At 61.3% G+C, this 56,882-nt stretch carries 52 protein-coding genes (1 of these 52 running past the window's edge); 27 read left to right on the top strand and 25 right to left on the bottom strand.

Annotated features, from left to right (window positions below; translation table 11 throughout):
• On the bottom strand, positions 1-715 hold the start of the coding sequence (tcuA, locus tag ACZYR5_RS29280; protein WP_489092755.1) for an FAD-dependent tricarballylate dehydrogenase TcuA. It extends 740 nt beyond the left edge of the window; the window shows 715 of its 1,455 coding nt (coding positions 1-715); its start codon is at positions 713-715; its stop codon lies off the left edge, out of view.
• A gap of 155 nt (positions 716-870) precedes the next feature.
• A complete protein-coding gene (locus tag ACZYR5_RS29275) occupies positions 871-1,806 on the bottom strand; it encodes a LysR family transcriptional regulator (protein WP_489092756.1) in 936 nt (311 codons plus the stop codon).
• Positions 1,807-2,081: 275 nt separating this feature from the next.
• Between ACZYR5_RS29275 and ACZYR5_RS29270 the strand changes: the two genes are divergently transcribed.
• The gene (locus ACZYR5_RS29270) at positions 2,082-2,660 is read left to right on the top strand and encodes a lipid-binding SYLF domain-containing protein (RefSeq protein ID WP_489092757.1); all 579 of its coding nucleotides are present in this window, start codon (positions 2,082-2,084) and stop codon (positions 2,658-2,660) included.
• A 190-nt stretch (positions 2,661-2,850) separates the two neighbouring features.
• Positions 2,851-4,770, top strand: a complete 1,920-nt coding sequence (locus ACZYR5_RS29265) for a tyrosine-protein phosphatase (protein WP_489092758.1) — start codon at positions 2,851-2,853, stop codon at positions 4,768-4,770.
• Between the two features lie 45 nt (positions 4,771-4,815).
• On the opposite strand, the gene ACZYR5_RS29260 is transcribed toward ACZYR5_RS29265, so the two are convergent.
• On the bottom strand, positions 4,816-5,757 hold the full coding sequence (locus ACZYR5_RS29260) for a helix-turn-helix transcriptional regulator (RefSeq protein WP_489092804.1): 942 nt from the start codon (positions 5,755-5,757) through the stop codon (positions 4,816-4,818).
• Positions 5,758-6,062: 305 nt separating this feature from the next.
• Here ACZYR5_RS29260 and ACZYR5_RS29255 point away from each other — a divergent pair, with 305 nt between their 5' ends.
• From ACZYR5_RS29255 to hydA, 8 genes are all read left to right on the top strand, one after another.
• Positions 6,063-6,839: a transporter substrate-binding domain-containing protein gene (locus ACZYR5_RS29255; protein ID WP_489092759.1), complete on the top strand. Its 777-nt coding sequence runs from the start codon at positions 6,063-6,065 to the stop codon at positions 6,837-6,839.
• A gap of 61 nt (positions 6,840-6,900) precedes the next feature.
• Positions 6,901-7,578: an amino acid ABC transporter permease gene (locus tag ACZYR5_RS29250; protein WP_489092760.1), complete on the top strand. Its 678-nt coding sequence runs from the start codon at positions 6,901-6,903 to the stop codon at positions 7,576-7,578.
• Complete coding sequence (locus ACZYR5_RS29245) at positions 7,575-8,309, top strand: amino acid ABC transporter ATP-binding protein (RefSeq protein WP_489092761.1); 735 nt, start codon at positions 7,575-7,577, stop codon at positions 8,307-8,309. The genes ACZYR5_RS29250 and ACZYR5_RS29245 overlap by 4 nt, the downstream gene beginning before the upstream one ends.
• Positions 8,310-8,329: 20 nt before the next feature.
• Positions 8,330-9,565 (top strand): cysteine desulfurase-like protein, encoded by a 1,236-nt coding sequence (locus ACZYR5_RS29240; protein ID WP_489092762.1) that lies wholly within the window; start codon positions 8,330-8,332, stop codon positions 9,563-9,565.
• A gap of 36 nt (positions 9,566-9,601) precedes the next feature.
• On the top strand, positions 9,602-10,471 hold the full coding sequence (locus ACZYR5_RS29235) for a MurR/RpiR family transcriptional regulator (protein WP_489092763.1): 870 nt from the start codon (positions 9,602-9,604) through the stop codon (positions 10,469-10,471).
• A 54-nt stretch (positions 10,472-10,525) separates the two neighbouring features.
• Positions 10,526-11,422 (top strand): allantoinase PuuE, encoded by an 897-nt coding sequence (locus ACZYR5_RS29230; protein ID WP_489092764.1) that lies wholly within the window; start codon positions 10,526-10,528, stop codon positions 11,420-11,422.
• A gap of 42 nt (positions 11,423-11,464) precedes the next feature.
• Positions 11,465-12,598, top strand: coding sequence for an aminotransferase class V-fold PLP-dependent enzyme (locus ACZYR5_RS29225; protein ID WP_489092765.1), 1,134 nt, complete (start codon positions 11,465-11,467; stop codon positions 12,596-12,598).
• An 84-nt stretch (positions 12,599-12,682) separates the two neighbouring features.
• On the top strand, positions 12,683-14,119 hold the full coding sequence (gene hydA, locus ACZYR5_RS29220) for a dihydropyrimidinase (protein ID WP_489092766.1): 1,437 nt from the start codon (positions 12,683-12,685) through the stop codon (positions 14,117-14,119).
• A gap of 124 nt (positions 14,120-14,243) precedes the next feature.
• Here the strand turns inward: hydA and ACZYR5_RS29215 are convergent, their stop codons facing one another.
• The 7 genes from ACZYR5_RS29215 to ACZYR5_RS29185 all read right to left on the bottom strand — a co-directional run bounded on the left by ACZYR5_RS29215 (position 14,244) and on the right by ACZYR5_RS29185 (position 19,396).
• A complete protein-coding gene (locus tag ACZYR5_RS29215) occupies positions 14,244-14,945 on the bottom strand; it encodes a GntR family transcriptional regulator (RefSeq protein ID WP_489092767.1) in 702 nt (233 codons plus the stop codon).
• Between the two features lie 51 nt (positions 14,946-14,996).
• Positions 14,997-16,025, bottom strand: coding sequence for a proline racemase family protein (locus ACZYR5_RS29210; protein WP_489092768.1), 1,029 nt, complete (start codon positions 16,023-16,025; stop codon positions 14,997-14,999).
• A gap of 83 nt (positions 16,026-16,108) precedes the next feature.
• On the bottom strand, positions 16,109-16,984 hold the full coding sequence (gene dapA / locus ACZYR5_RS29205) for a 4-hydroxy-tetrahydrodipicolinate synthase (RefSeq protein ID WP_489092769.1): 876 nt from the start codon (positions 16,982-16,984) through the stop codon (positions 16,109-16,111).
• A 24-nt stretch (positions 16,985-17,008) separates the two neighbouring features.
• Entirely contained in the window at positions 17,009-17,674 is a 666-nt protein-coding gene (locus tag ACZYR5_RS29200; protein ID WP_489092770.1) for an amino acid ABC transporter permease, read from the bottom strand.
• Between the two features lie 10 nt (positions 17,675-17,684).
• Positions 17,685-18,356, bottom strand: coding sequence for an amino acid ABC transporter permease (locus ACZYR5_RS29195; protein WP_489092771.1), 672 nt, complete (start codon positions 18,354-18,356; stop codon positions 17,685-17,687).
• Positions 18,357-18,365: 9 nt separating this feature from the next.
• Positions 18,366-19,187, bottom strand: coding sequence for an amino acid ABC transporter ATP-binding protein (locus tag ACZYR5_RS29190; protein ID WP_489092772.1), 822 nt, complete (start codon positions 19,185-19,187; stop codon positions 18,366-18,368).
• A 56-nt stretch (positions 19,188-19,243) separates the two neighbouring features.
• Entirely contained in the window at positions 19,244-19,396 is a 153-nt protein-coding gene (locus ACZYR5_RS29185; RefSeq protein WP_489092773.1) for a hypothetical protein, read from the bottom strand.
• Positions 19,397-19,622: 226 nt separating this feature from the next.
• On the opposite strand from ACZYR5_RS29185, the gene ACZYR5_RS29180 reads away from it, so the two are divergent.
• From ACZYR5_RS29180 to ACZYR5_RS29170, 3 genes are all read left to right on the top strand, one after another.
• On the top strand, positions 19,623-20,861 hold the full coding sequence (locus ACZYR5_RS29180; protein WP_489092774.1) for an NAD(P)/FAD-dependent oxidoreductase: 1,239 nt from the start codon (positions 19,623-19,625) through the stop codon (positions 20,859-20,861).
• Between the two features lie 31 nt (positions 20,862-20,892).
• Entirely contained in the window at positions 20,893-22,368 is a 1,476-nt protein-coding gene (locus tag ACZYR5_RS29175; RefSeq protein ID WP_489092775.1) for an aldehyde dehydrogenase family protein, read from the top strand.
• Positions 22,369-22,436: 68 nt separating this feature from the next.
• The gene (locus ACZYR5_RS29170) at positions 22,437-23,195 is read left to right on the top strand and encodes an SDR family NAD(P)-dependent oxidoreductase (protein ID WP_489092776.1); all 759 of its coding nucleotides are present in this window, start codon (positions 22,437-22,439) and stop codon (positions 23,193-23,195) included.
• A gap of 87 nt (positions 23,196-23,282) precedes the next feature.
• Here ACZYR5_RS29170 and ACZYR5_RS29165 read toward each other — a convergent pair whose 3' ends face one another.
• Together ACZYR5_RS29165 and ACZYR5_RS29160 are read right to left on the bottom strand one after the other, a co-directional pair.
• Complete coding sequence (locus tag ACZYR5_RS29165) at positions 23,283-24,038, bottom strand: SDR family NAD(P)-dependent oxidoreductase (protein WP_489092777.1); 756 nt, start codon at positions 24,036-24,038, stop codon at positions 23,283-23,285.
• Between the two features lie 104 nt (positions 24,039-24,142).
• Positions 24,143-24,976 carry a transporter substrate-binding domain-containing protein gene (locus ACZYR5_RS29160; protein ID WP_489092778.1) on the bottom strand — a complete coding sequence of 278 codons (834 nt, stop codon included), beginning with the start codon at positions 24,974-24,976 and terminating at the stop codon, positions 24,143-24,145.
• 296 nt (positions 24,977-25,272) lie between these two features.
• On the opposite strand from ACZYR5_RS29160, the gene ACZYR5_RS29155 reads away from it, so the two are divergent.
• A complete protein-coding gene (locus tag ACZYR5_RS29155; RefSeq protein WP_489092779.1) occupies positions 25,273-26,535 on the top strand; it encodes an NAD(P)/FAD-dependent oxidoreductase in 1,263 nt (420 codons plus the stop codon).
• Positions 26,536-26,585: 50 nt separating this feature from the next.
• On the opposite strand, the gene ACZYR5_RS29150 is transcribed toward ACZYR5_RS29155, so the two are convergent.
• Entirely contained in the window at positions 26,586-27,512 is a 927-nt protein-coding gene (locus ACZYR5_RS29150; protein ID WP_489092780.1) for a LysR substrate-binding domain-containing protein, read from the bottom strand.
• A gap of 169 nt (positions 27,513-27,681) precedes the next feature.
• Between ACZYR5_RS29150 and ACZYR5_RS29145 the strand changes: the two genes are divergently transcribed.
• The 7 genes from ACZYR5_RS29145 to ACZYR5_RS29115 all read left to right on the top strand — a co-directional run bounded on the left by ACZYR5_RS29145 (position 27,682) and on the right by ACZYR5_RS29115 (position 33,600).
• Complete coding sequence (locus ACZYR5_RS29145) at positions 27,682-28,575, top strand: LysR substrate-binding domain-containing protein (protein ID WP_489092781.1); 894 nt, start codon at positions 27,682-27,684, stop codon at positions 28,573-28,575.
• Positions 28,576-28,667: 92 nt separating this feature from the next.
• Positions 28,668-29,372: an SDR family oxidoreductase gene (locus tag ACZYR5_RS29140; protein WP_489092782.1), complete on the top strand. Its 705-nt coding sequence runs from the start codon at positions 28,668-28,670 to the stop codon at positions 29,370-29,372.
• A gap of 56 nt (positions 29,373-29,428) precedes the next feature.
• Positions 29,429-29,983: a pyridoxamine 5'-phosphate oxidase family protein gene (locus ACZYR5_RS29135; protein WP_489092783.1), complete on the top strand. Its 555-nt coding sequence runs from the start codon at positions 29,429-29,431 to the stop codon at positions 29,981-29,983.
• Between the two features lie 12 nt (positions 29,984-29,995).
• The gene (locus tag ACZYR5_RS29130; RefSeq protein WP_489092784.1) at positions 29,996-30,385 is read left to right on the top strand and encodes a Rid family detoxifying hydrolase; all 390 of its coding nucleotides are present in this window, start codon (positions 29,996-29,998) and stop codon (positions 30,383-30,385) included.
• An 88-nt stretch (positions 30,386-30,473) separates the two neighbouring features.
• Positions 30,474-31,415: a chromate resistance protein ChrB domain-containing protein gene (locus ACZYR5_RS29125; protein WP_489092785.1), complete on the top strand. Its 942-nt coding sequence runs from the start codon at positions 30,474-30,476 to the stop codon at positions 31,413-31,415.
• A complete protein-coding gene (gene chrA, locus ACZYR5_RS29120; protein ID WP_489092786.1) occupies positions 31,408-32,778 on the top strand; it encodes a chromate efflux transporter in 1,371 nt (456 codons plus the stop codon). Before ACZYR5_RS29125 ends, chrA begins: the two co-directional genes overlap by 8 nt.
• Before the next feature lie 162 nt (positions 32,779-32,940).
• Positions 32,941-33,600 carry a carbonic anhydrase gene (locus tag ACZYR5_RS29115; RefSeq protein ID WP_489092787.1) on the top strand — a complete coding sequence of 220 codons (660 nt, stop codon included), beginning with the start codon at positions 32,941-32,943 and terminating at the stop codon, positions 33,598-33,600.
• 109 nt (positions 33,601-33,709) lie between these two features.
• Here ACZYR5_RS29115 and ACZYR5_RS29110 read toward each other — a convergent pair whose 3' ends face one another.
• The 3 genes from ACZYR5_RS29110 to ACZYR5_RS29100 form a co-directional block, all read right to left on the bottom strand.
• Positions 33,710-34,924, bottom strand: coding sequence for an aldose 1-epimerase family protein (locus ACZYR5_RS29110; protein WP_489092788.1), 1,215 nt, complete (start codon positions 34,922-34,924; stop codon positions 33,710-33,712).
• A gap of 152 nt (positions 34,925-35,076) precedes the next feature.
• The gene (locus tag ACZYR5_RS29105; RefSeq protein WP_489092789.1) at positions 35,077-35,451 is read right to left on the bottom strand and encodes a tautomerase family protein; all 375 of its coding nucleotides are present in this window, start codon (positions 35,449-35,451) and stop codon (positions 35,077-35,079) included.
• A 6-nt stretch (positions 35,452-35,457) separates the two neighbouring features.
• On the bottom strand, positions 35,458-35,793 hold the full coding sequence (locus ACZYR5_RS29100) for a carboxymuconolactone decarboxylase family protein (protein ID WP_489092790.1): 336 nt from the start codon (positions 35,791-35,793) through the stop codon (positions 35,458-35,460).
• Positions 35,794-35,900: 107 nt separating this feature from the next.
• On the opposite strand from ACZYR5_RS29100, the gene ACZYR5_RS29095 reads away from it, so the two are divergent.
• Positions 35,901-36,788 (top strand): LysR substrate-binding domain-containing protein, encoded by an 888-nt coding sequence (locus ACZYR5_RS29095; RefSeq protein ID WP_489092791.1) that lies wholly within the window; start codon positions 35,901-35,903, stop codon positions 36,786-36,788.
• Positions 36,789-36,796: 8 nt separating this feature from the next.
• On the opposite strand, the gene ACZYR5_RS29090 is transcribed toward ACZYR5_RS29095, so the two are convergent.
• The 3 genes from ACZYR5_RS29090 to ACZYR5_RS29080 all read right to left on the bottom strand — a co-directional run bounded on the left by ACZYR5_RS29090 (position 36,797) and on the right by ACZYR5_RS29080 (position 38,756).
• On the bottom strand, positions 36,797-37,177 hold the full coding sequence (locus tag ACZYR5_RS29090) for a DUF6632 domain-containing protein (protein ID WP_489092792.1): 381 nt from the start codon (positions 37,175-37,177) through the stop codon (positions 36,797-36,799).
• 90 nt (positions 37,178-37,267) lie between these two features.
• The gene (locus ACZYR5_RS29085; protein ID WP_489092793.1) at positions 37,268-37,510 is read right to left on the bottom strand and encodes a hypothetical protein; all 243 of its coding nucleotides are present in this window, start codon (positions 37,508-37,510) and stop codon (positions 37,268-37,270) included.
• A 337-nt stretch (positions 37,511-37,847) separates the two neighbouring features.
• Positions 37,848-38,756 (bottom strand): LysR substrate-binding domain-containing protein, encoded by a 909-nt coding sequence (locus ACZYR5_RS29080; protein WP_489092794.1) that lies wholly within the window; start codon positions 38,754-38,756, stop codon positions 37,848-37,850.
• Positions 38,757-38,882: 126 nt separating this feature from the next.
• Here ACZYR5_RS29080 and ACZYR5_RS29075 point away from each other — a divergent pair, with 126 nt between their 5' ends.
• On the top strand, positions 38,883-39,341 hold the full coding sequence (locus ACZYR5_RS29075) for a DUF6196 family protein (RefSeq protein ID WP_489092795.1): 459 nt from the start codon (positions 38,883-38,885) through the stop codon (positions 39,339-39,341).
• A gap of 142 nt (positions 39,342-39,483) precedes the next feature.
• Here ACZYR5_RS29075 and ACZYR5_RS29070 read toward each other — a convergent pair whose 3' ends face one another.
• Both ACZYR5_RS29070 and ACZYR5_RS29065 read right to left on the bottom strand, forming a co-directional pair.
• Positions 39,484-40,383, bottom strand: a complete 900-nt coding sequence (locus ACZYR5_RS29070; RefSeq protein ID WP_489092796.1) for a DMT family transporter — start codon at positions 40,381-40,383, stop codon at positions 39,484-39,486.
• A gap of 67 nt (positions 40,384-40,450) precedes the next feature.
• Complete coding sequence (locus tag ACZYR5_RS29065) at positions 40,451-41,518, bottom strand: SDR family oxidoreductase (RefSeq protein ID WP_489092797.1); 1,068 nt, start codon at positions 41,516-41,518, stop codon at positions 40,451-40,453.
• A gap of 74 nt (positions 41,519-41,592) precedes the next feature.
• On the opposite strand from ACZYR5_RS29065, the gene ACZYR5_RS29060 reads away from it, so the two are divergent.
• Both ACZYR5_RS29060 and ACZYR5_RS29055 read left to right on the top strand, forming a co-directional pair.
• On the top strand, positions 41,593-41,982 hold the full coding sequence (locus tag ACZYR5_RS29060; protein WP_489092798.1) for a MerR family transcriptional regulator: 390 nt from the start codon (positions 41,593-41,595) through the stop codon (positions 41,980-41,982).
• A gap of 233 nt (positions 41,983-42,215) precedes the next feature.
• Positions 42,216-42,956, top strand: coding sequence for a COG4705 family protein (locus ACZYR5_RS29055; RefSeq protein ID WP_489092805.1), 741 nt, complete (start codon positions 42,216-42,218; stop codon positions 42,954-42,956).
• A gap of 169 nt (positions 42,957-43,125) precedes the next feature.
• Here ACZYR5_RS29055 and ACZYR5_RS29050 read toward each other — a convergent pair whose 3' ends face one another.
• A complete protein-coding gene (locus ACZYR5_RS29050; RefSeq protein WP_489092799.1) occupies positions 43,126-44,166 on the bottom strand; it encodes an alpha/beta hydrolase family protein in 1,041 nt (346 codons plus the stop codon).
• 86 nt (positions 44,167-44,252) lie between these two features.
• Positions 44,253-44,942: a B3/B4 domain-containing protein gene (locus ACZYR5_RS29045; RefSeq protein ID WP_489092806.1), complete on the bottom strand. Its 690-nt coding sequence runs from the start codon at positions 44,940-44,942 to the stop codon at positions 44,253-44,255.
• Between the two features lie 250 nt (positions 44,943-45,192).
• Between ACZYR5_RS29045 and ACZYR5_RS29040 the strand changes: the two genes are divergently transcribed.
• Entirely contained in the window at positions 45,193-46,014 is an 822-nt protein-coding gene (locus tag ACZYR5_RS29040) for a transporter (protein ID WP_489092800.1), read from the top strand.
• Between the two features lie 318 nt (positions 46,015-46,332).
• On the opposite strand, the gene ACZYR5_RS29035 is transcribed toward ACZYR5_RS29040, so the two are convergent.
• Positions 46,333-48,633 carry an Ig-like domain-containing protein gene (locus ACZYR5_RS29035; protein WP_489092801.1) on the bottom strand — a complete coding sequence of 767 codons (2,301 nt, stop codon included), beginning with the start codon at positions 48,631-48,633 and terminating at the stop codon, positions 46,333-46,335.
• A gap of 35 nt (positions 48,634-48,668) precedes the next feature.
• On the bottom strand, positions 48,669-50,063 hold the full coding sequence (locus tag ACZYR5_RS29030) for a hypothetical protein (protein ID WP_489092802.1): 1,395 nt from the start codon (positions 50,061-50,063) through the stop codon (positions 48,669-48,671).
• Positions 50,064-50,564: 501 nt separating this feature from the next.
• On the opposite strand from ACZYR5_RS29030, the gene mnxG reads away from it, so the two are divergent.
• A complete protein-coding gene (mnxG, locus tag ACZYR5_RS29025) occupies positions 50,565-56,393 on the top strand; it encodes a manganese-oxidizing multicopper oxidase MnxG (RefSeq protein ID WP_489092803.1) in 5,829 nt (1,942 codons plus the stop codon).
• Positions 56,394-56,882 lie beyond the last annotated feature (489 nt).

The following is a 56,882-nucleotide window of genomic DNA, read 5'->3' as shown; positions in this document are numbered from 1 at the left end:
CGGCGCCCAGCTCGAGCATGCGCTTGAGCACGACGCCGGTGTTGAAGCGGGTGCCGCGGATCAGGAAATTGTCCGATGGCCATTCACCGCGCTCGTTCTGCCCCCAGGCTTCGCGCAACCATTCGCGGTTGGATTCGAAGCCGCCGGCGGCCAACACGCAGGCCCGGGCTGCAATGCGCTCCGCAGGCAAACGCTGTCCATCGACTTCACGTTCGCCAATATGCGCGGCGACGAACTTGCCGCCGTCCAGCTCGATATCGGCGACAGGCGCGTTATAGCGAATGTTGATGCCCAGGCGCTCGGCGCTGCGGAAGTACGCATTGATCAGCGCCTTGCCGCCGCCCATGAAGAAGGCGTTGGTCCGCGCCACGTGCAAAGCACCCGACAGTGACGGCTGAAAATGCACGCCGTGCGAGCGCATCCAGTCACGGCAGGAAGACGAGGCCCGAATGGCAATGCGCGCCAGTTTTTCATCGGTCAGGCCGCCGGTGACCTTCAACAGGTCCTGCCAGTATTCTTCTTCCGGATAGGCGTCGACCAGTACATCCTGAGGGGCGTCGTGCATGCACCGAAGGTTGCGGGTGTGCTGGGAATTGCCCCCGCGCCAGATTTTCGGTGAGGCTTCCAGCACCATCACACTGGCGCCGGCTTCGCGCGCCATCAGTGCGGCGCACAAGGCGGCGTTGCCTCCCCCTATGACTAAGACATCGATCATTCTCGTTCCTCGATTGGCAAGGAAGCGGGAACCAGGTGCTCCTTGCGAGTGGGGGAACGATAGGGGGGGCGGGGGATGCGTCGAAAGGCTGCTTTTGACGCGGGGTGTTTAGTTTTTCTAAAGGCTTTGCCGCGAGGAGGGCGGTTGCAGCGGGCTTACGCGTCCAGCCCTTCGATCCACGTCGCCCCTGGCCATTGCTTGTCGACGACCAATTGCCGCGCCACATCGACAATGACCAGGCGCGTTGCCAACGCCGCCGGAGACAGCTCGTCGTCGGCCAGGGTTGCCAGCAGATTGCGCCGCCCGACATGGGCATCGGCAATCCTCACCAGCGACAGCCCGGAGCCGTCTTTCAACGCCGCGGCCGCCCCCGGTTGAATGGTCGCCGCGTGCCCGGCGCGAACGGCGTTCATCAGCACCGCGAGTCCGTCGACCTCCATGATCACATTGGGCGTCAGCCCAACTCGCTCGAAGGCGCTGACCAGTGTCGAGCGCAATCCATGTTGCACGCTCGGCATCACCAGCGGCAGGCCGCCAAGGTCGGCCAGTTGCACCTCGTCACCGGACGGCGCCTGCGGCACGCCGGGCGCGGCAATCACAAAGAGCTTTTCGTCCAGCAAGGGGGTCACGCTCCAGCGCTTGCCCCCTTCGAGCTGGAACAGGATGGCCAGGTCAATTTGCCGTGCATTGAGCTGCGCCGCCAGGTGACCGGAGAGCATTTCCACCAGATGCAGCTGGATGTCCGGATACCGCGCACGCATGGCATTGATCAGCGGCAACGCGAGCACCGTCGCGGTGGTCGGTGGCAGGCCGACGCTGACATACCCGCTCATGCGCCCGCGATGGGCCGCCATGATCGCGTTTTCCGCCTGGCGCAGAGTCAATTGAGCATGATGGAGAAAGCCGACCCCGGCGCTGGTGGGCGTCACGCCGGTGGAGGTTCGATTCAGCAGGCGCACGCACAGTTCGCTTTCCAGCTTGGCGATTTGTTGACTGAGGGCCGACACCCCGACGTCCAGCTCCAGCGCCGCCCGCCCGAGGCTGCCGAGCTCGATGATTTTGACGAAATAGCGCAGTTGTCTCAGTTCCAAATGGGGCGGCTCCTGGCGGATTTGATTTGGGGGACTGTTCGTTTGTCCAACCCTTTGCCAATTTAAGCGTCTGGTACGGCCAAGATCTACGACGCAACATCATACCGACTCATTTGCGCACTTCATCGCCTTGTATTTGACCAACCGCCGAGCAGGGCTAAAGTCCAATTGTTCGGTGGACTTCGCAATAAAGGTCTGACCTGTCAGGCGTTGATCCGCAACGGCTGTCGCCTCACAGGTTGCGCAATCGCCAAGTTGGAACAAGAGTATTCCCTATGATCAAACACCTTCAAACAATCGCTTTGATTTCCATCTTCGCAATCACTGCCGGGTGCCAAACGGATCAAGCAACTTCCGCCACGGGTGCGAACGTTGTGAAGGGCGCGAACGCTGAGATGGATCAGGAGGCGAAAGCGGCGTTAAAGAGTTTGTATGCCAGTACGCCGCAAGCGCGTGACCTGGCGCGCAAAGCCAAGGGAATCCTGGTTTTCCCTGATGTGCTGAAAGCGGGTCTGATCGTCGGTGGACAGCATGGCGAAGGCGAATTGATCGAGAACGGCAAAGTGACCGGGTACTACGCAACGACTGCCGCTTCATACGGTCTTCAGGCGGGTGCGCAGAAGTTTGCTTACGTGATGTTCTTCATGACCTATTCGGCGATGAACGATCTGAAAGATGTCAAAGGATTCGAGGTCGGCGTGGGCCCAAGCATTGTGGTGGTGGATTCGGGCGTGGCCAAGTCGCTGACCACTGCAACGGCTCAGTCCGATGTCTATGCGTTCATCTTTGATCAGAAGGGCTTGATGGCTGGGCTGGGATTGCAGGGTTCAAAAATCACCCGGCTGAATCGCTGAAGCCGTCGCTCGGTCGCTTCACGGGAGGCTCAAGCGACAGTGAGCCTCCGTCATTTTCCGGATCACGGACAAAAAACGAACTCGACGGACCCATCACGCACTGATTTTTCTCCGTGCGCGTTCTGTCATATTCGGTATTATTTCATTGCAGATAGTAGCCAGCCCATCGCTTGATCAATGAGGCTGCACCGTGTTTCCACGTCTTCTGTGTTCGCTGTCCGTTTTGTCATTGTCCATCGCCGCTGCCCAAGCCGCCGAGACTCACGTCCTCGATACTCCCCACCTGCGCAGCATTGATAACTTGCGTGATCTTGCGGGGACTACCAGTGCCTATTCCACGGCCGGGGATGGCACGATGCGTAGCGGGGTGTTCTATCGCTCCAACGCGCTGACCCCGTCTGCCGCGGACCTGGTCACCCTCAATTCCCTGGGCATCAAGGCCATCTATGACCTGCGCACACCCAGTGAGATTGCCGCCACACCCGACACAATGCTTACCGGTGCGACCTACGAAAACATCGACATCATCGGCAGCACCACGTCCGGTTCGAACATCACCACGGTCTCGTTCAAGAGTGCAGCCGATGCCATCGCGATGATGGAGCAGACCAACCGGGCATTTGTCAGTGACGCCGGCATGCGCAGCCAATTCACCCGACTGTTCAATGAGCTGGCCAGTGTCGAGGGTGCCGCGCTGTTTCACTGCACGGCTGGCAAGGACCGCACGGGCTGGACCGCGGCCGTATTGCAGAGCATTGCCGGGGTCGACAATGCCACGATCATGAGTAATTACCTGGCCACCAACGACTACACTGCCGCGCGTGTGGCGGCGACCCTGGGCAGCCTGCCGCCAGCGATGGCGGCCATTTATGCGCCGCTGCTCGGCGTCGAGGCCAGCTACCTGCAAGCCGGCCTGGACGAGGTCACCGCGCAGTACGGCAGCATGGACAACTACCTCAAGCAAGGCCTGGGGCTGACCCAGGAGACCCTCTATGTGCTGCGCGGCAAAATGGTCTACTACAACAGCCTTCCCGGCCAGGCAGAACTGATGGGCAACGCCGCCGCCGGCGCGCAGCTGTTGCAACAGCTGCAGAACAGCAGCCTCTCGGGCACCTACAGCGACTACAACTACTATCTGCAGTCGGCCATCGATGCGGGCGACCTGGCGGGCGTCCAGTCCACGGTCGGCGGTCAGGTGCACGCCGACGCGGCCAGTTACCTGCTGCGTCAAGGCGCGATGATCGATCAGGCGGCGGCGCCGTTTACCAGTGGCATGGATCTCAAGGTCGGCCAGTACCGCTTGTGGTCCACCGCGTTGGCGAGTTACCTGGGCACCGACGGTTCGTCCCAGGCCTCGAGCAGTAACGAGCACAGCCAGGGCCTGATGGTCGGCCTGACCCAGCGCTTCTCCGAACAACTCAGCGCCCATGCTGGCGTGGGGTACAGCAAGGGCAGCGTCGGCGGTGCGGGTGGCGAGGCGGACACCGACTTGAGCTTTGTCAGCATGGGCGCACGTTTCGCGATAGACGGCCTGGAACGCGGGCTGTTTGTCGACGCCGACGCCAGCGCCGGCTATATCGACTACGACAGCAAACGCGACCTGGGCAGCGGCCTCGGCACGGCCAAGGGCGAAAGCCACGGCAATCTCACCGGCGCGACCCTGGCGGTGGGCTATCGAGTGCCGCTCAGCGGCGTCACGCTGGAACCGAGCCTCGGCTTTCGCGTCAGTCATCTGAACCTGTCAGGTTTCCAGGAGAACGGCAGCGAGCTGGCCCTCGACGTCGACAGTATTCACCAAACCCGCCGCAGTGCCGTGGCCAACCTCAACGCAGCGTTCGCCCCGTTCGGCATGGGCGCCTGGCAACTGGTGCCGGGCGTGCAACTGGGCTATGAGCATGTGCTCGGCGATCATCAGGTCGACAGCCAAGGTCACCTGCTGGGTCTGGATATCGAACAGCGCGCCGCCTTCGATAATCGCGACCAGTTCACCACAGGCTTCAACCTCATGGCCAATCTCGGCCCGCTGAGCCTGGGTGCCGAAGTGGGTGCCAGCGCGGGCGGCGACAGCCACGGCTACAGCGGCGGGCTCAAGGGCAGCTATCTGTTCTGAGCAAGCACCTTGGGTTTGGGCCGCCAGGGTCTGGCGGCCGGAACCTTAATGCTCCGCTCGCGTGCGCCGTCCAGATTTCAGTTGCGCCGGGCTGATGCCATAGGCGCTCTGGAAATACTGGCAGAACCTGCCGACATTACTGAAGCCCAATCGCAACGCCACGTCAGTCACGGAAGGCGAATCGCGTTGGCCGAGCGCTTCGTACGCACGCTGCAGACGCACCTGTCGCTGGTACGCCACGATCGAGCTGCCCATGAATCGTCGGAAACCGTCCTGCAGCGCTCGCTGGCTGACGTTGGTCAATCGGGCCAGATCCGTCCCGCTGAGCAGATGCTCGGGATGCGCCTGAATGTGCTCGACCGCCAGCTTCACATGCCGTGGTGCGATCAACGGAGCAGGCTGTCGCAGGGCCTGGGTGAAATTATGCGGCCAGGCTTCCAGCACCGCGTCCAGCAGCATCTCGCGCAGCCGCGCTGGCATCAGTGTTGCGCTGTTGAGCAACGCATCGAACTCGGCGCCGGTGGCCAGATCAATCAATGCCTTGATCCCCTGGAATAGCGGATTCTTCAAATCAACCACGGGCTCGAAGACCAGCCGTTCGACAATGGGCTTTGCCAATAGCGCTGACAGTCGTTCAGTGAGCAACCCTCGCTTGATCGAAATGCCGTGCTGCGCATGATTGTCGATAAAGCGCATGGAACGAATGTCGACCCTGTCGATTGCCAGCCCGACCTGTGAAACGCCTACCGACTCGCCGGGGTGATTGACGATGAGGGTGCCGGCGGTAGGAATGACGAAGGTGATTTCGTCCTGGGGATCGGGAAAGATCACCGAGAAGTCGCCTCGATAATGCATGCGCCGAAAACTGACACCTTCATACCGGCCGTAGACGCCGCCGATGATGATGTTCGCGGGCGGGGGCAGCACGTCGGAATAACGATTGCCGAACATCTTGACGAACAACGCGCCGAAGTCATCGCTGCACATGTCGTTGGACCGGAGAATGATTTGCTGGCGGGACGAAATTGAGGACACCTGGGCTGGCACCTTGTAGTGAGGCTTTTTTTATCGGGGTGACGTGCGCGAGACCGAAGAGGGTAGCGGGCAAAGGTGACAGCTTGGTGACGGCTTGTTGTTCATGCCCCGGGGGAGCGCACCGAAGATGGCTGCGGAGTAAAAAATTCATATATAGTCGGTATTGAATTAATTAATCCACTGATTTACTCTCGATCCCACGTTGTACGAATTCAACGGCTGTTAGCACCTAAAAAAACAAACAATCGGGAGCAAACATGAAAGCGAAGATGATATTTGGATTGTTCATGACGGCCGCCGCGTCGCTGCCAGCCTGGGCCGCGGATTGGACCGTCGGTGCTAACGTCGGCAACGTGCCCTGGGAGTTTCAGGATGCCAAAGGCGAGTTTGTCGGCTTCGAAGTCGATGTTGTAAAAGAGGTGGCCAAACGGGCCGGAAAAAGCGTCGAGTTCGTCAACATTCCCTTCAACGGCCTGTTCAGTGCCGTGCAATCCAAACGTGTTGAAATCGCTATCTCATCCATCACTATCACGCCAAAACGTCTAGAGTCGGTGGCCTTTGCGCAGCCTTACTTCGACAGCGACCAGTCGCTCACTGCGCTGACCACCTCCAAGGTCAAAAGCCTGGCTGACATGAACGACAAGGTGGTCGGCGTCGACACCGGCTCGACCGGCGACATGTGGATCGGCCAACACAAGGACGAGTACAAGTTCGCCGATGTCTCGCGTTATGAAGGGCTCTCGCCGGCCATGCTCGATCTGGCCTCCGGACGAATCGATGGCTACCTCAGCGACATTCCGGCGGTGCTCTATTACATCAAGGACAAGCCGCAATATTCCATCGTCGCGCGCATTCCCACGGGTGAGCGCTACTCATTGATGCACGCCAAAGGCTGGGCAATGAGTGATCAGGTCAACGACATCATCAGCAAGATGAAAGAAGACGGCACCCTGGGGAACATCCACAAACAGTGGTTCGGCGCCGAGGCCGATAAAGACTCCAGCACCCTGAAAGTGACCGCCGTTCTCAAGTAAGCCCTGCTGCTGCGTATAAGTGGCGACGACGGTTCGCCATTTATATTGACCGAGGTATCCCATGGATCTTTTGCAGACATTCTTCAATTGGAACGTGCTCGTCGATTCGCTGCCGCTGATGATGCGCGGTTTGGGCGTGACCATTTTGCTTGGGGTGGTGAGCATTGCCCTGGGTCTGGTGGGCGGGCTGTTGCTGGCGTTGCTGCGGTTGTACTCCTACGCACCTGTTCGAGCGCTTGCGCGTGTCTACATCGATATCATGCGCTCTATTCCACTGCTGGTTTTACTGGTACTCATCTATTACGCGCTGCCTTTTGTCGGCATTCGACTGTCGTCTTTTGCGGCCGCTGCCAGTGCGCTCTCGCTGGTCTCCTGCGCCTACAGTGCGGAGATTTTTCGCTCGGGCATCGAGGCCATTCCCCGTGGTCAGTTCGAAGCGTCGGCCTCTCAAGGCATGAGCTTCTTCAACACCATGCGCGACGTGGTTTTACCCCAGGCCATCCGCATCGTCATGCCGCCGATGACCAGTAACTGCATCAATGTCATGAAAGACACGGCGCTCGCTTCAGTCGTCGCCATGCCCGACTTGTTGAAGCAGGCCACCCAGGCCCAGGCGCTGGCTGCCAACCCGACACCACTGGTGGGTGCGGCCTTGCTGTACCTGCTGCTACTGCTGCCGCTGGTACAAATGGTCAGTTGGGTTGAACGTCGTAACGCCTCTGGAGGAAAAACCGCATGAGTACGTTGATAGACATCGAAAAACTCGACAAGTACTACGGCAGCTTCAAGGCGCTGAGCAATATCAACCTGCAGGTGGAAGAGGGTGAGGTGGTGGTCATCCTTGGCCCGTCCGGCTCGGGAAAATCGACCTTGATTCGCTGTATCAATCTGCTTGAAGACTACCAGCAGGGCGATATTCGCGTGGGGGGAGAGCGGGTTGAAAACGGTCCGCGACTGAGCGCCATCCGCAGTGAAGTGGGTATGGTGTTCCAGGGCTTCAACCTCTATCCGCATCTCACTGTTCTGGACAACGTGTCGCTGGCGCCGATCCGCGTTCGCGGGCTGAGTCGGCGCGATGCTCACGCCAGGGCCAGGGAATTATTGGTGAAAGTCGGCATGGGCGATCACGCGCACAAGTACCCGAGTCAATTGTCGGGTGGCCAACAGCAGCGTGTTGCGATTGCCCGCACCATGGCCATGGAGCCGCGGGCGATTCTGTTCGACGAACCGACTTCGGCGCTCGACCCGGAAATGGTCGGCGAAGTACTCGATGTCATGCAAAACCTTGCTCGCTCCGGCGTCACCATGGTCGTGGTGACGCACGAAATGGGCTTTGCCCGGCGGGTCGCCGACCGGGTGATCTTCATGGAAAGCGGACGCATTGTTGAGCAGAACATCCCTGAACCCTTTTTTACTGCCCCCAAGGAACCTCGCACACAAGCGTTCCTGCAGGCCATCTTGCATCATTGACCCAGGCTGGAGAAAGTAGAGTGAATTCTCTCGATATCGATTACGTTCGCAAGCAATTTCCAGGTTTGGCCGATGGTTATGCCTACATGGATAACGCCGGTGGTTCGATGGTACTGAGCACCGTGGCTGAGCGTGTCTGTGATTACCTGCTCAACAACAGTGTGCAACTGGGTGCGTCCTACACACCCTCCGTTGTCGCTGGCGAGCGCGTGATGCAGGCGCGCCACTCGGTCATGCAGTTGATCAACGCCGAGCATCCCGAAGAAGTGATCATGGGCGGCTCGACCACTCACTTGTTGCAAATACTGTGTCGCGCCATCGCCCCGTCAATCGTTCCAGGTGATGAAATCATCGTCACCAATTGCGATCACGAAGCCAACATCGGCCCTTGGGTCAAACTGTGCGAAAGCCGTGGGGCGACCTTGCGCGTGTGGCAGGTCAATCTCGACAGTTGTGAGCTGGAGCTGGATGACCTGCAGGTCTTGCTCAATGCCAACACCCGTTATGTGGCCATGACCCACACCTCGAATATTCTCGGCTCGGTCAATCCGGTTGCCGAGGTGGCGCGGCGTGTCCATGGGGTGGGTGCGAAACTGTGTGTGGACGCCGTTGCCTATGCGCCGCACCGTCTGGTGGATGTGCAGGCCAGTGGAGCCGATTTCTACGTCTATAGCTTCTATAAAACCTTCGGCCCGCACTTCGCCGTGCTCTGGGGGCGTCGCAATCTGCTGCTGGAGTTGCCAAGCCTCAACCACTTTTTCATCGGCCAGGACGTGGTGCCTTACAAACTGCAGCCGGGTAACGTCAACTACGAGTTGTCCTTCGGGTGTATCGGTATTACCGATTACCTTCTCGACATCAGCACCCGTCTGGGAGCGCAGGGTAGCGAGCGCGAATGCATGCAGGCTGCGTTCGATGCCTTCGAGGTGCAGGAGGATTTGCTCGCCGAGCGTCTGTTGGCGTTTTTGCGTCAGCGCGAGGGCATTCGAATCATTGGCAAAGCGCATACCCACAATCGAGTCCCCACCATCAGTTTCGTGGTTGAGGGCGTTCAGTCAGAGGCTGTTGTGCGCCGGGTCGACGAGCAGCGGATCGGCATTCGGTTTGGTGACTTCTATGCGCGGCGTCTTATCGAAGCCCTTGGGCTTGATCAGTTTGGCGGGGTGGTGCGGGTGTCACTGGCGCATTACAACACGCTGGAAGAAGTCGACCGCCTCATATCTGCGCTGGATCAAGCAATCAATGGGTTGCGTTGACAGGCGTACACTCCTCTCATTTTACGAGCCTTCATCATGGCCTTACCTGAAACCCTTGCAGAGCTGCGTGACTGTATCGCGGCCCAGCACGAGCAACTGACCGGTCGTCTGCGCGATGCTGCCCGATTTCTGATCGACAACCCGCATGAGATCGCACTCAACACGGTGGCCGAACTGGGAAAACGCTCGAACATTGCGCCTTCCGCCTATATTCGGCTGGCTCAGGCACTTGGCTTTGCAGGTTTCAAGGAGTTGCAGCGCCTGTTCCGTGCGCCGTTGCAACAGGCTGCCGACACCCACAGCGAGCGCATCCGGCATTATGGCGGTGAGACGCTGCTGGAAGATCCGAGTGACGTCGGGGCGATTCTGCGGGAGTTCAGCCAGGCCAATATCGTGTCGCTGGAACACCTGGCAGAAGGGGGCGAGCAGGCCAACATAGAAGCCGCCATCGCCCATCTGCAAGTCGCGCGTACGACCTTCGTTATCGGCATGCGCCGTGCCTTTCCGGTGGCTTCCTATCTGAGCTACGCCTTGAGCCGCGTGGGTCGGCGCACCGTGCACATCAGCGGCGCGGGCGGCACATTGCCAGAGCAGGTCAGCGCCATCGCCGAAGATGACTTGTTGGTAGCGGTGAGCTTTCCACCCTATGCCACCGACACCGTCGAGGCGTGTCGTCAGGCGCGAGAAGCAGGCGTGACACTGGTGGCGATCACTGACAGCGTCCTGAGCCCCATCGGGCAAATGGCCGACACGGTCATTGAGGTCAACGATGCCGAGTTACTGGGTTTTCGCTCGCTCACGGCTTCGTTTTGCATTGCTCAAACCCTGGCCATGGGACTGGCGTTCAGCGAATGGCAATCGGACGGCACGTTTGACCATGAGCGACTGAAAGCGATCGACTGCTAAGTCGCTGATTTCGCCACATCCTCGATCAACCTTTGACTTCAGGAGAACATCCCGATGGTTTCACCTGCACGCGATTTAGTGGGCTACGCAAGACAACGCCCGCAAGGTACCTGGCCCAATGGCGCACGTCTGGCCATCAGCCTGGTGATCAACTATGAGGAAGGTTCCGAGCGTTCCCTCGCCATGGGCGACCCGGACCAGGAATCGATGACCGAATGGGGCAGCTATTCAATACCCGACGGCACACGCAACCTGGCGATGGAGTCGATGTATGAGTACGGTTCTCGCGTCGGGATCTGGCGCATCCTCGATATTCTCGACCAGCAATCGGTTCGCGCAACGTTTCATGCCTGCGCCGTGGCCTTTGAGCAGAACCCTGATGTGGCGCGCGCCGCTGTCGCCGGTGGCCACGAGATTTGCAGCCACGGCTATCGCTGGGAAGAAGTGTTTCGCCTGAGCGAGGAACAGGAGCGTGAGCACATGCGCCTGGCCATCGAATCGTTCGAGCGCACCTGCGGCAAGCGCCCGGTTGGCTGGTATTGCCGTTATGGCGCCAGCGTCAACACGCGACGGCTGGTCGCCGAGGAGGGCGGCTTTCTTTACGATTCCGATGCCTACAATGATGACGTTCCCTACTTTGTCGAGGTTGAGGGCAAGCGTCACCTGGTGGTGCCGTACACCGCTGATGTCAACGATTTCCGCTACTGGAACTCTCCGGGGCTTTCCCAGGCATCGGACTTCTTCGAATACATGAAAGAAAGCTTTGAAGTCCTTTATGAGGAATCGGCAGAAGGACCGCGCATGATGTCCATCGGCTTGCATCCGCGCATGGTCGGCCGTCCTGGACGGGTCAGGGCGATAAAACAATTCATCGAGTATGCCAAGCAGCACGGCGGGGTCTGGTTTGCCACGCGAGAAGAAATCGCCCGTGCCTGGCTTGAACGCGCATGATTGCGTAGCAATCATCCCGGATCTCTGCCAAAGGAGTTAGCCATGTCAACGCTCTATCCCAGCATCGACCCCGAGGGGCTGGTCGAGTACTCAGTGGTCTACACCGACCGCTCGCTCAACCACATGTCGCAGTCGTTTCAAGGCGTGATGAAGAACATTTCCAGTACCCTGCAACAGGTCTACAACGCCGAGGCTGTCGCGGTGGTCCCAGGCAGCGGCACATTCGGCATGGAAGCGGTGGCCCGCCAGTTTGCCACTGACCAGCAATGCCTGGTGCTACGCAACGGCTGGTTCAGTTACCGCTGGAGCCAGATCCTAGACATGGGCAACATCCCGGCGGCCACCACGGTGCTCAAGGCCCGACCGGTCGACTCGGGTCGCCAGGCGGCCTACGCCCCAGCCCCTCTGGACGAAGTGCTGGCAGCCATTGCGGCTTCGCGGCCGCAGATTGTCTTCGCTCCTCACGTTGAAACCTCATCAGGGATTATCCTGCCCGACGAGTACCTGCGGGCCGTCGGCGACGCCGTGCATGCGGTGGGTGGCCTGTTCGTGCTGGACTGCATTGCCTCGGGCACGCTGTGGGTCGATATGCACAAATGCGCCGTCGACCTGCTGATCAGCGCGCCGCAGAAAGGCTGGAGTGCCTCGCCTTGCTGCGCCCTGGTGATGTTCAGTACGTTGGCCCTCGAACGCATCGAGCAGACGCAGAGCAGCAGCTTCGCCTGCGACCTGAAAAAGTGGCTGCAGATCATGCAGGCCTACGAGCAGGGCGGACATGCCTACCATGCGACCATGCCCAGCGATTCGCTCGCGCGGTTCAACGAAGTGATGAAAGAGACGCAAGCCTACGGTTTCGCCAAGGTCCGCGACGAACAACAGGCCCTGGGCGATCGGGTGCGCGCAATGCTGACCGGCAAAGGCTTCAAAAGTGTCGCCGCAGCCGGCTTTCAGGCCCCAGGCGTAGTGGTGAGCTACACCGATGATGCCGACATCAAGAACGGCAGGAAATTTGCCGAACACGGCCTGCAGATCGCCGCCGGAGTACCCCTGCAATGCGACGAGCCGGCCGACTTCCAGACCTTCCGCATCGGTCTGTTCGGACTCGAAAAGCTGCACAACATCGAGCGCACGGTCAGCACCCTCGAGCAGGCACTGGACGAGGTGATGGCTGACTGAACCGGTATCGATGCCCTGGCCGCCGTGGTCCAGGGCATGTTGCGCCTGATCGGCTGGGCCAATGACTTCTGCAAGAGGCTTGATATGCACCCTTTTGATACGGTGATTCGCAACGCCCGCGTGGTCACCGCCGCGGACACGTTCACCAGCGATATCGGTATTCGTGACGGGCGCATCGTCGCCCTCGGCCTGGATCTTCCGCCCGGACACCAGGAAATCGACGCGGCAGGCCGGCATGTCACCCCCGGTGGCATCGACAGCCACGTGCACCTTGACCAGCCGACGGGCGACGGCTCGGTGATGGCCGATGACTTCTTCAGCGGCACCGTCTCGGCGGCCTGCGGCGGCACCACTACCGTCATCCCGTTCGCCTGCCAGCAGAAGGGCGAAAGCCTGCGCGCTGCCGTCGATGACTACCATCGTCGGGCAGGTAACAAGCCGGTGATCGACTATGCCTTCCACCTGATCGTCACCGACCCCACCCCACAGGTGCTCGGTGAAGAACTGCCAGCCTTGATTGCTGAAGGCTATACATCGTTCAAGATCTACATGACCTACGACGCGTTGAAGCTGGGCGACCGGGAGATTCTCGAGACGTTGTCGGTCGCCCGTCGTGAGGGTGCGATGGTGATGCTCCACGCCGAGAACAGCGATTGCATTGCCTGGCTTACCGAGCGGCTGCTGGCGGCCGGGCTGACTGCGCCACGCTACCACGCCGCGTCTCGGCCGATGCTGGTGGAGCGCGAAGCGACCCACCGGGCCATCGCCCTTGCCGAACTGGTGGATGTGCCGATCCTGATCGTGCACGTGTCGGGTCGCGAGGCCGTGGAGCAGATTCGCTGGGCCCAGAGCCAGGGGTTGAAGGTGTACGCCGAGACCTGCCCGCAGTACCTGTTCCTGACCGCCGATTCGCTGGGCAGTGATGACAGCTTTGACGGTGCCAAGTGCATTTGCAGCCCGCCGCCGCGCGATGCCGCCAATCAGCAGGTGATCTGGGATGGCCTGGAGAACGGCTCGTTCGAGATTTTTTCGTCGGACCACGCACCGTTTCGCTTCGATGGCCCGGACGGCAAGAAGGCCCACGGCGACGAGGTGTCGTTCGACCAGATCGCCAACGGCATTCCCGGTGTCGAAACCCGCATGGCATTGCTCTGGTCCGAAGGCGTGCGCAGTGGGCGCATCACGGCGCAAAGCTTTGTCGCGCTGACTTCCACAAATGCCGCCAAGCTGTATGGGTTATATCCGCGCAAGGGCAGCATCGCCATCGGTGCGGATGCCGACCTGGTGATCTGGAACGAAGGTGAGTCGGTGCACCTGTGCAATGAAATGCTGCACCACAATGTCGACTACACGCCTTACGCCGGCATGACGCTGAGCGCGTGGCCGGCCATGACCCTGTCTCGCGGTGCGGTGGTCTGGGACGGAGTGCCGCAGGGTGAGGCGGGTCGCGGCCGGTTCATGCGGTGCGAGCGCCCGGCACCCGCGCAGTTGCGCCGACGCAGGGCTGAGTTGGTCTTGTGAGCGGTCGCGCAGGTCGCAGAGATGAAGTGAGCAGGCTTGATTCCACCTCTGCTGTAGCACGCGTCCGATCTTCAGCGGGCCTGATTTCAAGCGGCTCCGCGCGTCGCTGCCGGTATCTCCCGGCTTAAAGCTTGATCGCGGCCGTCAGGTTCTGACGCATATAGTCGAGGAAGCGTTGCTGGAACAGCATCGTGTGCTCATGCGCGGCTTTTTCGGCGGCCTCGCCATTTCGGGCCGCAATCGCCTCGATGATCTCATCGTGGTCGCGGCCCAGCCTGTGCGCGCTGGCGGAGCTGACGACGTGATCGAAATGCAGGTGCAGCAAGCGTTGGCCTTCGCCCAGCAAACGCTCGTAGGTACTGGTGAAATAGGGGTTATGACTGGCGTGGGCGATGGCCATGTGGAAGGCCTTGTTGCGCTCGGACATCTCCTGGAAATCGCCGCTGTTGACCGCTTGCAGGTATAGCTCGTCAGCCTCGCGAATCGCCTCCAGTTCTTCCGGTCGATGCTGGGTGGCGGCCAGGCGGGTGACGGTGCGCTGCAGCAGGTCTAGAGCCGCGACGTAGTTGGGGAAGTCTTCGATTTCGAAAGGCGTCACCAAGGTCGTGCGGTTGGGCAGGATGGTCACCAGGCCCTCGGCAATCAGGCGAGCCAGGGCGTCGCGCACGGGGGAGCGCGACAGGCCGAACTGCGCGGCGAGTGACACCTCGTCCAACTGTGCACCAGGCCTGAGTTTGAGCGTCAGGATCTGTTTGCGCAGTTCTTCGTAGATGTACCGGCCGCCGTGACGGCGAGCACCATTTTCGGGTTCTTGTTTTGCAGCCATCATCAGGTCTCGATTGGTGTGGCGCCGAGTATACATGCCATTGCCGTGGGATTAGTGGGTGAAGCCGCTGCCCCAGGTGTCGCTGAGCATGAAACCTTGCGCCAATGGATCATCCGGGTCGACGCCCAGCTGCTGCAACCCGTATAACCAGGCCCGGCCCGTCACCCGTGGCAGCACGGCGGGGCGGCCGGCCACTTCGGTGGTACCGAGCAGCGTGACCTGGAACGTCCCGCCGATGGTGGATTGCGAGGTCAATTGGTCACCGCTTTTCACCAGTCCCCGTGCCGCCAGCGTGGCCAGGTTGGCAGAGCTGCCGGTGCCGCAAGGCGAGCGGTCGACACGTCCGGGTGGCAGGGTCGTGCACGTCTGGTAGGTGCGATCATCCAGGCGATTGCGGAACATGACGTACGCCACTTCATTGACCGACGGCATCAACGGATGCTGGACGTCGATCTGGCGATTGATCACCTCCTTGAGCGCGACGCCTGCGGTGGCCAGTTCACGGGCGTTCTCGGGGGCGATCGTGAGACCGATCTGTTCGACGTCGATCAGCGCGTAGTACACGCCGCCGAATGCCACGTCGATTTTCAAGGGGCCGAATTCGCGGGTGTCGAGGGTCAGGTCCAGGTACTCGACGAACGCCGGCACCATGTCCAGCGAAACGCTTTGGCAGCGCCCGTCGGCGCAACGCGCCCTGGCGGTCACAAGGCCGGCCGGGGTGTCCAGTACCACCGTCGTCTCAGGCTCGACCATCGGCACCATGCCCAGTTCCAGCAGCGCGGTCACCACGCAGATGCAGTTGCTGCCGGACATCGGGTGCGCCTTGTCCGCCTGCAACACGATAAAGCCTGCCTGGGCTTCGGGGCGTGTGGGCGGCAGCAGCAGGTTGACCGACATCTGCAGGCAGCCCCGGGGTTCGAGCGTCACCAGGCGCCGCAGGCTGTCGTCGACTTCATTGATGTAGTTCATCTTGTCCAGCAGGGTGGCGCCCGGAACATCCAGAACACCGCCGGTGATGACTTTGCCGATCTCGCCTTCGCAATGCACTTCGGCGAGTTGCAGGGTTTTTTTCCAACGCATGGCTGACCTCATTTGATAAAGCGACCCAGGCCGTTTTTTGCGAGTCACGACAAGAAACGGCCCGGTTGCCGGCAGATCGTCCGTCAGCCCTGGCAGGCTTCGAAGACTCGGCGGAACTCGGTTTTCTCATCATCCGTCAACGGCAACAAGGGGGCACGCGCATTGCCGACCTTGAACCCGGACAGCTCGGTACCGTACTTGACCTTCTGCACGAACTTGCCGCTCTCCAGGTTAGCCATGACCGGGAACAGCGAGCGCATGGTGTTCTGCGCCCCCTGGATGTCGCCGCTGGTGAACTGGCGATGGAAGTCCACCACCTTCTCCGGAAAGATGTTGGCCGGGCCGCAGATCCAGCTACTGGCACCCCACAGGTAAAAGTCCAGGGCCTGGTCGTCAGAGCCGCAGGACAGCTGAATACCCTTGTGATTCTCACCGATCTCGATGGCCCGCAGCAGGTTGCCGCTGCTCTCCTTGATGGCGATGACACGGGGATGGTCGTTGAGCGCGGCGACCACGTCCATGCCCACTTCGACGTTGGTACGAATAGGGTAGTTATAGAGCACGACATTGATTTGCGGGAAGGTCGCCAGGATCGTGTTGTAGTGCGCCAGCAATTCTTCCTGGGACGGCAGGGCGTAGTACGGCGGTGCGATCAGCAGGTTGGTGTAGCCGGCATCGACAGTCTGCTTGATTTGCTCCAGCACTTCGCGGGTGCAAGAACCGTTGGCGCCGGCGATCAGGGTACCGCGATTGCCCACCACCTCTTTGACGGTGGCCAGGATTTGCCGGCGCTCATCATTGGTCAGCGCGTAGTATTCACCAGTCGATCCCAGCGGCACGAAGCCACTGACGCCGGCCGCCAGTTGTTTTTCGAGGATGGCGGCGAGAGTTTCGTGATCGACGTTGCCAGCCTGATCGAAAGGGGTGACGAGGGCCGGCAGGATACCGTTCAGTTTCATGGGGATGTCTCCGTGTGGATGTAGTCAGTAGGCGTAACGGCGCAGCAGACGCCCCTCGACCACACCGACCAGGCGGGTGAGAGGGAATGCCACGAGGAAATAGATGACGGCCACGGCCGAGAGGAACTCGACCGGGCGAGCGGTGCTGTTGGAGATGTTCTGGCCGACGAACATCAGGTCGGCGACCCCGACGGAAGAGATCAGCGCGCTCTCCTTGAACAGGCTGACCACGTTCGACAGCAACGGCGGAACCGCCCGCAGCAGCGCCTGGGGGAACACGACGTAAAGCACCTTGACCCGCGATGTCAGACCCAGGGCGATACAGGCGTCATGCTGTTCGCTGGCGATGGACTTCAGGGCGCCGCGAAAGGTCTCGCTGGTGATCGCGGCCATGAACAGGGTCAGCGCGATCAACACCGAGGCATAGGGAGGAATGTTCAGCCCGAACACCACCGGGAAGCAGAAGAACACCCAGAACAGCTGGATCAGCAACGGCGTGCCGCGGAAGAACTCCACGAACAGGGTCAATGGCAGGCGCACCAGCGGCGTACGCAACTGGCGCAGCAGGCTGACGATGAATCCGGCCAGGCTGCCCAGCACGGCGCACACCAAGGTGAATCCAAGTGTCAGGCCCAGCCCTTTGAGCAACACCGGCCAGTAGTGCAGAACAACGGAAAAGTCGATTGGCATGGCTCTGTCCTCAGCGCTGCACAGCAAGGTCTTGGCGCCGCTCGAACCATTGCGCCAACTGGGCGATGGGCAACGACAGGGCGAAGTAGACGAGTGCGATCAGGGTGTAGGTTTCAAGCGGGCGATAGGCTTCGGTCGCCAGGCTCTTGCCGACATACATCAGGTCGGCGACGGCGACGATGGCGACCAGCGCGCTTTGTTGCAGGGTGCCAATGCCATTGGTGATCAGCACCGGCAAGGCGCTGCGTACCGTCTGTGGCAAGACCACGTACAAGGTGCGCTGCCACGGTTTGAGTCCCAGTGCCACGCAGGCGTCCAGGTGTTCGCGCGGCACCGCCTGTACGCCAGCTCGATAGGCTTCGGCGTTGAATGCGGTGAGGTTCAGGCCCAGCGCCAGAAAGCCCATGGCGATCGGATCGATGAACACGTTGAACAGCATCGGCACGCAGTAGAAGAACCAGACGATCTGCAGCAGCGCCGGGGTGCAGCGGAAGAACTCGATAAACAGTTGCGCCGGCCAGCGGATGAAGAACCAGCGGCTCATGGTCATCAGGCACAGCAGGAAACCGCAGGTCAGCCCGATCACGTTGGCGACCAGCGCCAGTTCCAGGGTGACCTTGAGTCCGTCGAGCAGCGCCGGCAGGCTGCCGTTGAGGAAGTGGAAGTCGAATTGGTAATTCATGGCATTCCCTCAATCCAGGTGCAGGACCTTTTCCAGGAACTCGCGGGTGCGTGGTTCCTGTGGTCGGGTAAACAACTGATCGGGATGGCCTTGTTCGACCACCTTGCCATTGGCGCAGAACACCACGCGGGTGGCGATATGCCGGGCGAAGTGCATGTCGTGGGTGACGATGATCATCGCCATCTTCTGTTCCGCCAGTTGCAGCATCACGTTCTGCACCTCGATCACCATTTCCGGATCGAGTGCCGAGGTGACTTCATCGAACAACATCAGGCGCGGTTCGAGCATCAGCGCCCGGGCAATGGCCACGCGCTGCTTCTGGCCGCCCGAGAGCTGGTTGGGGTAGGCGTGGAGTTTGTTTTCCAGGCCCAGTCGGGCGAGGTAGGCGCGGGCTTTTTCCGTGGCCTCGGCCTTGCTCAGGCCATGCACCCTGACCGGCGCGAGAATCAGGTTGCCCAGCACCGACAGGTGCGGGAACAGCGTGTAATGCTGGAACACCATGCCGATCTGCTTGTGCAGGACTTCATCCAGCGGTTTGCCTTGTTTGCGAGCCCCGTCGATGTAGGGTTTGCCCTGGAACTGAATGGTGCCGCCCTGGATGCCTTCCAGGCCCATCAACACCCGCAGTAGCGAGCTTTTGCCGCTGCCCGAGGGGCCGATGATGACCAGGCGATCGTCGGCACTCATCTGCAGATTCATCCGGTCCATCACCACCAGTTGCTCGCCGTAGGCCTTGCGGACCTCATGCAACTGGATGAAATCGCCGGCGTTGGCCGAATTCGGGATGAGCGGAACCTGTGGCTGGGAGGCCACCAAACGGGGAGTGTTCATGAATGTCGTCTCCACGAGGGCGCACGCAACGTCGCCCCCGGTCTGTCAGCGAAGGTTTACCGGGTAGCGGGTACGCCGTTGCACGGTGCATGGGCGTTGTGCCCTGGGACTTGCCCGAGGTGGGCGGGCGAGGTGCCGAGCAGACCGGCTTGCAGCGCTGAGGCGCGGGCCAGGTTCCTGTAGAGGGACAACGATTGATTGACAGCCATTTTTTACCTCTCCGTTGAGCTTGTTTTTGTTAGGCAGAAGGGCAAATCGATGAATAACGCATGCTTGTGTGTTGTGTTGTATGCAGCGTTGCATTCAGATTAGGTCGAGCTTATGATCGTTGTCAACGGGCAAACAACGACCGGGCGATTGCTGGCAACCTTTGGCACACCGAAGGCCGTGGAAGCGCCTGGTCGATTCGCTAAACAACAAGAATGAGGAAAACCTGTGCGGCCAACTGTCGTTGTAGGTGCCGGAATCGTCGGCACCACCCTCGCGTACCAACTCCAGCGCCGCGGCAAGCGGGTGGTGCTGCTGGACAAAGCGGAGCCTGGCAAGGGGGCCTCCTTCGGTAACATGGCGAGCATCGCCGTGACCGAATTCATGCCGGCATCCCGTCCGGGCATCTGGTCGCAGATGCCCAAGTGGTTGCTCGATCCCGAAGGGCCTATCTGTATTCGCCCTGCTTACCTGCTCAAGCTGATGCCGTGGTTCCTGCGCTTCCTGTCGGCCAGCCGTCCGGCCAAGGTCCGCGAGCTGGAAGCCGCAGGTGCCGTGTTGTGCTCGCGAGTGCATGAAGACCTGGCGCAGTTGCTCAAGGTCGCCGGCCTGGACCACATGCTCAGCGACCAGGGGTGCCTGAGCCTGTACACCGACGAAGCCGAATACCGTGCTGATCGTGAACATATCGAGGTGCTGGAACGTTTCGGTTTTGCCCACCAAATCCTCGATCGCGAAGCATTGCAGGCCCTGGAACCGGCGTTGGCCAATCAGATCGGCAAAGCCGTGCTGTTTCCCGAGAACCGCTCGATTTCCGACCCCTATCAGTTGGTGGTGCAACTGGTCGAACGCTTCAAGACGCTGGGCGGGGTGGTGGTTCGCGGCGAGGTGGTCGGTTTCGACCAGGCCCTCGGTCACGTCGGCGGGATTCGCTTGAAGGATGGTCGGCTGATCGAAGCCGAAGAGGTGGTGCTGGCGGCGGGTGCCTATACCGCAAGGCTATCCAAGCTGATCGGTGAGCCCATCCCGTTGGAGACCGAACGCGGCTATCACACTCAGGTGATGGCGCCGGGCATCTCCCTGCAGCACTCGATCATCTGGCCGGCAAAGGCGTTCATGGTCACGCCGACTGCCGGCGGCATCCGCATTGGCGGCACGGTGGAAATGGCCGGCCTGGACGCCGACCCCGACTATCGCCGGGCGCAGATTCTGGTCAAGCGCGCCCGTCAGGCGCTGCCCGACCTGCAAGTGCAGGACACCTCGCAGTGGATGGGTCATCGTCCAGCCACGCCTGACACGGTGCCGGTGATGGGCCGATCGGCCACCCGGCGTAATGTCTGGTACGCCTGCGGCCACGGGCATCTGGGCCTGACGTATGCGGCCACGACCTCGCGCCTGATCAGCGACTTGATGACCGGGCAGACGCCGCCCATCGACATGACCCCCTACCGCGTCAACCGTTTCTAATCACAACGCCATGCACAGACAGGTGATCGATATGCGAAGCAAGCTTTACATCGACGGCAAGTGGGTAACCCCCGTCAGCGACGGTTTTGAGACCGTGATCAATCCCGCCACTGAAGACGTCGTGCAGGAAATTGCCGCCGCCACCGCAGCCGATGTCGATCTGGCCGTCAAGGCTGCCCGACGGGCATTCGACAAAGACGGTTGGCCGAAACGCCCGGGCGCCGAACGGGCGAAATTCTTGCGCGCGATTGCCCAGGGCATTCGCGATCGCCAGGATGAGATCGCGACCCTGGAGGTCATCGATAATGGCAAGCCACTGCCGGAAGCGCTCTGGGACATCGGCGATGCCGCTGGCTGCTTTGACTATTACGCCGGCCTCGCCGAGCAACTCGATCATTGCGGTGCGCAAAGCATCACCTTGCCCGATGGGCGATTTACCTCCAAGGCCGTCAAGGAGCCCATTGGCGTCGCCGGCGCAATCATTCCCTGGAACTACCCCTTGTTGATGGCCGCCTGGAAAGTGGCCCCGGCCCTCGCCGCCGGGTGCACCGTGGTGTTGAAACCCGCCGAATCCACGTCGCTGACCTCCTTGCAGTTGGCGGCGATTGCCGATCAGGTCGGCCTGCCAGCTGGCGTGCTCAACGTGGTGACGGGCATCGGCGCTGTCGCTGGCCAGGCGATCATCGATCACAAGGGCGTGGACAAGCTGGCCTTCACGGGTTCGGGGCCGGTGGGTTCGAAGGTCATGGCGGCGGCAGCGCGCGACATCAAACGGGTCAGCCTGGAACTGGGCGGCAAGTCGCCGTTTGTCGTGTTTGACGATGCGGACATCGAGCAGGCCGTCGAATGGATCATGTTCGGGATTTTCTGGAACCAGGGCCAGGTCTGCTCCGCGACCTCGCGCGTGCTGGTGCAGGAAGGGCTTTACCCGCAGTTGCTCGCCCGGCTGGTTGAAGAAACCCGTCGCATCAAAATCGGCAACGGTATGGAGGAGGGGGTATTGCTGGGCCCGCTGGTCTCCAGACGCCAATACGAACAAGTGCTCGCCGCCATTGACGCCGCACGCGCGGCGGGGGCGACGGTGGCCTGTGGGGGCCGCCGCCCCGAGGGTTTCGACAAGGGCTATTACCTGCAACCGACCGTGCTCACCGACGTGCCGCTGGATTGCGCCGCCTGGGTCGAGGAGATCTTTGGCCCGGTGGTCTGCGTGCGGCCATTCAAAACCGAAGAAGAGGCGGTCGAGCTGGCCAACGATTCACGCTTCGGCCTGGCGGCGGCGGTCATGTCCAGGGATGACGAACGGGCGGAGCGGGTGGCCGCCGCGTTTCAGGCAGGCATCGTCTGGATCAACTGTTCCCAGCCGACCTTCACCGAGGCGCCGTGGGGCGGCTACAAGGCGTCTGGCATCGGTCGCGAATTGGGTCACTGGGGCCTGGACAACTACCTGGAAACCAAGCAGATCACCCGCTACGTCAGCGATGCCCCGTGGGGGTGGTACATCAAGTAAGCGATTGAAACCGCCAGCGCCTGGGCAGGTTCGGGCGCTGTTTTTCCAACGAATCGATGGAGGTGCGAATGGCTCAACCACTGCAAGGACAAACGGTCCTGGTCACGGGCGCAACGGGCGGCATTGGTGCGGCCATCGTCGCGCAACTGGCGGGCGAGGGCGCGCGGGTCATCATTCATTACGGACGTGACAGGCTCGCCGCCGAACGCCTGCTGGAGCGGATTGGCGGCAATGGGTTTGTCGTGCAGGGTGACTTGTCGACGCCGCTGGGCGCCTTTGACTTATGGCAGGCGTCCATCGCCGCCGCCGGGCGCATTCACGCGCTCGTCAACAACGCCGGTATTCGCACGGAAGTTTCCATTGAGGCCGCGCCGCAGGACTGGTCCGCGGCCTGGCAAAAGGAGTTCCAGGTCAACTTCTTCGCGGCGGCCGATCTGTGCAAGGAAGCGATCCGCCATTTCAAGCAGTTCGACGGCGGTCGCATCGTCAATATGGCCAGCCGGGCCGGCCAGCGTGGGTACGCCGCCGAAGCACTGCCTTACGGCGCTACCAAGGCGGCGCTGGTCAACCTGACCAAGTCCATTGCGCGCTCATTTGGCCCTGATGGCGTGGTGGCAGTCGCCATTGCCCCGGGTTGGGTGCGTACGGACATGGCCGAGCAGTTCATTGCTACCTACGGCAAGCAAGCCGCGGTGGCGGACATTCCGATCGGTGAAATAGCCGAGCCGGCAGAGATCGCCGAATTGGTGGCATTCGTGCTGCGCAAGTCCCAGGCTTCGCTCAATGGCGCCACGCTGGACGTCAACGGCGGCAGCTACATCCGCTGAACCCCGGGGCGATTCCTTTGCGGCGCTCGCCCCGCGTGCCATCTGTCAGACAAGGGAGCGTTTGCCGCTCCCTTGTTTCATGTCCGGCTACGCAACCGCTTGTGCACCGGTGATTTCCACCAGAGAGCCACAGATGAATGCGGCCTCTTCACTGGCCAGGAAGGCAACCAGTGCCGCCACTTCTTCCGGTTTGCCGATACGACCGAACGGCACCATCTTGTCCAGGTCGGCGATGGTTCGCCCTGAACGGAGTACCCCTGCTTCGAGCATCGGGGTGTGGATTTCGCCGGGGCAAACGCCATTGACCCGGATATTGTGCGGCGCATAGTCACGCGCCAGGTTCTGGGTAAAAGAGGCCACTGCGGCCTTGGTGACGTTATAGGCGATGTGACCTGGAGCGGGATGCAGGCCCCACTGGGAGGCCGTGTTGACGATAGCGCCTGAACCCGACTCGATCATGATCGGCAACACTGCGCGGCACAGGTAAAACATCGAGTCCAGGTTGACCGCAAAGCTTGTATGCCAATCCTCTTCGCTCAGTGCAAGCAGGTCGCCACGCCGATTGATCCCTGCATTGTTGATCAGCACGTCGATACGCCCGAACTGAGTGACCACCTGTTTGATCAATTGGCGGCACGCCGCCGGGTTGGCGATATCGGATGCCAGAGCCTGTGCAGTGCCGCCGGCGTCGTGGATCTGTTGCACCACCGTTGCGGCGGCTTGCAGGTTGACATCGGTGACCACCACCGTCGCCCCCTCGGCCGCCAGTCTCGCGGCGATCGCTGAGCCGATGCCACCTGCACCACCGGTGACAATCGCGACTTTGTTTTCAAACCTTCTCATGGACACTTCCTTCCAGGCAGCCCTGGCCGCCGCATTCGGGGTTGAGGAATGAACATGCCGCTTGCCCAGGCGCAGCAAGCGGCACTGAAAGATCTAACGATGAATTATTTGCCGGCGTTGACCTGCAATGACGCCTTGTCCACCAACTGTTGAATCTCGCCGGTGTCACGGCGCTGCCTGATGTAGATGTTCAGCACTTCCATGTCCGCCGGTGCGATGTCGCGACGAACCCCGAACGCCACACCCTGCTTGGCCAGGGCCGGTTTTGGAAGAATTTCCCGTGCCCAGCCAGGGTTGGCCAGGGCGAAAAGGTGGTTGGTATCGCTGGCGTCGACCAGAACGTCGGCACGCTTGGACATGACGGCCAATCGTGTTTCATCCATGCCCGGCAGACGCATGATTTTGGCATTGCGCAGGACCGAAGTGATGGCCTTGTCCTGTGCTGTGCCGGACATCACGGCGAAGGTCAGGTCGGCTTTGTCGAGCGCGGCAATTTCGTCGGTGGCGTTGGCGACCTTGGGGTTTTCCTTGTTCACCAGCAGTGACACCTGATAGTCCGTGGCAGGGGCGCTGAAGCCCACCGCCAGAGCGCGCTCCGGCGTCTGGTTCAAGGCCATCGCCAGGTCCCATTTGCCGCTCTGCAGGCCCGCCACCAGGTTATCCCAGCTGGTGTCGACGAACTGGACTTTGACTTTCAACACCTTCTCGCCGAAGTCCTTGCACAGGTCGACGAAGTAGCCGCTGTAGTCGCCCGAGGCGGCGTCACGCATCACATAAGGCGCTGCCACTGCAGCACCGCAGCGCAACACGCCAGCCTTCTGAATGTCTTGCCAGACCGACGGCTCGGCGGCCTGGACGGCCGACTGTCCGAGCAGGGCGCCACAGAGGCTGGCGCCGACAATCAATTTTTTAACGGAAGCTGAGAATAACCGGACCATTTTTGACCTCACTGTTGATGATTGTTATAGGCAGAAAGGTAAAACGTATTTACCACACATCTGTGTGTGCATGGTTGTGTGCAGGTTATGGGTTGGTCTTGATACTGTCAATACGCCGCCGATTGCTGGTGCTGCCTGTACTTGTAAGTTGGGTCAGGCGCCGCTTCGGCAGGCCGACCAGCAGGCTTCCCCAGCCTGTAGTTTTTCTGCAGGCTGACCCGAATATTTGTGGTTAGTACACGGCAGTGAGATCTGGCCTCATAAACAACGAAGTCACTCACCAGCCGAGAAAAAACATGTCCGACCACAAGGCTCCCACTTCAAAGGATTCGTCCTGGCAGATGGATCTCCCGCAATTTGATGCAACCCCAAAACACGCGGCCTATGACGTCGTCATTATCGGCGGGGCAACGATGGGGGCATGCACTGCATGGTTTCTCGCGTCGAACCCCGACTTCACAGGCAAGGTCCTGGTTGTCGAGCCCGATCCTTCGTTCGCCAAGGCTCAGACCGGTGCTTCGAACAATTGCATGCGTCAGCAGTTTGCCAATCCGATCAACGTCAGGATTGGTCAGTTTGCGGCTGAGTTTGCGAAAGCTTTCCGCGAGAACCTGGGAGGCGATTGCGTAGTACCAGAACTGCCGATCCGCAATTTCGGCTACTTGTACCTTTCCGACAGTTCGGCGCTCACATCGGTACTGGAGCGGGATCAGCAGGTACAGGCGGAACAGGGTGCCGGCACCCGTATGGTCAGCCGTCAGGAAATTGCCGCGCAATATCCGTTCTTGCGGCTTGATGACATTGAAGCGGGCAGCCTGAATACCCAGGACGAGGGCTATTACAACGCGCCTTTGATGATCGAGTGGCTGATCAAAAAATCCATTGAGCGCGGTGTGGATTACGTTCGCAACAAGGTTGTCTCCATCGGCCGCGAAAACGACAAGGTCACCACTGTCACCCTGGAAACCGGCGAGGTTATCCAAGCGGGCCATATCGTCAATGCTGCGGGAACCCGTGCGGGTGAGATCGCGGCCATGGCCGATCTCAAACTGGATATTCAGCCCAAACGTCGTTACACCTTCATCTTCCGAGCGAAGCAGCCGCTTGACCGTGACTTGCCGCTGACCATCGACCCTACCGGGGTGCATTTCCGTCAGTTCGGTGACGACTATCTGGTTGGCTGCCCACCGATGGGAGAGGACGAGACGGTCGATTGCGATGACTTCACCGCCGAAGAGGGGATCTGGGAGAAGAAGGTCCACCCCATTCTGTCAAACCGTATCCCGCAGTTCCGTGATGTGGAAATCATTGATTTCTGGATCGGGCACTACGACTTCAACACCTTCGATTACAACGTTGTGATCGGTCCCCATGACGTGGTGTCGAACTTCCACTTCAGTAATGGTTCTTCGGGTCATGGCTCCCAACAGGGCCCTGCTGTCGGGCGCGGTATTGCAGAGCAGATCATCTACGGTGAGTTTCGCTCGCTGGATCTCTCACCGTTCCTGTACGCACGCTTTGCCAAGGGTGAGCGCGTGATCGAGCGGGCCGTGATCTGACGATGTGCAGATGGCGCTGTACCTCACCGTCAGCGCCGTTCTGCCGAGTGCTACAGCCGAGTGGAAGGACAATCGACTGCGTTCAACAACCACATGACCACGGTTCCAATCACTGAATTCGGCGTGATCGGTTCAGCCGTCAGTACGTGGAAAGCAGCCTCTGTCTCCAGCGGAAACTGATCCCCAAATGCCCTCACGAGGGCACCCGTTTTCAGTGAGCGAGCGACCAGAGGCTCCGCGATCAGCGCAATCCCCACGCCTTGTTCGGCGGCATCCAGCACCAGGCTTGTCTGCGAGAAGGACGGTCCCGAAAACCGGGTGCCAGGCAATCCATAGACATCGAACCACCGCGGCCAATTGTTATGAGTGTCCGAGATCAGCGGTACATGCAGCACATCCTGTGGCTGCTGCCAGCTGCCGTATCCGCTCAAGGTTGGTGAGCACACGGCGATCGCCCGACCGGGAAGAAGGAAGCTCGCCGCTGCGTCGGGGAAGGGCGGAACACCCCAGCGAATGGCCATGTCGACGTTGCCCCGGCCTCGCAGCGGCCGCGTGACATCCGACGCATCAATCATGACGGAAATCTGCGGGTGATCTTCAGCCAGTCGAGCCAGACGCGGCACTAACCAGCGGCTGGCGAGTGCCGCCGTGGTGCTGAGTGTCAAACGACAAGGGTCGTCTTCGCTTTCGCTTTGTAGCAGGGCCCGGGTGGCCTCTTCGATGATGCCCATGGCCAGTCGAACACGACTCACATACGCCTGCGCAGCCGGTGTCGGAGCCAAACCTCGGGGCAAACGGACGAACAACTTGATGCCCAGTTTGTCCTCCATGGCACGTACCTGCTGAGCGATCGCCCCTTGCGTCACGAAGAGCTCTTCGGCGGCGGCTCGAAAACTGCCAAGTCTGGCGGTGGCTTCGAATGCAACCAGCTGATTGTGAACCACCTGCGTCATGCGGTGCGCGTCTGGGATTTTCATGGCAGGCCCCTTGAATAGGAAGTGGGTTTTCTACTGGCTCGGGTTTCTTTTAAAGGTTTTAGGGGCTAGCCTCGGCGCAGTGATCTTTCGTATATCGCCAGAGTAACTGCGTTGCACCGGGATAAGAGAGGCACCCTGACTTTCACCACGAGATAGAATTTCCACTGCCATGCCTGAAGGTTTTCCAGGGTTACCCTCGCTCAACGCACTTCGCATATTCGAAGTGGTTGCCCGTCATTTGAATTTCCGTCTCGCCGCTGAAGAACTGGGCGTGACTCAGGCTGCCGTCGCTCAGCAGATCCGAGGGCTGGAGGCCAGTCTTGACATTCGCCTGTTCGAGCGCTTGCCGCGCGGCCTGGGATTGACCGATGCCGGTCTGGCCTACAGCGGCAGTATTCGCAGTGCACTGGCGATGATCGACGAGGCGACGCGTTTGCTCAGGCCGGAGCCGTCGCACCTGACCGTCAGTGTCACGCCAACCTTTGCCTCGAAATGGCTTATTCCGAAACTGGGTACGTTTGCCGAAAACCATCCGGACATCGACTTACGGGTGTTGGCGACGGACAGGCTCTCGCATTTCCATACCGACGGCGTCGATATCGCCGTTCGCTACGGCCAGCCTGCGTTCGGAGCGGGCCTGAATACCGAGCTGCTGATGGAGCAGCGCATCGTCGCCGTGGCCAGCCCGAGGCTGTTCGAAGGCAAGGGGCTGCCTGCAAGCTTCGAGAAACTTCAGGATTTCCTCATGCTCCACGACGCCCATAACTTCTGGCCGGAGTTCATGGCAGGGCTATTCCCCAACCATGCACAGCCGACTGCCAAGAACATGCGTTTCAATCAGACCTCCCTGGCCATCGAGGCCGCCATCAGCGGACAAGGCATAGCCCTGGCCAGCCATGCCTTCGTCAAGGACGACATCGCCGCGGGACGGTTGGTAAAGGTGTTCGACCAGCAGCTTCTGCTCGACAAAGCGTTTTATCTGGTGTGGCCACGCAAGGCGCGACAGTCACCCGCCTTGCTGGTGGTGAAGGATTGGCTCAAGCAACAGGTATTCGATAGTTAATCTACTGCCAGGGCAAAGCCTTGCTGCCTCCCTCCACATCGAGACTGCTGCTAGGGTTAACGCACTTGAGAAAGCCAACCCTGGAGGCCGTTATGTCAGTAGAAAAAGTAGCAATCATCACCGCCGGTGGCAGCGGCATGGGCGCGGCAGCGGCGCGGCGCCTGGCAGCCGATGGTTTCAAGGTCGGCATCCTGTCCTCGTCGGGCAAGGGTGAAGCACTGGCCAAAGAGCTGGGCGGCATCGGCGTGACCGGTAGCAACCAGTCCATCGATGACCTGCAGCGCCTGGTGGACGCCGTAGTGGAAAAATGGGGGCGTGTTGATGTTCTGGTGAACAGTGCCGGCCATGGCCCTCGCGCACCGATTCTGGAAATCAGCGATGAAGACTGGCACAAGGGCATGGACACCTATCTGCTCAACGTCGTCCGACCCACCCGTCTGGTCGCGCCAATCATGCAGCGCCAGCAAGGTGGCGTGATCATCAATATCTCTACCGCCTGGGTCTTCGAACCCAGCGATCTGTTCCCGACTTCAGCCGTGTTCCGAGCGGGTCTGGCCGTGTTCACCAAGATCTTCGCCGATAACTTCGCCAAGGATAACGTGCGCATCAATAACGTACTTCCTGGTTGGATCGATAGCCTGCCGGCGACCGAGCAACGTCGCGACAGCGTTCCGCTCCAGCGTTATGGCACCAGCGAGGAAGTTGCCGCCACCATCGCGTTTCTCGCAAGTGAAGGGGCTGCCTATATCACCGGACAGAACATCAAGGTTGATGGCGGTGTAACGCGCAGCGTCTGATCTCCGGTCGCCGCAACCCTCGGTTGCGGCCTTTTTGTCATGTGGCGGGTTTTCCCATGCTCGATGTTTTGTTCCAGCGCATCTGGGCGGACCTGGCAATCCCGGTCGGCGCGCAGCGCAATCCTTTTCGTCTGATGCAACTGGCGACCATCGGCCCTCAAGGCTGGCCGAAATGCAGGACGGTGGTTCTGCGTGGCGTCGATCAGAGCGCTTGCGCGTTGTTTTTCTATGCGGATAGGCGCTCGGCACTGTGCGCCCAGTTGCTGGCTGAAGAACGTGTCGCGCTGACTGCGCTAAGCCCTTGCGGGGTCATGCAGGTTCGTCTGGAAGGCAGCGCCAGTCTCGTCGACGATCTCTCGCAGCGTCAGCGCGATTGGCAGCAGGCGCGAGGTAAAACCCAAGCGTTGTTCAGGCATGGCAGCGTTCCGGGGCAGGTGATCGATACCCCTGAACACGGCGATGAACCGGCTGGTGATGGCTTTGAACACTTTGCAATCATTCGCGTCCAGGCGACAACCGTGGAGTGGCTCGATCTTTCCCGCGCCATCCATCAACGGGCTCGCTTCGTGCGTCGACAGGCGCACTGGCAGCCTACCTGGCTCGCCCCCTGAAGCAGGTATCTCATGAGCAGAATCGCAATTCACAGTGAGCAAGCGCCGACGGCAATCGGCCCCTATTCCCAAGCTGTACGGATGGGGGGTCTGGTGTTCCTCACTGGGCAGATTCCACTGGACCCGGTCAGCATGCAGTTGGTCAAAGGCTTCGAGGCCGAAGTGGTGCAGGTGTTCGAGAATCTGAAGGCCGTTGCCGAAGCCGCAGGCGCAAGCTTTGAGGATGTTGGCAAGCTGACGCTGTATCTCACCGACCTGACAGGGTTCAACATCGTTAACGAGGTCATGGGTCGCTACTTCAGCGCGCCTTATCCCGCGAGAGCCTCGATCGGTGTTGCGTCTCTACCTCTGGGAGCCTCCATAGCGGTGGACGCGATCATGGTCATTCGCTCGGCGAGATGACCCTGGCAGCGACTCGACGAGTACCTGTTGCTTTTAACCAGATCTTATATAATGTAGAGATAGTTACATTTTAAGTTGAATTCTCTACATGATTATTTGGTCGCTACTGATCCTTGGCCTGCCCACCGCTAACGCCACCGAGCGGATGCGCGCCTGGCGAACCCTGAAGGCTGCCGGTGCCGCGGTGCTGCGCGATGGCGTGTATCTGCTGCCGGAACGCAGCGCGGGCCGGGAAACGTTTGAAACCGTGGAGCGGGAAGTGCTGGCCATCAACGGTACGGCGTATCTCCTGTCGCTGACTGAGCGTGAAGAGCGCTTCAGTGAGCTGTTCGACCGCAGCGCTGAGTACGCCAGGCTGATGCAGGAAATTGCCGGCTGCCGGGCAGACTTATCAGTGGAGAATGCGCTGCAAATAGCCCGGCAGGCGCGCAAGCACAGAAAGGCCTTCGGTCAGTTGGCGGCGATTGATTTCTTTCCCGGCGTGCTCAAGGCTCAGGCCGATTCATCCTTGCAACAGCTTGAGACCGCGATCAGTCGTGCATTGTCCGCCGATGAGCCGAGTGCGCACGCCGAAGCCATCAATCGGCTGGAGCGCGGCGACTACCAGGGACGCCGATGGGCCACCCGCAAGCGCCCATGGGTGGATCGGTTGGCCTGTGCCTGGCTGATCCGGCGCTTCATCGATGCCGATCCCCAATTCATCTGGCTGGACAGGCCCGGCGACTGCCCAGGCGATGCGCTCGGCTTCGATTTTGATGGGGCCCGATTCAGCCACGTTGGCCAGCGGGTATCCTTCGAGACCCTGATCGAGAGCTTTGATATTCATCAGCCAGGCCTGGCACGCCTGGCAGGCGTCATCCATTACCTGGATGTGGGTGGCGATCAACCCAGCGAAGCACCGGGTATCGAGCGCGTCCTCGCAGGCTTGAGAGAAAGCATTGGCGATGACGATCAACTGACCAGCGTCGCCGCGGGCATCTTCGATGGCCTGCTCACCGCTTTCGCAACGGAAGAAGTCGAAAATGTTTGATTCCACCTCCGCAACAAGCGGCCAGCCGCCAGCTCAGGCAACCCAGCAGCCGGTCGGCCTCTATCAAGCCTTCCTGTTCTGGCTCAAGTTGGGCTTCATCAGCTTTGGCGGACCGGCCGGGCAGATTTCGATCATGCACCAGGAGCTGGTGGAGCGTCGGCGCTGGATCAGTGAGAAGCGCTTTCTCCACGCACTGAACTACTGCATGTTGCTGCCTGGCCCGGAGGCCCAGCAGCTCGCCACCTACATGGGCTGGCTGATGCACCGCACCTGGGGCGGGGTGATTGCTGGCGCCTTGTTCGTGTTGCCGTCGCTGTTCATCCTGATTGGGTTGTCCTGGATCTACCTCGCCTTTGGCGAGGTGCCGGTGGTGGCCGGGGTGTTCTACGGCATCAAGCCAGCGGTCACGGCCATCGTCGTTCACGCGGCCCATCGCATCGGCTCGCGCGCCCTGAAGAATGGCTGGCTGTGGGGCATGGCAGGGGCTTCGTTCGTGGCCATCTTCGCCCTCAACGTGCCGTTCCCGCTGATCGTGCTGGCGGCCGCCATTATTGGCTATGTGGGCGGGCGCATCGCCCCGGACACATTCGTCATCGGCGGCGGTCATGGCGCCGCGAAAAACAACTATGGCCCGGCCCTGATCGATGACGATACGCCGACACCCGAACATGCCCGTTTCAGTTGGGGGCATCTGCTGCGCCTGTTGCTGGTCGGTGCTGCACTGTGGCTGTTGCCCATGGGACTGCTGACGTTGTCGTTTGGCTGGGATGGCACCCTGACGCAGATGGGCTGGTTCTTCACCAAGGCCGCATTGATGACCTTTGGCGGCGCATACGCGGTGTTGCCCTACGTCTACCAGGGGGCGGTCGGGCACTATGGCTGGCTGACGCCGACCCAGATGATCGATGGTCTGGCCCTGGGGGAAACCACCCCCGGGCCGCTGATCATGGTGGTCGCCTTCGTGGGCTTTATCGGTGGCTATGTGAACCCGATGTTCGGCGCGCAGCACCCATTCCTCGCCGGCGCAGTCGCGGCGAGTCTGGTCACCTGGTTCACCTTCCTGCCGTCGTTCCTGTTCATCCTCATCGGTGGTCCGTTGGTGGAGTCGACCCACAACGAGCTGAAATTCACCGCGCCGCTGACCGCGATCACCGCCGCAGTAGTAGGCGTGATCCTCAACCTCGCGCTGTTCTTCGGTTACCACGTGCTCTGGCCAACGGGCTTGAGCGGGACCTTTGACTGGCCGTCGGCACTGATCGCGGTGGCAGCTGCGCTGGCGTTGTTTCGCTTCAAGCGAGGGGTGATTCAGGTGCTGTTCGCCTGCGCATTGGCCGGCCTGGCCGTTCACCTGGTGCGTGGTTGAACCCGGCGGGGTTTCTCAGTGTCAAGGGTTATGGCGGCGCGAGGTCCATCGTTGATCGAGTAAAGCCAAGGCGCGTGACCTCTGTAATAATGATGGCCATTGCGGCGCGAGGGCCTATCGAGTGCTCGTGCCATCATCGGCAATTTGGCTTTGGAGGACTCCATGCGTGACATTATTGACGGCTTTCTGCGCTTTCAGCGCGAGGTTTTTCCGCAACGCGTCGAGCTTTTTAAGCACCTGGCGACCACACAAAATCCCAAGGCGTTGTTCGTCACCTGCTCGGACAGCCGCGTGGTACCCGAACTCCTGACGCAGCGCGAACCGGGCGAGCTGTTCGTGATCCGCAATGCCGGTAACATCGTGCCGTCCTATGGTCCTGAGCCAGGCGGCGTCTCGGCCACCGTCGAATATGCCGTTGCCGTACTCGGCGTGGAAGACATCGTGATTTGCGGTCACTCGGACTGCGGGGCGATGGGCGCGATTTCACGCTGCACCTGCCTGGACCATATGCCGGCGGTCGCCAACTGGCTGCGCCACTCGGACGCTGCGAAGGCCATTAACGCGGCCCATGAGTTCGACACACCGCGGGCCAAGCTCGACGGCCTGGTGCGCGAAAACGTCATCGCGCAACTGGCGAACCTGCGTACCCATCCCTCGGTGGCGCTGGCGCTGGAGCAGGGTCGGATGAATCTGCACGGCTGGGTCTACGACATCGAGACGGGCAGCATCGATGCGCTGGATGGTGCGACACGCAAGTTCGTGTCACTGGCGGATTCGCCGAGCACCGTTGCTATCTCTGCGCGGCACGGCAAACAGATGTAAGGGCGACAAGCAGGAGAGGGTGGTTGCTCAAGGTCGCGCGCATGCGGGCGGACCTTGAGCAAGTCGATGGGATCAGTTGCGAACAGTTGGCCGCGGATTGCTGCCGATGTCAGCCCTTGCTCAGATCAACCAACGGCGTCTGCCGCACCTCGGTCTCGCGCCCGGCCTGAATCTCGCTCACCTGCTTCAAGGCCTTATCCACCGCCGCCTTGTCCGACAACAAGCTGTAGCTGATGCGGAACTGCTTGTGTTCCTTTGGCCCAATGGTCGGAACCAGGTTCAGTGGCCGCTGATAACGGCGGTTGTAGGAAAAACTGGTTCCCGGCTCCAGCCCCGTGACGTAGCCCTGGCCTTCGGTATCGGTGTTCTTCCACAGGGAGAACACCGGCAGGGTCTGCGTATTGAAACCGACCGAAACGCCCAGGCTGCCGGCCTTGTTGTGCAATACGGTCAAGGTATCGCCCTTGGCGTCGGCATAAGGCACGACGTTGTAGACCGTTTCGTCGTAGTCCTTGGTCGGTGCGCGGTAGGTTTGCCAGTCCGGCAGATCGCCCTTGGCCTTGTCGTTGAACGGCGACACCTGTTTCACCGGCGCGGCGAACCGAGCGCCTTGCTCGAGGAACGGGGTGCTGAAGTTGCTGTGGTACAGCGCCTGGTATTCCTTCGGATAGTCGCCGTTGTTGGTCAGCGTGTCGTTGAGGGCGAACGTCACGCTGCCGGGTTCGGTGACCAGCTCGGTCGCGACCGAGAAGTCGACCTTCTTGAACGCCTGCTCTTTCAGTTCCCCGCGCAGGGTGATGGCGTACGGTGGCTTTTCATCAATGTGCAGGGTGACTGTGTTCGCCGGAATGTTGGCGGCCCGGCCGTGCAGGGTCAGCAGTTCGCCGTTGTCGATGCCGGGGTGGCCGACCCATTCGTAGCCGCAGCGGGTGACCAGTTCATTGAAGCCTTCCAGCCAGCCCAGACCCCCACGGCCATTGAGTTCGATGAAGGCCGGATTGACCACCTCCTTGACCGGCGAATCCCAGCCCATGCGCACCTCGCCGACCGAGGCCTGCAACACGTTCATGCCGCGCGTCGGCACCACCGAGAGTTTCATCGTGCCGTTGTCGATGTCGACAATGCTCACGCCTTCCTGCCGACCGCCGTGCAAGGTGCGCAGGGTCACGCTGAAGGGTTTGTCGGTCTTGATGCCCAGTTGCTGGCTGGTGATCTGCCAGTTCTGTGCGGCTTTGTCGGTGTCGAGCAGCACGTAGTCCCAGGCCATGGCGTGGGAAGCAGCGGACAGCGCGCTGAGGGCAACAACGAGTTTGAGCGGGGTCATGGCGGCAGCCTTTCTTGGAGTTGTGGCGATTTTATAAACTGGGTTAAACGTTTCAGCAAGCGTAAAAATCGTTTTGTGGGAGCGAGCCTGTCGAATCGTCGCACCGTCGCGAAGGCGGCATATCAGGCGACGCCCATGGCGCGCCTCCACCGCTAATTACCCCGGCCGCCCGCAAACGACCACTCATCACTGGCCGTCGTGGTGATGACCACCATCACATCCTCTGCGTTCAGCCCTGTGGCCCGTCCCAGCTTCTCGACCAGGTCGCGGTAGAAGCGCTGTTTCGTCTCAACACTTCGTGGGCGGCCGGCGGTGATCGCGATCAGCACAAAGTCATGGCTACGCGGACCGCCCAAGTAGTGGGAATCAAATATCAGCTCGCCGACCGCATGCTGGTGAATGACCTGAAACCGGTCGGCCTGCGGTACTTCGAAGCTCTCGACCAGGGCCTCGTGCAATCCCTCGGACAATGCCCGCAGATACTCGGCGGACTTCCCCTGGTGCAATGAAATTCGGGCAAAGGGCATCAACCATTACTCCTGACAAGTTGGCTGGCAAGCCTGTAGCTCACTGAGCAAATTCAGCGCTGACGCAGCGGTCGGCCATCCTGAGTAAAACGCCAGATGGGTAATGACTTCCGCCAGATCATCAACGGCCAAACCGTTATCCAGCGCGCGCTTGAAATGGAAGGGCAGTTGCTCCAGTCGGTACATCGCCACCAGGGCGGCCACCGTTGCCAGACTGCGATCCCTAGGCTTGAGTTGCGGCCGGTTCCACATGTCGGCAAACAATACTTCGTCGGTGAGTTCGGCAAATTTCTGCGGGTAACTGCGCGGGCTGTCCGGCCCGTTGACTGTTGATGCACTCATGTTTATTTCCTCGGAGGTCGGCGGCGACGGAGAAAAATTAACAAGTCGCAACCGTTCCGAATATCAGATTTAATGGCGGTCATTATCCTGTTTTAGTGGACTATCCAATGCGCCGTCCCACCTTCGATCTTGAGGTATTGCGGACCTTCGTCACCGGCGTCGAATACAACAGCTTTGCCAAGGCGGCGGATCGGCTCGGTCGGTCGACGTCTGCGGTCAGCGCCCAATTGAAGAAGCTCGAAGAGCAGGTCGGTACGCCGATATTGGCCAAATCCGGGCGCGGGCTGGTCCTGACCCCAATGGGTGAAACACTGCTCAGCCATGCCCGCCGGTTGCTGGAACTGAATGATGGGATCTTCCAGACGCTGCACGAAAATCAGACCGCCGGGACCCTGCGTCTGGGGCTGCAAGAGGACTTCGGCGAGCACTTCCTGAGCGATATCCTGCGCCGCTTCGTGCAGACGTATCCGCGGGTCAATTTTGAAGTCCGGATCGCCCGAAATGCCGAACTGCTGGCTCTGATCGACAGTGCAAGCCTGGACCTGGCGCTGGCCTGGGACACCGGGCACCTGTCGCCTCATGCCACGCGGCTCGGCGAAACCCCGATGCACTGGATTGGAGCCCGCGACAGGCCACTAGCAGCAACTCTGGATGACGCGCCATTACCCTTGATCCTGTTTGAAGCGCCTTGTGTCATGCGCAGCACCGCCACCCAGGCGCTGGATGGCGCAAAAATACCCTGGCGAATTGCCCTGACCAGCCCCAGCGTCGGCGGCCTGTGGGCAGCGGTCGCCGCCGGCTTGGGCCTGACACTGCGCACCCGGATCGGTCTGCCGTCCCATCTCACTGTGGTGTCTGGCTTGCCCGTGCTGCCATGCCTTGGCTATGTGTTGCACAGCAGTGGCGAAGACCTGCCACCCGCTGCCCGGCTATTGGCGGCACTGATCAAGACCAGCCTGCAAGAACAGGCATTTGATTCCTCGATGAGCACCTGAGTGAGGGGTCAATGTTCGGCGGACAGCCGCGGCGTCAAGATCGCCAAAACAACCGCCACGATGAACAGCGCCGGCACGTCACCGACCAAGTGCCCCATCTGCGCTGGCTGGGTGAGCGCCTGGACGGCCATGATCGCTGCGTGTACGGCGCTGGACCATACGGTGAACCAGATCAGGCTCAGATTGGCCAAGGGGTCACGTGCGGCCAGGATCAGAAAAACGCCAAGGGTGGCGTAGAGGCCAATGATCATCATCGGGTAGTCCGAGTGACCGTCGTGCCAGGCCCAGCCGGACGGCCAAAGCAACATGAGCGGGTAAAGCGCAAGACACGCCAGGCCAGCCAGGACCAGCGCGATGCGCAAATACTTGAGGCGATCGACGGCGGTCATGGCGCAATCCTCTGTGGGCCGATGTAGACCAAGAATAGCCGCCAACGACTATTTCCATACCCAGAATCCGTCCTGATTCACCAGATGCTACTAACCCCCCTGAGTATCAATATCGGCGTCTTGAGCCGGCTTATGTTCAGGCTCAGATTTGAAATCGGGACTGTATGGGTTCTCTTTGGCGACCGGGTCCGGCTTTGGATTGTTGGTCGCACCGACCTGGGCCGTTTTCGACGACACTTCAGACCGCTTGGGGTCATGACCCGTTTTGTTATCCGTGCTGTTCGTACCGTCTTGCTGCGACATGTTCCCCGGTGCCTTCTCATCGATATCCATGTTGCTCTCCGATGGTTATTTGAATGTCCGTGCTTGAACATGAGAGGTAGGCAAACGCTGTAAGTGCCCGGCGATGGACGAATGGCGAGAACACAATCCCCCGGCTCGCTGGCGGGGTTTTATTTGTAGTTTCGCCGGGGCGCGACAGGCAGAAAACGACCCAGAGCAGCAGCTGGCGACAGACAGAAATCGGCCAGAAGCGCAGACCCTGCAACGAATGACTGCCAGCTTCATCGGCATCAGGCCAGACGGCGATGGCTCAGGTGCGACCAAATGATCTCGCCTTCACTACTTAGCCTTATTGCTTACACGCTGCGTGCAATCAGCCCATGCTCTGTCAGGCCTGAGGCGAACCCAATGCAACAACCACTTCGTCGATGAAGTGCCTGAGCTTTGCGGAGGGGCGACGATCGAAGGCATAGATCAGATTGACGGGATACGTGGGCCCTTCGAATTCCTCGAAGAGTACGACCAGTTCACCCCGTTGCACGTAGGGTATCAGTACATCCTCGACGCAGAGCGTGATGCCGAAGTCCGATAATGCGGCGTTCACCTTGGCCAGGGTGTTATTGACTTTCAGTCGACTCGCAATGGGGATCGTGAACGTCTGCTGATTTTTAGTGAAACGCCAGAGTTTGTCTGTCATTCGATCGGAGAACAGATAGCCCAGGCAGTCATGGTCCACGAGTTGTTTGGGATGGAGTGGGGTCCCTTTGCGTGACAGATAGGCAGGGGATGCGCAAGCAAACATCCTGAAAGGTCTCAAGCCGCGTTGTACCAATGCTGCACTGTCGGCCAATTGGGGTTTGCCCAGCCGAAACACGACTTCGAATCCCTCTTCTACGATGTTCACGAACCTGTCCGTCAACTCCAACTCGATTTCTGTTTGCGGGTAACGCGTCAGATATTGGGTCAGGAATGGGATGAGTCGATGAGAACCATAATTATAGGGCGCGCTGATGCGAATTTTTCCGCGCGGAGTCGAGTTTGCTGACAGCGCCAGCTCATCGGCCTCCTCAACGTCGCTGAGGATAGCCTTGCAGCGCAAGTAATAGTCCCTGCCCACGGCGGTCAGGCTTTGGCGGCGAGTGGTGCGGGTGATCAGTTTGAGCCCTAACCGAGACTCCAGATTGCCGACCTGTTTGGCAATCAGCTGTGGCGTCACGCCTAACACGGCAGCCGCTTTCGAGAAGGAGTCTGACTCAGCTGCCGCCACGAACGCCGCCATGCTTTTAAGCTTGTCCATATCTACAACCTTTAGTTGTCAATGTAGTGCGATGTTGAGCATTTATCTTAATAGTCACCCTGTCTAGCATGGCTTCGGTCAATCAGATTGAGCACTGGCGCTTCGAGGCGCGGGGAGAAAAATGAAATGGTGAACATATCCAATGAAACAGTGGCCGCTACTGAGCGCCGGTTGTTGCACGTGACCACTCAGGCGCGAGTCAGATTCTTGCCTGGCACCTATGCGTTTCTGGAATTCCCTCTATCGTCGTTTCCTGATGCGGCGCATCCCGACGCACTGGCACTCGTTCGGGACGACAAGGTGTGGAGTCAACTCGTCCCGTACAAAGACGCCGGGCAAGAGCTGTTTGGCGTATTTCGTTTCCACTTCCCTGAAGGTGCCGACAACAGCGGGTTCGTGGGCTGGTTGGCGATGCGGTTGAAGCAACGTTTTGGAACCGGCGTTTTCGTCACCTGCGGCCAAAACCGGGATGAGGGCGGAATCTTTGACTATTGGGGTGTCCCGGCCAGCCTGGCTGCGGACGTCTTCGCAGATATCCAGGCGTTGGTTGATGGCCGAGTGTTGGAGGAGATTCAGGACGACTGATAAAGGATCTGGTCGCGTGGGGCAGATGTCCGCTTCTGGCCGAATCAGCCTGTCACCACAAGCTGAAATCGGCCAATACCCTTCAGTTGTTCAAACCACCTGATAACTCTGGATCGCAACGTCCCTGGCCCCCCAAAACACCTCACTCAGCCGAAGCCACAACCGCCTTCCTGCCCAACCGAATCAATTCGTTGGAGAAACACAGTCCGGCAATGATCAGCGCCGCCCCCGCGTACAAGCTGTCGCGGGGTACTTCGTTGAGCGCGACAAACGCCAGCAGGGCGGCGAACAGGGGTTCGGTGAGCTCCAGCGCCTGCACCTGGGAGGGCTTGAGATACTCGATGGCTTTGGTGGTGCAGAAGAAGCCGAGGATGGTCGGCAGGGTGGCCAGGGCCAGCAGGGCGGCGATTGCCAGCGGCGACAGTTCGCCGATCGCGAAGCCATCGGCCGCCGCCGGCATCAGCAGGTACAGGCTGCCAAAGAACAGCAGTTGGCGGGTGAAATGCAGTCCTCCGGACACGCCCATGCGCTTCATGGCCACCGAAAAGGCCCCATAACCGCAGCCGCCCATGGCCGCGAGCGCAGCCCCTTGCAGGGTAAAGCCTTGCTGCAGGTCGGCGCCGAAGATCACCGCGATCCCGGCGATCGCCAGCGCAGCGCCGACGGTGGCGTTGGCGGTGATGGCGTCCTTGAGGAAGATCCGCCCCAGGATGATCGAGGAGATCGACGCGCTGGCCATCAATATCACCACCACACCGGCGGCCGCGTAGTGGCGGTAGGCGGCGGTCTCGAAATGGAACAGCACAAAGATGCCGAGGAACGCACAGATGGCCGCCTGAGTCCATTTGATCGACGGCCCCGGACGCCTGAGGAAAACCAACAGGACCGACAGCAGCAGGCAGCCCAAAACGGTCTTGATCACAGCCACACTGCTGGCGCTGAAGCCACTGCTCATCAGCACTTTGCTGAGTACACCGATGGTGGCGTTCAGTGCCGCAGCGCAGAGCGCAAAGACCACGCCTTTGCTGAAAGTCGATTGCATGGATAACGATCCTTGTTGTTGAGGGGGTGTTTGGTGGAATGCCGTTCTGGATGTCGTCAATCAGCCGTCAGCGGGTTACGTAGCATGAATTGACGAACCTCGCCGTGTGCTGCACCGACAGAGCTATATCCGGCTTGGCGATGCCATGCCGCCTGGAAAATTGCTCGAGCGCCGTGGTATCAAATCGAGTGGTCTGGATAAAGTCCAGGGCTTCGGGTTTTGAATTGAGGAATCGCGCGATGGGCGCAATGCTCAGGAGCAACTTCAGCACGGGCAGCGGAATGTGGTGCCTGGGAGATTTTACGCCAACCGGTTGCGCCACTTGTACCAGTAGCTCACGCAAATTGGGCGTCTGGTCATCCAGCGCCAGCAACTCCTGGCCGGCCATGGCCGGATCAAACGCACTCACCGCCACCAGCTCGACCAGGTGATCCACAGTCACCAATGGCAGCCAATGCCTGGGGCTGCCGGGCACTGCCGTGAGCTTTCCCTGCACCAGGTTGCGGATCAGGTCCACCAGCGGCTGGCCTTCAAGAATATGCCCGGTGCGGCTGTGACCACAGACCGTGGAAGGGTGGACCACGGTGATCTCGCCGCCCTTGGCGGCCATCAGCTCCAAGGTCGAAAAATGTGCTTCCAGCTTGCTGCCCTCGTACCCACCGACGCGCCGGTACACGGCAGACCAGTCGGTGCGCTGCGGATGATCAGGATCGATGCCGATGCGTTGCAGGTGTTCGTGGTTTTTCAGCATGTAGCCGCCGATCATCACCATCCGGCTGTGTTGCTCGGCCGCCAGCAGCGCCACGCGCTTTGCCCCTTCAACATTCACCGCGCGCGACTGCTCCGCTGTGAGCCCCCAGGCGAAGTGGGCGCCGAGATGGAACACCACGGCGGCGTGCTTCAGTACTGCTCGGTCAGCCGGACTCAGCCCCAGGTTGTGCTGTTGCAGATCGCCCGCCACGGCAAAAATTCGCGTGCCGCTGCCGCCCAGCTGGTCGACTTGCTCGCGCAGCGCCGCCAGTCGCTCCGGGCGGCGCATCAACACCCGAACGGTGTGACCTTTTGCACTCAGGTTCGCCAGCAAATGTTGACCGATGAAGCCGGTCCCCCCGGTGACAAAGCACTCCACGCTCATTTTCCAGCTCCTGTTTAAGGTTAGAAATCAAGCGTAAACTATCGACCCAACTCTACAGTCAAGCGGTGTTTTTCATGAAAATCGGTGAACTCGAGGCCCGCAGCGGCGCCAGCCGTCACACGTTGCGTTACTACGAACAAATCGGCCTGATCTCACCGCTGCGGCAAACCAACAACTACCGTCGTTACACCGAGCAAACCCTGCAGGATCTGGTGTTTATCCAGCGTGCGCAAAGCATGGGTTTTTCCCTGGGGGAAATCGGCGAGATCCTGCAGGCCCAGCGCAATCAGCTGATCGATTGTGCTGAAGGCGCCAAGTTGATTGAAAAGAAGATGGCGGAAATCAAAGAGAAAATTGCCAACTTCCAAAGCATCTATCGGTATCTGGACCAGGAGCGCTTGAACCTTGAAGCCAGCGCCGCCCGGCAACTTGAGCTGCAGCGGTTGAACAGCGCTGGCAACTGAACGGTCAGCTGCTGGAAACCTGCGCTGTGACCTGTCTGCGCTTTCAAACAACCCTGGCGATCCCATCCCTCAGTTTCGGCTAAGTATTGGCTTGTATCGTTGCGTTCGCGCAAGTCGGCGTTGCTTGCAAGAGCGCCTGATACAGAGCGTGCAGGGACCTTCGTTGTGCAACCTGGTCCGTCTATACCCTTACTTGATCTGGAATGCCTCATCTCATGAGTACCCCTGTCAGTCTGAACAAGCTACCGGAAATAACCCTGGCTTTCTGGGTGATGAAAATCTGTGCCACGACGCTTGGCGAAACAGCCGGTGATCTGCTGTCCATGACCCTGAATGTGGGCTATGCCATGAGTTCGCTGATCCTGATCAGCGCGTTTCTGGTGACCCTGGGCTTGCAGCTGTTTTCCAAGCGTCACAACCCGGTGCTGTACTGGATCGTGATCCTCTCCACCAGCACTGCGGGCACGACCATGTCGGACTTTATGGACCGCACCCTGGGCCTGGGTTATGCCTCGGGCTCGCTGATTTTGATCAGCCTGTTGATCACGATTTTTGCCGTCTGGCGCCTGAGCGAAAAAAGCCTGTCAGTGGACAGCACCCATACCACCAGGGGCGAGCTGTTCTACTGGACCGCCATTCTGATCTCCAACACCCTGGGCACTGCCCTGGGCGACTATTTGGCGGATGACTCCGGCCTCGGCTTTGCCGGTGGCGCACTGCTGATTGGTTCGGCGATTGCCGTCGTGGTGCTGGCCAGGTTTTACACACGTATTTCCGGCGTGCTGTTGTTCTGGTTGGCGTTTGTCCTCACCCGACCGTTCGGTGCAACCCTCGGCGACTTCCTGACCAAGCCCCATGAAAAGGGCGGCCTGGACTTTGGCACCATAGGTTCCTCGTTGGTGCTTGCCGCGGTCCTGGTCGTCCTGGTGGGTTTTGCCGCCAAGGCCCGTCGCGTGGAGGAAGTCTACGGTTAACGCCGGGCATGCATGACCCTGTAGGAGCGAGCTAGCTCCGGGCGGCGTTCCGACGAAAAACTTCAAGGCGCCGCATTCATTCAGAATGCCCGCATTATCGTTGACGTTTTTCGCGAGCAGGCTCGCTCCTACAGGGTACTTCTGCGCTGGGTTGCCAGGCTTTTGCCGTTCAAGGCGTCCCCAGCGCAGCCTTCGCCAGAAACTCCGTCACCAACCCCACCACCTCTTGCTGAATCGCCTCCCGCGACCGCGCATTCTCGCCATCGCGGCAAATGACGCCATCCCCGGGCGCATCCTCTTCCAGCATTTCAATGGCGCCCGGTTTGCAGATCGACATGAAACTGAAGTGCGTGGCGTCCTTGATCTCGACGTAACGACTGCTGGCCGCTGGCAGACGTCTGGCCAGGTCGGCGGATTCCAGTTGCGCAGGCAGGTCGTCGGAGGGCGCGCCGGCGGCAATCACCAGGATCGGCACGGGCAGCGTGGCGAGGCTGGCGTCGGTCATGCCGCGTGACAGGCCGAGGTCCAGCGAGACGATGGCGGTGACCGCCGGGTAGCGCCGGTCGGCCGCCAGTTGGGCCTTGGCCTGCGCGGTGCTCGCGGGATTCATCTGTTGATAGACCCTGCAACTGCTCAGCTTCGTATGGACTTTGCAATCCTCGGCGAAACGCTCGGGATCGAAACGTGCTCCAGCCATTTCCAGGGCCGTCCAGCCTCCGAGGGAGTGGCCGACCACGGCAATGCGCTGCGCTGCGACCGCGCCAAATTGCTCGGGCTTTGCCTGCACTGCTTCGATCGCTCGACGCAGGTCAATCGGCCGTTGCCACAACTGCGCCGCCGCTTGCGGGCTGCGGTCGTGGGTGGTGCTGCCCGGGTGATTCACTGCCGCGACGATGTAGCCCTGATCGGCCAGGGCCGTGGCAAGCCACATCTGGTTGCTCCAGTTGCCGCGATAACCGTGGGACAGCACCACCAAGGGATGCTCGCCAGCGCTCGGCGGCGCGTCGCGCACGGCAGAGCCACTGACGAACACCGGGTTGTCGTCGATCACCTGTGCCTTGGCAGTGGTGGTCGCGGGGTACCAGACCACCATTTCCAACGGTCGCTGCGGATCCGCCAGGGTGGTGCTGTAGAAGCCGATGGGGTGGGTGTCAGCGTGGGTGGTGGCAGACAGGCCGATCAGCAGCAGGGCGCCCAGAGCTGTTTTCAATGTTGATTCTTCCTTGAGTGCATGGGGTGTTTTCAGGCGGGGCTGTGCGCAGGGTAATGGAGCGGTTACAAAGTTGAAACCTGGGCTTAATTGAACCCGATCAACCGGCTTTCGATTCTTGCCCCCGGCATCAGTTGCTGCAGACCTAGCGTCAATTCATCACCGGCCATCCTCAGTGCCTCCATGGGCATTGCCGGCAAGCTCTCCAGAATGAACCACATCCGTTTCGCACTGCAGTCCAGCCGCGTCCGGGAGCCCTGGCGCCAGTTCCAGCGACGGCAGGTCACCCCCAGCTCATCGCGCCAGATCACCTCGCCTGGTTCGGGCGACTCGTGCACGGTGTTGCCGTCCTTGACGGTGTCAAACAGCTCAGTCCCATCGGCGATGGTCAGGCGCGGCGCACCCACGTAGGCATCGAAATTTTCCCCGCCAATCGGCAGCGCGTACTTGATGCTGATGGCGTTGTAGAGATCGACGATCGGGTCGATGCCGGCCAGCGTCCCGTCCCGCAGCACCCGCTTGCGCAAGGCTTCTGCCGAGCACGGGGTGCGCTGGGGTTTGGCGCCGAACAGCCTGAAGGTCTCCGCCCAGGCAGCCAGATGACCTTGCGCCCAATTCGGCCTGTCGGCGGCCAGGGTTTCGCAAGCATCCGCCAGGGCGCGTGTGGCGAATTGAGGATCAAGGATTGGCGTCGCTTCAACGCTGATGCTCAGGGCACGGAAACCGGGTGCAAGCTCGGCGATGCGGGGGTCAAGCACGGGAACGAGAAAAGACATGGAGGTTTCCTTGGTCATGAAGGTTGCAGGTTCCCTGGGTGTAGGTGGCCATTTCCTGCAGGAGCAATCGAGCATTGGCCGGCTGCTACTGCCAGTGTTTTAACCGTTCCAGGTCATTAGATCTAATGATTTACCGTGATGCTCAATAAGGATTTCTTATCAGCTGAGTTCCACCCTGATTGCACATCACCCCCCATCACCTACGCTTACCGCTTGCCGCAAATCAGCCACTGACAGGGGGTCATCAACCATGGGCTCAAACAGGCAAAACCGCTTCACCTCTTCAGCCTTCGCCGCCGCCTTGTGCCTGATCCCCAACGCCCAGGCCGAAGACTCGGCGGAGCTGGCGAAAAAAGCCCTCAACCCGGTGGCAGCCATGTACAGCCTGCCGGTGCAGTACAACTGGGATCAGAAGATGGGGCCGAGCGGCGAGGGCATGCACAGCGTGACCAATATCCAGCCGGTACTGCCGTTTACCCTCAATGATGAGTGGAACCTGATCTCGCGCACGATCCTGCCGGTGATTGATCAACATGGCCTGGTGGACGGTGGTTTTGCGGACAAGTCCGGGGTGGGGGATATCACCCAGAGTTTTTTCTTTTCGCCGAAGCAGCCCACGGCCAGTGGCTGGATCCTCGGCGCCGGGCCGGCGATTCTGATTCCCACTGGCAGCAATGAATTACTCGGCAGCGAGCAGTGGGGCATGGGGCCGACGGTGGTGGCGCTGCAACAGGCCAATGGCTGGACCCACGGGGTACTTGCCAACCATATCTGGGGCCTGGACGGCAGCCCGCCGGATGACAAGCAGAAGGTCAACCAGACGTTCGTGCAGCCGTTCCTGTCCTTTACCACCAGCACCCTGACCACCTACGGGGTGAACAGCGAATCCACCTTTGACTGGCAGTCGCGGGAATGGGCGGTGCCGGTCAATCTGACGGTGACGCAACTGCTGAAAATCAGCGGCCAGCCGCTGACGGTGCAGGCCGGGCCACGCTACTGGCTCGACAGCCCTGAAGATGGGCCGCAGGGGTGGGGTTTTCGATTTGCGGTGACCTTGTTGTTTCCAAGGTGAGATGAATGTCAGATATGCCGCAGGCTAGTTGCTCCTGCGATGTTGGGGGGGGATCACAAGATAGGTATCACCGCAAATCCCTGTAGGAGCTGGCTTGCCAGCGAAGAACTCAGCGTCACCACCTCCTTCCAGAATGAACGCGGTGCCTGGGCGTTTTTCGCTGGCAAGCCAGCGCCTACAGTTCAGGTTGGGGTGATACCAGAGGAACCAGGGCAGGGCGGGGGAAGTAGTCCATCGACAGCGCCCTGCGGGGCAACCATCGATGGACCGTATGGCGAGGTTGAAATCCGCCTCCGGTGAAGGAGGCGGGGTCGGTTGCTATTGGACCACCAGCGGCGCGGTGCGCACGGTGCCAAGGGACGAGCGCAGGGTGACGGTCGGGTTGGTGGCGCTAGGCACGATGGTCGTGGTGGTCGCCGTCAGGCGCCAGCGGCCAGTGACCGGTACTGTCGCAGTGCCCAGGGTGACCGGGCCACTGGCCGTGCTGACCTGCACGGTGATGGTGTTGCCCACCACCGCCGAGGAGGTCCCCGAGATGTCCCAGGTGAAGCGGTTGTTGGAACGTGCGCGGGCTTCGGCGGTGGTCAGGACCAGGGTTTCCTGGGTGACCAGCGGAGTGACCTGCATGGTGACCGTGGCCGGTGTCGACAGCGCCCCCAGCGAATCCCTGACCTGATAGGTAAAGGTGGTGGTAAAGGCACTGTTGAGTGGCTGCGGTGCGGTGTAGTTCAGCACTGTGCCGTTGGTGGTCACACTGCCCTGGCCGGCGCCCGGCTGGGTCAGGAGGATCACGGTCAGCGGGTTGTTGCCCTCAGGGTCGAAGTCATTGGCAAGGACGTTGATGGTCGAGGTTCCGCCCTGGCTGGCAGCGGTGTCGTTGACCACCACAGGTGCCTGGTTAGGGCTGACGGCGACCGTGACCACCGCAGGTTCCGAAGCCAGGCCTTTTTTGTCCCGGGCGATGTAGCTGAATTTCACCGTCATTGCGGCATTGGTGATCGGTGGGGTGTAGGTCAGGCTGGTGGTGCCGTTAAGTGCCACCGAGCCCTGCGTTGCTGGCGGCTGCACGACGCTGTCGATGGTCAGCGGAACGTCTCCGTCGGGATCCGTATCGTTGGCCAGCACATTGATCGTGATCGGCACTCCCGAACTGGTGCTGGCGTTATCGGCCACTGCCAGAGGCTTGTTGTTCTCGCCGGGGGTATCGGCGATGCCGCCGATCACCACCGGTTCGGTGTCTGCGCCGCCGGCAGCCGATTTGATCGTCACGCTTTCCGGTGGTTGCGCTACATCGTTGACCTCCAGGGTGCCGTTGCCTGGCAGCGGACCGTAGCCTTCGGCAACCAGGTTGGGGTTGAGGACCTTGTCGCTGGAGTTGGCTTTGATGGTCAGGCGATGCAAGGCCGGATCGTAGTTCGCGGCAGTGATTTTCACCACATCGATCGGGGTGCGTGATACCGAGGTGGGTTTGTAGGCAATACCCAGTTCGCTGGCGGTCAGCACCACCACCGAGGGCGGGGCGTCCGGTGTCGTAAAGCGGGTGTAGAAATAGCCGCTGTTGTTGCTCAACAGTTCCGAGCCGGAGATGCAAGGCGCCTGTGTCGTTCCAACCAGAGCCAGGGTGGTGCGGTAGCAGACCGAGGCAGCTGCCGGGGTGGGGGGCTGGTTATTGATGGTGCGGTGCGAGTCGACGAATACTTCGACTTTAGAGCCACCGCCGTCACGCTCGTAGGTGACACGCTCGATCTCCACCGGGGTCTGGGTGCGCTCGTCGAACAGCTTGCCGGAGATCGCCAGCAGCGGGGTATGCAGCGTGCCGGGAGGACCGGAAATCTCCAGGTAGTTCTGCGGTTGACCCTGGGCATCGAGCACCGGGCTGCCGCGTACCGTGTCAGTGATGTTCGGGTCGCCGATGAATTTCTCGACCTTTTGGGTTTCCGGGTTGGTCTCGGTGAAGTAGCGGGCAATTTCCACGCCTTCGGCATTGGTCAGCACATTGGTTGCGGTGGCGCTGTACAGGAACGGTCCGAGGGCGCCCTGCAAGGCGCCGGAATAGTTGAGCGTGGCGATGCCGACGTCGCTGGTGTCGTTGATCGCCCGCCGGCCGGGGGTGGTGACCACGTAGGTTTTGGTACCGTAGGGATGGCGCACGGTGTACATGCCCGCGGTGGGCACGGAGGCGCGGATCCTGATACGCGCGAAGTTGTGTTGCTCGCCATCGACGATCTGGCCTTCGCCCGCTACCGCTTCGAGTGCCGCAACGTACTGCTCGATGCCGTAGGTGCGGTCGCCGACACTGCCGTCGGCGGTGAACCAGAAGGCTTCACCCGGCCAGTTGTTCGGGAAGATGATCGGATCGGCCGGATTGAATATGGCATCCGCGGGGATGGTGCACATGTAGCCGGGGGCTGCTGCGGTGCCCGGCGCGCGCGAACTGACGGTCTTCACCAGGCACAGTTCGAGCTTTACATTGCTGAAGTCCTGATACCACATCGGGAATCGGCCGCTGGCGAGGGTGTAGGGCCCCGGGTCGAAACTCTGCAGGGCGGCGCTGGCACTCCCGGCCATGGCAATCGACAGGCTCAGTGTGTTGAAGATGAAACGTGGCCACGTGTTCATGAAACCTCCTGGCGCTCTATTCGAATTCGAAAGGGTCATGGGACGATGACCACTTCTTCTGTATCGCTACCGCCGTTCGCCGAAACCACCCGTACTCGTGCCGGTGGAACTCGGCCGGTCGAAGGCGTGCCGACCTTGTCGGCGCCGTTGCCGACAAGAGGACCGAGCAGCGCGCCACTCCTGTCGACGTAAGCGGTCATGGCGGGCGGCGAGGTGCGGTCACTGCTCGACGCGGCGATGGTCAACTGGCCGCCGCCGACGCTGTATTCGGCGCGGGTGATGGTGACCAGGTCGGTCAACGACACGGGCACGGTAGTGGGTGCGAGGGCGGTGGGAATCGCCAGGTGGTTGTCGGCGGTCACTTGCAGGGTCGCCGGTATCGAGGGGTTGACGACCGACTGGCCATACCAGCTGCCGGTCGAGTTGGCTTCCGTCATGGTCACGGCCGTGCCTGCACTGTCGAGGAAGCTGACCGAACCGGGTGGCGGCGGGGCCAGGGTAAAGACATCCTGGTGCGCGACCACCGCACCGTTGACGTTGCCCCGCGAGTAACTGGCCCGCTTGACCAGGGCCGGAGCCGGCAGATCCACGGCGCTGAGCTTGCCGGAAACGGCGAACACGTCGCTGCGCACATCGATGCCGTTCGGGCCCTGGACCCGCAGGAAGTTGGTATTGAAGGGGCTGCCGGTGACCTGCTCTTCGAAGTTGGGGTCGCCGACGAATTTTTCCGCCTGGCCAGTGTCCGGATTGGTCTCGGTGTAGGGGCCATTGACACTGCGCAGGAACGGTCCGATATCGCCCTTCAACGCGCCGGTATAGTCACCGGAGGGGCCGATACCGATATCGCGGGTCATGTTGATCGCCCGGGTGCCGCCGGTGTCGAGCATATCCTGGGCGGTCACGTTGAACACGTCGACGCCATAGGGGTGAGTGATCGTGTATTCGCCGGCGACCGGCACATCCACGCGAATCCGGATCCGCGCGAAGCTCTGTTGATTGCCGTCGGCGACCTCGCCATTGAACGCTGCTTCGATGGCCGCGCCGTAACCCAGGTCAATGCCACTGGCGGCGTCGGTGATCGCGCCATCCGCGGCAAACCAGAAGGTTTCATCGGGGAAGTTGGTCGGGAACACGATGGCCTGGGTGTCATCGAACTCGCCCGGGGCCGGGTTGAGGATGCACATGTAGGAGGGCGTGCCGGGTACCCCGGCGACGCGCGAACTGACCGCCTTGCTCAGGCACAGGTCCAGGGTCCGGCCGTGGGTGTCCTGGTACCAGGCGGCATAACCGGTCTTGTTGCCACTTTCAAGAGGATAGGGACGCTCACCGGTGACTCCCGGGTCTACGGCGTAGAGCGCTGCCTGTGTCGTCCCGCTGCTGAGTGACGCAAGCAGGATCGAACTTGCCAGTAGGGTCAATCTGTTGTGCATGATGCAGTCCTCTCGAAATGGCGCTGGCTGAGGTACAGCTCGGTCGAAGGGTGTCGAATCGGCTTGAGCAACGATCGTGCCGATTTGCTTTGAGGGGGGTGTAAAGCCGGTGATCCGGGGGGATGCCGCTGAACCGGCGGTATTAAAGAGAGGAGGGTGTGGGCGGCATGCCGCAGGCCACGGACTAAGGTCTGATAAGGGTTGAACCGGTGCACTCGAGCGGCGGCCAAGGGAAGTTGTGTCAAAATATGACGGCCAGGTTACAGACGCCCTCTCAGCGCAGGCGAAAAATCGGGTGCAGGGGCAAGTGCCCCATTGCTGGGGAAAATTTCCTCCGCAGTGGGGACGTTTTTTCATGCCAGAAGTGGGGGATACCGGAAAAATAGTTTCCCGTGCCCGGGACAGGCCTCCAACTCATTGAATAGCCGATGATTTTTTTGTGGCGCAGATTTTGCCAAGCCAACTCAGACATTGGATCCACTGACTGGGAGGCCTGCCGACATGATCTGCGCCCAACTGCACACTGGAATTGAACTCGAATCCATCCGCGCCTGGCTGAGAAAACCCCGAGGCCTGGCGGTCCTCGCCGGCGTGTGGCTGGCCGGCGGTGAATTCGCTGAAGCCGCGGTGCAGTGCCAGCGCACGATGGTGGCCAATGTCGTGGCCATGGACCAGCCGCTGATGTTCAACCGGCTCGGCGCGCACAACCCCAACGGCATGATGTACGCCCTGCGCGCCGATGTGGTCGACAGCAATGGCCAGTTGATCACCCAGGGCGGCAGCGCCACCCCGGGTCAAGTCACCCTGCGCCCGGACAAGCGCCCGCGGCCCCTGGTGCTGCGGGTCGCCGCCGGTGATTGCCTGACGGTCAACCTGCAGAACCTGCTGGCGCTCCAGGCCAACCCCAATGGCCAGGGCAATGACCACGAGAACCCGGCGCTGGGCGAGTTGCATGTCGATGCACAAGTCGCCGACCGCCACGTCGGTTTCCAGGTCAACGGCCTGCAGGCGTTCGGTTCGATCAACGATATTTCCGCCAACAGCGGGCGCAACGACAACACCCTGCTGGCCCCCGGGCAAAGCCGCAGCTACACCCTGTATGCCGAGCGCGAAGGCACCTTCGTCGCCACCAGCTACGGTGCCACCTTCGGCAGCGAAGGCTCGTCTGGCAACGTCGGCAACGGCCTGTTCGGCCAGGTAGTGGTGCTGCCCAAAGGCGGTCGCGCCTATCACAACACGGTCACCGAAGAAGACATGCGCCTGGCCACGCGCGGGCGCACGCCAGCCGGCCAGCCGGTGCTCGACTACCAGGCACGCTACCCGGTGCAGCAACCCTGGATTGCCGAAGGCAAGGCCGGCAAGCCGATCCTCGCCATGGCCGACGGCAACGAGATCATCGCCAGCAACGCCGACGCCATCGTCATGGGGCCCAACGCCGACGGCAGCTTCCCGCCCACCACTTATCCGCTGGAAAGCCAGGGGCGACGCAACCCCAGCCTGCCCAATCGGCTGGAGCCGTTCCGCGATTTTGCGGCGGTGTTCCATGATCAGTCGGCGGTGATCCAGGCCTTTCCCGGCTTCTGGGGCGACCCGGTGTTCGGCCAGATGCTCGACCCGGCGCGCGACGCCTTCATGGTCAACTACGGTTCCGGCGGCATGGGCGCCGAGGTCATCGCCAACCGCGTCGGGGTCGGGCCGATGCATGATTGCCTGTCCTGCGCCTATGAAGAGTTCTTCCTCAGCGCCCACGCCACCGGCGATATCGCCATGCAGGTCGACGTGCCGGCCAACACCGGCCTGGAAACCCTCGCGCCCGGCCAGGTGCCGCCGACCGACAGCGTCGGGATCAAGGCGAGCATGGCGCTGTACCCTGCCGAGCCCTCCAACGTCGCCCACAGCTACCTCGGCGATGCGGTGAAATTTCGCAATATCAGCGTCGGCTACGAGCAGCACGTGTTCCACCTGCACGGCCACCAATGGTTGTTCAACCCCAACGATGACAACTCCGACTACATGGACGCCCAGGGCGTCGGCCCGGGTTCGGGCTACACCTACGAGATCGCCCACGGCGGCTCCGGCAACCGCAACCGGGTGGTCGGCGATGCCATCTATCACTGCCATTTCTACCCGCATTTCGCCCAGGGCATGTGGGCCATGTGGCGCATCCACGATGTGTTCGAAGAGGGCACGCGGCTGGCGGTGACCCAAGAGGGCAGCAACGACTACCACGCCGAGCCGTTCGCCTTGCGCAGTGGCCTGCCAGCCACCGGGGCGCGGGCCTTGCCCGATGGCGAGATCGTCGCCGGTACGCCGATTCCGGCGGTGGTGCCGTTACCGGGCAAAGCCCTGCCGCCGATGCCCGGCAAAGTGGTGGTGATCCCGAAAATCAGTGGTGAAACCCAGGTCGCCGAGCACGAGGCGGGCGACGATAGCCCGGCTCACGGCGGGCCGAAAGTGGTCGGCTCGCTGGCCCTGGTCGACCGCAGCGAAGCCAACCGCAACGCCGATGGCAGCCTGAAAAACCCTGGCTATCCGTTCTGGATCGGCGGCCTCGAAAGCACCGTCGGCCAACGTCCGCCCACCCCACCGCTGGACATGCTCGACGCACCCACCGCCACTGCCCTGCGCGACAGCGGCAAGGCCTTGTGGTCGGCGCTCGACCCGGCCCAGGCCGGTGGCTGGGATGGCGGCCTCGCGCGGCATGGCCTGGATGGCTGGGCGGCGGGCGGTGAGGCGCAGGTGACCACCACTTCGCTGGACATGAGCAAGTCGCTGGAACGGGCCAAACCGGTGTATTTCCCGGAGGAGGGCACCGAGGTCGAACAGGCGGCCATGGCCTTTCACGCCAAACCGTCCCACCCGAGCTTCGCCGTGCTGCCCAGCGGTGAACTGCAGCCGCGCAACTTCCTCACCAACGGTGCGCCGCCGGTGGCCGGTGCGCCGTTCTTCGAGCCGTGCATGGACGATCGGCAAAAACGCCTGCTGCGCAGCGCCGGCGCCGGCCTGTTCAACAGTGGCGAGCGCCTCGACGCCCAGTCGTTCAGTGGCGCCTCGCCGTTCAGTGCCGATCACCCGCGTGTGTACAAGGGCGCCAATATCCAGTTCGACGCGGTGTTCAACAAGGTCGGCTACCACTTCCCGCAGACTCGCATCCTCACCTTGTGGGAGGACGCCTGGCCGGTGATCACCAAGCAGCGTCCGCCGGAGCCGCTGGTGATGCGCATGAACACCTTCGATTGCACCATGTACCAACACACCAACCTGGTGCCGTCGGTGTATGAGCTGGACGATTTCCAGGTGCGCACGCCCACCGATGTCATCGGCCAGCACATCCACTTGCCCAAGTGGGACTTGACCGCCGCTGACGGCTCGGCCAACGGCTGGAACTACGAGGACGGCGTGCTTTCGCCGTCCACCGTGGTCGAGCGTATCCACGCCATTCGCCGCTTTAACAATTGCCAGGCCGGCGACCCCCGCGAAGGCAGCGGCGATTGTCCGGTGGCCAAGCAGCATCCATTCTTCGGCCAGTTCAACCGTGCCGACTGGCTCGGCGCGCGGACCCTGTTGCAGCGCTGGTTCGCCGACCCGGTGCTCAACGTGCACAACATCGATCGCGGCCTGGGCAACATCTTCACCCATGACCACCTCGGCCCATCGACTCACCAGCAAGTGGGCATGTATGCCACGGTGCTGGCCGAACCGGCGGGTTCCAAGTGGTACCACGCCGAGACCGGTGAGTCCCTGTACAACGGCGGCGGGCGCCAGGACGGCGGTCCGACGTCCTGGCAAGCGGTGATCGAAACCGGAGACCTCGACGGCGACAGCAAGAACGACAGCTTCCGCGAGTTCTTCCTCGAGTTCAGTGACTTCCAGCACGCCTATGAAGCCGGCGTGTATGTCGGTGCTGGCCCCGATGGCATTCCCAATGCGGGCGCCTTCCCGGCCACCGCCGACAGCTTCCGCTACGCGATCAACCCGCCGGGGCGCAAGGCTGCGGCCAACCGCCTGGACTCGGTCCTGGAAGTGGCCAGCGGGCAATTGCTGACCTGCCCGACGCGACCCTGCCCACAGGCAATCTCGGCCTCCGATCCGGGGATCTTCGTCGTCAACTATCGCCACGAGCCCTTGGGGCTGCGCATCTACGACCCGAACAAGATCGCGCCGGATGGCAAGCCCGGAATGCAGGCCGATGGCCTGGCCGGTGATCTGGCCTACGCCCTGCAAAGCCGCACCGACCGGGCGATCCCGGCGCTCAACCTGGCCCCGAGTGCGATCCGTTCGGCGACCGGGCCGACGGGCGGGGTCACGCTGATGCCGGCACACATCAATCGCGGCGACATGCCGGGCGATCCCTTCACCCCGACCTTGCGCACCTACACCGGTGACAACGTACGCCTGCGGGTGAATGCCGGCGGCCATGAGGAGGAACACAACGTGACCATGCACGGGGTCAAGTGGCTGCATTCCGGCAGCGGCTTTGGCAACAGCTCCAACACCGGTTGGAAGGCCTCGCAGATGATCGCGATCTCCGAGCAGTTCGGCTTCATGGCGCCGGTGGCGATGATGTCCAGCGCCGCCAGCGACACCGGCGACTACCTGTATTCCATGGATGCGTCGCTGGAGGGTTACTGGAGCGGCCTGTGGGGCATCATGCGCAACTACTCGCAAACCCGCAGCGACCTGTTCCCGCTGCCCAACAACCCGCGCCCGGTGACCGCGCGCAACACCGCCAACTTCAATGGCGTGTGCCCGCGCACCGGGCCCAATCCCAACGGCATTGGCACCCGGCCGACGGTGCAGCGCAACTACGAAGTGGTCGCGGCGCTGGCCAACGACATCCTCGCCAACCCGTTGGGCCTGACCATCGGCGACCCGGCCGGCGACGGCCAGCATGTCGGCGGTCCGCTCAACCCGCTGGGCGGCACCCTGGTCTACAACCCGAGGCCGGTGACTGTGCCGCAGGTGACTGTCTTCGACCCTGAAGATGGCGAGACCTTCACCATTGGCGGGCAGTCCGGGCCGTTGCACGACCCGACCGCCATCCTCTATGTGCGCAAGGCCGACCTCGACCCGGTCAGCGGCAAGCTCAAGCCCGGGGTGCCGATCGAGCCGCTGGTACTGCGCGCCGCCGCCGGTGATTGCATCAACATCACCCTGGAAAACCGTCTGCCGCTGGTGATGCCGGACCTGGTCAACAACGCGGTGATGCAAGGCACGGTCAAGCGTGATCGTTCCGGCGCGCAGGGTTCGAGCACCTTCAACAACAACCTGATGCGGCCTTCCAGCCACGTCGGCCTGCACGCGCAGTTGCTGACCTACGACATCAGCAAGTCCGATGGCTTCAACGTCGGCGGCAACCCGGTGCAGACTGTGGCGCCGCGGATCGGCAACAGCGGCGCCTGGCCGAGCCGGACCTACCAGTACTACGCCGGGCACCTGGAGCGCGCCGGCCAACCGGTGGCCTCGCAACTGGGACGCAACGTCGACGTGATTCAGGCCACGCCCATCGAGTTCGGCGGCCTCAACCTGATGCCGGCCGACCCGATCAAGCAACCGCAGAAAGGCCTGGTGGCGGCCATGACCATCACCCCGCACGGCTCGACCTGGCAGGAGGATGCCGCGTCCCGGGCCTCGGCCACGGTGCAGGCGCCGGGGGGCACCCCGTATCGCGACTTCGCGATGGTCTGGCAGAAATCGCTGAACATGCGCTGGGCCAACGGCTTGCCGGTGGAGAACATGGCGTCCGAGGGACCGGGCGTGCCCAACGACCCCAAAGACAACTCGGACATGGCCATCAACTACAAGAGCGAGCCACTGTGGTACCGCTTCGCCCGCGCCCCGGACGCACCCTTCGGCCAGGCCGGCGGCCACGGCCTCGGTGCGGTACCCCATGCGCACCGGGCCTACAGCAACAGCCTGGTGGGTGGCGACCCGGTGACCCCGATCCTGCGGGTCAAGCCCGGCCAGCCGTTCCGCACTCACGTACTGATGCCCTCGGGCGGCAGCCGCGGCGCGACCTTCCAGCTCGACGGCCACATCTGGGCGTTCAACCCGTTCCAGGCGGAAAGGGTCGACCTCTGGGGCTACCCGATGAAAGACGCCGGCATCGGCTCGGTGCGCTTCGGCTACAACCCCATGGCCATGTACATCGGCGCCCAGGAAAGCGTACTCCCCGCCGCGCACTTCAGCTTCATGTTCCCCAGCGCCGGCGGCGCCAACGCAGTGGCGGGGGATTACCTGTACCGGGACTATGCGGCGTTCGGCAATCTGGGCGGGATGTGGGGGTTGTTGCGGGTGAGTGATGAGCCGCTGCCGGGGGTGGCGCAATAGCGGGGTGAAAGACGACAGCCTGGGGGCGAAAGTCCCTGGGCTGCGGTTGCCCATTCCTGCGGTAACGCTCACTACTGTGGGCTGGCTTGTCGGGCCGCCGCATCGCAGCGATGGCTATTTGTTGATGTGCATATCCATTCCCGCCGAAACGCTCGCCCCACTGTAGGAGCTGGCTTGCCAGCGAAGGCGAACTTACGGTGTACATATCCATTCCTGCAGAAGCGCTCGCTCCACTGTGGGAGCTAGCCTGCTGGCGATAGCTATTTGTCCGTGTACATATCCATTCCTGCGGTAACGGCCACCTATGGTTTCGCCCTTACGGCGACTCACTTTTTTTCAAACGCCGGTGTGCCGGCCCAGCAAAAAAATAAGCAAAAAACGCTTGCCCCACCGTCCGGCCCCCTCGCCTAGGCTCGGCGTACCTTCGCTCCGGCATCCATCCGTGGGTCATCGCCTCCGGTTGGCTTCGCTGCACCTCCTCTCGATGAC

The sequence above is a fragment of the Pseudomonas sp. F007 genome (assembly GCF_057814275.1).
This window is presented reverse-complemented; position numbering and strand designations above follow the sequence as displayed.

Coding starts and splice junctions, on each gene's coding strand:
- ACZYR5_RS29270 (WP_489092757.1), top strand. CDS start 2,082: ATGATCAAACACCTTCAAACAATCGCTTTGATTTCCATCTTCGCAATC.
- ACZYR5_RS29260 (WP_489092804.1), bottom strand. CDS start 5,757: ATGTGCAGCGATGACTTCGGCGCGTTGTTCGTCAAGATGTTCGGCAAT.
- ACZYR5_RS29255 (WP_489092759.1), top strand. CDS start 6,063: ATGAAAGCGAAGATGATATTTGGATTGTTCATGACGGCCGCCGCGTCG.
- ACZYR5_RS29250 (WP_489092760.1), top strand. CDS start 6,901: ATGGATCTTTTGCAGACATTCTTCAATTGGAACGTGCTCGTCGATTCG.
- ACZYR5_RS29245 (WP_489092761.1), top strand. CDS start 7,575: ATGAGTACGTTGATAGACATCGAAAAACTCGACAAGTACTACGGCAGC.
- ACZYR5_RS29235 (WP_489092763.1), top strand. CDS start 9,602: ATGGCCTTACCTGAAACCCTTGCAGAGCTGCGTGACTGTATCGCGGCC.
- ACZYR5_RS29230 (WP_489092764.1), top strand. CDS start 10,526: ATGGTTTCACCTGCACGCGATTTAGTGGGCTACGCAAGACAACGCCCG.
- ACZYR5_RS29225 (WP_489092765.1), top strand. CDS start 11,465: ATGTCAACGCTCTATCCCAGCATCGACCCCGAGGGGCTGGTCGAGTAC.
- hydA (WP_489092766.1), top strand. CDS start 12,683: ATGCACCCTTTTGATACGGTGATTCGCAACGCCCGCGTGGTCACCGCC.
- ACZYR5_RS29215 (WP_489092767.1), bottom strand. CDS start 14,945: ATGGCTGCAAAACAAGAACCCGAAAATGGTGCTCGCCGTCACGGCGGC.
- ACZYR5_RS29210 (WP_489092768.1), bottom strand. CDS start 16,025: ATGCGTTGGAAAAAAACCCTGCAACTCGCCGAAGTGCATTGCGAAGGC.
- dapA (WP_489092769.1), bottom strand. CDS start 16,984: ATGAAACTGAACGGTATCCTGCCGGCCCTCGTCACCCCTTTCGATCAG.
- ACZYR5_RS29200 (WP_489092770.1), bottom strand. CDS start 17,674: ATGCCAATCGACTTTTCCGTTGTTCTGCACTACTGGCCGGTGTTGCTC.
- ACZYR5_RS29195 (WP_489092771.1), bottom strand. CDS start 18,356: ATGAATTACCAATTCGACTTCCACTTCCTCAACGGCAGCCTGCCGGCG.
- ACZYR5_RS29190 (WP_489092772.1), bottom strand. CDS start 19,187: ATGAACACTCCCCGTTTGGTGGCCTCCCAGCCACAGGTTCCGCTCATC.
- ACZYR5_RS29185 (WP_489092773.1), bottom strand. CDS start 19,396: ATGGCTGTCAATCAATCGTTGTCCCTCTACAGGAACCTGGCCCGCGCC.
- ACZYR5_RS29175 (WP_489092775.1), top strand. CDS start 20,893: ATGCGAAGCAAGCTTTACATCGACGGCAAGTGGGTAACCCCCGTCAGC.
- ACZYR5_RS29170 (WP_489092776.1), top strand. CDS start 22,437: ATGGCTCAACCACTGCAAGGACAAACGGTCCTGGTCACGGGCGCAACG.
- ACZYR5_RS29165 (WP_489092777.1), bottom strand. CDS start 24,038: ATGAGAAGGTTTGAAAACAAAGTCGCGATTGTCACCGGTGGTGCAGGT.
- ACZYR5_RS29160 (WP_489092778.1), bottom strand. CDS start 24,976: ATGGTCCGGTTATTCTCAGCTTCCGTTAAAAAATTGATTGTCGGCGCC.
- ACZYR5_RS29155 (WP_489092779.1), top strand. CDS start 25,273: ATGTCCGACCACAAGGCTCCCACTTCAAAGGATTCGTCCTGGCAGATG.
- ACZYR5_RS29150 (WP_489092780.1), bottom strand. CDS start 27,512: ATGAAAATCCCAGACGCGCACCGCATGACGCAGGTGGTTCACAATCAG.
- ACZYR5_RS29145 (WP_489092781.1), top strand. CDS start 27,682: ATGCCTGAAGGTTTTCCAGGGTTACCCTCGCTCAACGCACTTCGCATA.
- ACZYR5_RS29140 (WP_489092782.1), top strand. CDS start 28,668: ATGTCAGTAGAAAAAGTAGCAATCATCACCGCCGGTGGCAGCGGCATG.
- ACZYR5_RS29135 (WP_489092783.1), top strand. CDS start 29,429: ATGCTCGATGTTTTGTTCCAGCGCATCTGGGCGGACCTGGCAATCCCG.
- ACZYR5_RS29130 (WP_489092784.1), top strand. CDS start 29,996: ATGAGCAGAATCGCAATTCACAGTGAGCAAGCGCCGACGGCAATCGGC.
- ACZYR5_RS29125 (WP_489092785.1), top strand. CDS start 30,474: ATGATTATTTGGTCGCTACTGATCCTTGGCCTGCCCACCGCTAACGCC.
- chrA (WP_489092786.1), top strand. CDS start 31,408: ATGTTTGATTCCACCTCCGCAACAAGCGGCCAGCCGCCAGCTCAGGCA.
- ACZYR5_RS29115 (WP_489092787.1), top strand. CDS start 32,941: ATGCGTGACATTATTGACGGCTTTCTGCGCTTTCAGCGCGAGGTTTTT.
- ACZYR5_RS29110 (WP_489092788.1), bottom strand. CDS start 34,924: ATGACCCCGCTCAAACTCGTTGTTGCCCTCAGCGCGCTGTCCGCTGCT.
- ACZYR5_RS29105 (WP_489092789.1), bottom strand. CDS start 35,451: ATGCCCTTTGCCCGAATTTCATTGCACCAGGGGAAGTCCGCCGAGTAT.
- ACZYR5_RS29100 (WP_489092790.1), bottom strand. CDS start 35,793: ATGAGTGCATCAACAGTCAACGGGCCGGACAGCCCGCGCAGTTACCCG.
- ACZYR5_RS29095 (WP_489092791.1), top strand. CDS start 35,901: ATGCGCCGTCCCACCTTCGATCTTGAGGTATTGCGGACCTTCGTCACC.
- ACZYR5_RS29090 (WP_489092792.1), bottom strand. CDS start 37,177: ATGACCGCCGTCGATCGCCTCAAGTATTTGCGCATCGCGCTGGTCCTG.
- ACZYR5_RS29085 (WP_489092793.1), bottom strand. CDS start 37,510: ATGGATATCGATGAGAAGGCACCGGGGAACATGTCGCAGCAAGACGGT.
- ACZYR5_RS29080 (WP_489092794.1), bottom strand. CDS start 38,756: ATGGACAAGCTTAAAAGCATGGCGGCGTTCGTGGCGGCAGCTGAGTCA.
- ACZYR5_RS29075 (WP_489092795.1), top strand. CDS start 38,883: ATGGTGAACATATCCAATGAAACAGTGGCCGCTACTGAGCGCCGGTTG.
- ACZYR5_RS29070 (WP_489092796.1), bottom strand. CDS start 40,383: ATGCAATCGACTTTCAGCAAAGGCGTGGTCTTTGCGCTCTGCGCTGCG.
- ACZYR5_RS29065 (WP_489092797.1), bottom strand. CDS start 41,518: ATGAGCGTGGAGTGCTTTGTCACCGGGGGGACCGGCTTCATCGGTCAA.
- ACZYR5_RS29060 (WP_489092798.1), top strand. CDS start 41,593: ATGAAAATCGGTGAACTCGAGGCCCGCAGCGGCGCCAGCCGTCACACG.
- ACZYR5_RS29045 (WP_489092806.1), bottom strand. CDS start 44,942: ATGTCTTTTCTCGTTCCCGTGCTTGACCCCCGCATCGCCGAGCTTGCA.
- ACZYR5_RS29040 (WP_489092800.1), top strand. CDS start 45,193: ATGGGCTCAAACAGGCAAAACCGCTTCACCTCTTCAGCCTTCGCCGCC.
- ACZYR5_RS29035 (WP_489092801.1), bottom strand. CDS start 48,633: ATGAACACGTGGCCACGTTTCATCTTCAACACACTGAGCCTGTCGATT.
- ACZYR5_RS29030 (WP_489092802.1), bottom strand. CDS start 50,063: ATGCACAACAGATTGACCCTACTGGCAAGTTCGATCCTGCTTGCGTCA.
- mnxG (WP_489092803.1), top strand. CDS start 50,565: ATGATCTGCGCCCAACTGCACACTGGAATTGAACTCGAATCCATCCGC.